Source organism: Aeromonas sobria (genome assembly GCF_050266975.1).
GTDB classification, from domain to species: Bacteria; Pseudomonadota; Gammaproteobacteria; order Enterobacterales; family Aeromonadaceae; genus Aeromonas; species Aeromonas sobria_B.
Genome location: NZ_JBKISU010000038.1, coordinates 1 through 43194, shown reverse-complemented (window position 1 = coordinate 43194; position 43194 = coordinate 1). Strand labels below are relative to the sequence as shown.

Annotated in this window: 41 protein-coding genes; 27 read left to right on the top strand and 14 right to left on the bottom strand. The window is 64.2% G+C overall.

Annotation, left to right across the window (positions count from 1 at the left end):
- Positions 1-238 precede the first annotated feature (238 nt).
- From ACLHZ1_RS18275 to ACLHZ1_RS18255, 5 genes are all read right to left on the bottom strand, one after another.
- Positions 239-1219: a helix-turn-helix transcriptional regulator gene (locus ACLHZ1_RS18275; RefSeq protein WP_408796352.1), complete on the bottom strand. Its 981-nt coding sequence runs from the start codon at positions 1217-1219 to the stop codon at positions 239-241.
- Between the two features lie 310 nt (positions 1220-1529).
- A complete protein-coding gene (locus ACLHZ1_RS18270) occupies positions 1530-1916 on the bottom strand; it encodes a SirB2 family protein (protein ID WP_427263219.1) in 387 nt (128 codons plus the stop codon).
- Positions 1913-3769 carry a monovalent cation:proton antiporter-2 (CPA2) family protein gene (locus ACLHZ1_RS18265; protein WP_427263218.1) on the bottom strand — a complete coding sequence of 619 codons (1857 nt, stop codon included), beginning with the start codon at positions 3767-3769 and terminating at the stop codon, positions 1913-1915. The genes ACLHZ1_RS18270 and ACLHZ1_RS18265 overlap by 4 nt, the downstream gene beginning before the upstream one ends.
- Positions 3769-4365, bottom strand: coding sequence for an NAD(P)H-dependent oxidoreductase (locus tag ACLHZ1_RS18260; protein WP_408796348.1), 597 nt, complete (start codon positions 4363-4365; stop codon positions 3769-3771). Before ACLHZ1_RS18260 ends, ACLHZ1_RS18265 begins: the two co-directional genes overlap by 1 nt.
- A gap of 39 nt (positions 4366-4404) precedes the next feature.
- Entirely contained in the window at positions 4405-5247 is an 843-nt protein-coding gene (locus ACLHZ1_RS18255; protein ID WP_427263217.1) for a LysR family transcriptional regulator, read from the bottom strand.
- A gap of 132 nt (positions 5248-5379) precedes the next feature.
- Between ACLHZ1_RS18255 and ACLHZ1_RS18250 the strand changes: the two genes are divergently transcribed.
- The 6 genes from ACLHZ1_RS18250 (at position 5380) to ACLHZ1_RS18225 (ending at position 13476) form a co-directional block, all read left to right on the top strand.
- Positions 5380-6102, top strand: a complete 723-nt coding sequence (locus ACLHZ1_RS18250) for an SDR family oxidoreductase (protein WP_408747811.1) — start codon at positions 5380-5382, stop codon at positions 6100-6102.
- A 133-nt stretch (positions 6103-6235) separates the two neighbouring features.
- Positions 6236-6556, top strand: a complete 321-nt coding sequence (locus ACLHZ1_RS18245; protein WP_427263216.1) for a hypothetical protein — start codon at positions 6236-6238, stop codon at positions 6554-6556.
- Between the two features lie 69 nt (positions 6557-6625).
- On the top strand, positions 6626-7069 hold the full coding sequence (locus tag ACLHZ1_RS18240; protein ID WP_427263215.1) for a DUF411 domain-containing protein: 444 nt from the start codon (positions 6626-6628) through the stop codon (positions 7067-7069).
- Between the two features lie 211 nt (positions 7070-7280).
- The gene (locus ACLHZ1_RS18235) at positions 7281-9431 is read left to right on the top strand and encodes a S9 family peptidase (protein ID WP_427263214.1); all 2151 of its coding nucleotides are present in this window, start codon (positions 7281-7283) and stop codon (positions 9429-9431) included.
- A 408-nt stretch (positions 9432-9839) separates the two neighbouring features.
- Positions 9840-10811 carry a TAXI family TRAP transporter solute-binding subunit gene (locus ACLHZ1_RS18230; RefSeq protein ID WP_408775398.1) on the top strand — a complete coding sequence of 324 codons (972 nt, stop codon included), beginning with the start codon at positions 9840-9842 and terminating at the stop codon, positions 10809-10811.
- 112 nt (positions 10812-10923) lie between these two features.
- Positions 10924-13476 (top strand): TRAP transporter permease, encoded by a 2553-nt coding sequence (locus tag ACLHZ1_RS18225; RefSeq protein ID WP_427263213.1) that lies wholly within the window; start codon positions 10924-10926, stop codon positions 13474-13476.
- 138 nt (positions 13477-13614) lie between these two features.
- Here the strand turns inward: ACLHZ1_RS18225 and ACLHZ1_RS18220 are convergent, their stop codons facing one another.
- The gene (locus tag ACLHZ1_RS18220) at positions 13615-13755 is read right to left on the bottom strand and encodes a hypothetical protein (protein ID WP_427263221.1); all 141 of its coding nucleotides are present in this window, start codon (positions 13753-13755) and stop codon (positions 13615-13617) included.
- A gap of 194 nt (positions 13756-13949) precedes the next feature.
- Here ACLHZ1_RS18220 and ACLHZ1_RS18215 point away from each other — a divergent pair, with 194 nt between their 5' ends.
- Positions 13950-14576: a lysoplasmalogenase gene (locus tag ACLHZ1_RS18215; protein ID WP_408796336.1), complete on the top strand. Its 627-nt coding sequence runs from the start codon at positions 13950-13952 to the stop codon at positions 14574-14576.
- 34 nt (positions 14577-14610) lie between these two features.
- Here the strand turns inward: ACLHZ1_RS18215 and ACLHZ1_RS18210 are convergent, their stop codons facing one another.
- Together ACLHZ1_RS18210 and ACLHZ1_RS18205 are read right to left on the bottom strand one after the other, a co-directional pair.
- On the bottom strand, positions 14611-16167 hold the full coding sequence (locus ACLHZ1_RS18210) for a DHA2 family efflux MFS transporter permease subunit (RefSeq protein ID WP_427263212.1): 1557 nt from the start codon (positions 16165-16167) through the stop codon (positions 14611-14613).
- Positions 16167-17231: an HlyD family secretion protein gene (locus ACLHZ1_RS18205; RefSeq protein ID WP_427263211.1), complete on the bottom strand. Its 1065-nt coding sequence runs from the start codon at positions 17229-17231 to the stop codon at positions 16167-16169. The genes ACLHZ1_RS18210 and ACLHZ1_RS18205 overlap by 1 nt, the downstream gene beginning before the upstream one ends.
- 96 nt (positions 17232-17327) lie before the next feature.
- On the opposite strand from ACLHZ1_RS18205, the gene ACLHZ1_RS18200 reads away from it, so the two are divergent.
- Both ACLHZ1_RS18200 and ACLHZ1_RS18195 read left to right on the top strand, forming a co-directional pair.
- Positions 17328-18230: a LysR substrate-binding domain-containing protein gene (locus ACLHZ1_RS18200; RefSeq protein WP_427263210.1), complete on the top strand. Its 903-nt coding sequence runs from the start codon at positions 17328-17330 to the stop codon at positions 18228-18230.
- Positions 18231-18239: 9 nt separating this feature from the next.
- Positions 18240-18554: a DUF2007 domain-containing protein gene (locus ACLHZ1_RS18195; RefSeq protein ID WP_427263209.1), complete on the top strand. Its 315-nt coding sequence runs from the start codon at positions 18240-18242 to the stop codon at positions 18552-18554.
- 64 nt (positions 18555-18618) lie between these two features.
- Here the strand turns inward: ACLHZ1_RS18195 and ACLHZ1_RS18190 are convergent, their stop codons facing one another.
- A complete protein-coding gene (locus ACLHZ1_RS18190) occupies positions 18619-19902 on the bottom strand; it encodes a dicarboxylate/amino acid:cation symporter (protein WP_427263208.1) in 1284 nt (427 codons plus the stop codon).
- A 205-nt stretch (positions 19903-20107) separates the two neighbouring features.
- Here ACLHZ1_RS18190 and ACLHZ1_RS18185 point away from each other — a divergent pair, with 205 nt between their 5' ends.
- Positions 20108-20353 (top strand): YecH family metal-binding protein, encoded by a 246-nt coding sequence (locus ACLHZ1_RS18185; protein ID WP_427263207.1) that lies wholly within the window; start codon positions 20108-20110, stop codon positions 20351-20353.
- A gap of 94 nt (positions 20354-20447) precedes the next feature.
- Complete coding sequence (locus ACLHZ1_RS18180) at positions 20448-21041, top strand: YhgN family NAAT transporter (protein WP_427263206.1); 594 nt, start codon at positions 20448-20450, stop codon at positions 21039-21041.
- 173 nt (positions 21042-21214) lie between these two features.
- Here ACLHZ1_RS18180 and ACLHZ1_RS18175 read toward each other — a convergent pair whose 3' ends face one another.
- Positions 21215-22177: a LysR family transcriptional regulator gene (locus ACLHZ1_RS18175; protein WP_427263205.1), complete on the bottom strand. Its 963-nt coding sequence runs from the start codon at positions 22175-22177 to the stop codon at positions 21215-21217.
- Positions 22178-22474: 297 nt separating this feature from the next.
- Between ACLHZ1_RS18175 and ACLHZ1_RS18170 the strand changes: the two genes are divergently transcribed.
- From ACLHZ1_RS18170 to ACLHZ1_RS18160, 3 genes are all read left to right on the top strand, one after another.
- Positions 22475-22771, top strand: a complete 297-nt coding sequence (locus ACLHZ1_RS18170; RefSeq protein WP_427263204.1) for a DUF406 family protein — start codon at positions 22475-22477, stop codon at positions 22769-22771.
- A gap of 114 nt (positions 22772-22885) precedes the next feature.
- Positions 22886-24310, top strand: a complete 1425-nt coding sequence (locus tag ACLHZ1_RS18165; protein WP_427263203.1) for a transglycosylase SLT domain-containing protein — start codon at positions 22886-22888, stop codon at positions 24308-24310.
- 259 nt (positions 24311-24569) lie between these two features.
- On the top strand, positions 24570-25820 hold the full coding sequence (locus ACLHZ1_RS18160; protein ID WP_427263202.1) for a phospholipase D-like domain-containing protein: 1251 nt from the start codon (positions 24570-24572) through the stop codon (positions 25818-25820).
- 470 nt (positions 25821-26290) lie between these two features.
- Here the strand turns inward: ACLHZ1_RS18160 and ACLHZ1_RS18155 are convergent, their stop codons facing one another.
- Complete coding sequence (locus tag ACLHZ1_RS18155; RefSeq protein ID WP_427263201.1) at positions 26291-27409, bottom strand: fatty acid desaturase; 1119 nt, start codon at positions 27407-27409, stop codon at positions 26291-26293.
- Positions 27410-27558: 149 nt separating this feature from the next.
- Between ACLHZ1_RS18155 and fabR the strand changes: the two genes are divergently transcribed.
- Both fabR and ACLHZ1_RS18145 read left to right on the top strand, forming a co-directional pair.
- The gene (fabR, locus tag ACLHZ1_RS18150; RefSeq protein WP_408791511.1) at positions 27559-28179 is read left to right on the top strand and encodes an HTH-type transcriptional repressor FabR; all 621 of its coding nucleotides are present in this window, start codon (positions 27559-27561) and stop codon (positions 28177-28179) included.
- A gap of 32 nt (positions 28180-28211) precedes the next feature.
- Entirely contained in the window at positions 28212-28577 is a 366-nt protein-coding gene (locus ACLHZ1_RS18145; protein ID WP_408796313.1) for a YijD family membrane protein, read from the top strand.
- Between the two features lie 38 nt (positions 28578-28615).
- On the opposite strand, the gene ACLHZ1_RS18140 is transcribed toward ACLHZ1_RS18145, so the two are convergent.
- Both ACLHZ1_RS18140 and rsmD read right to left on the bottom strand, forming a co-directional pair.
- Positions 28616-28915 (bottom strand): DUF1145 domain-containing protein, encoded by a 300-nt coding sequence (locus tag ACLHZ1_RS18140; protein ID WP_408796311.1) that lies wholly within the window; start codon positions 28913-28915, stop codon positions 28616-28618.
- The gene (rsmD, locus tag ACLHZ1_RS18135) at positions 28912-29520 is read right to left on the bottom strand and encodes a 16S rRNA (guanine(966)-N(2))-methyltransferase RsmD (RefSeq protein ID WP_427263200.1); all 609 of its coding nucleotides are present in this window, start codon (positions 29518-29520) and stop codon (positions 28912-28914) included. The genes ACLHZ1_RS18140 and rsmD overlap by 4 nt, the downstream gene beginning before the upstream one ends.
- Before the next feature lie 112 nt (positions 29521-29632).
- Here rsmD and ftsY point away from each other — a divergent pair, with 112 nt between their 5' ends.
- From ftsY to hutH, 11 genes are all read left to right on the top strand, one after another.
- Positions 29633-31339, top strand: coding sequence for a signal recognition particle-docking protein FtsY (ftsY, locus tag ACLHZ1_RS18130; RefSeq protein ID WP_427263199.1), 1707 nt, complete (start codon positions 29633-29635; stop codon positions 31337-31339).
- A gap of 80 nt (positions 31340-31419) precedes the next feature.
- Complete coding sequence (gene ftsE, locus ACLHZ1_RS18125; RefSeq protein WP_427263198.1) at positions 31420-32088, top strand: cell division ATP-binding protein FtsE; 669 nt, start codon at positions 31420-31422, stop codon at positions 32086-32088.
- Entirely contained in the window at positions 32088-33041 is a 954-nt protein-coding gene (gene ftsX, locus ACLHZ1_RS18120) for a permease-like cell division protein FtsX (RefSeq protein ID WP_042000579.1), read from the top strand. The genes ftsE and ftsX overlap by 1 nt, the downstream gene beginning before the upstream one ends.
- A 444-nt stretch (positions 33042-33485) precedes the next feature.
- Positions 33486-34340: an RNA polymerase sigma factor RpoH gene (gene rpoH / locus ACLHZ1_RS18115; RefSeq protein WP_408796302.1), complete on the top strand. Its 855-nt coding sequence runs from the start codon at positions 33486-33488 to the stop codon at positions 34338-34340.
- A gap of 198 nt (positions 34341-34538) precedes the next feature.
- Complete coding sequence (gene can, locus ACLHZ1_RS18110; protein WP_427263197.1) at positions 34539-35192, top strand: carbonate dehydratase; 654 nt, start codon at positions 34539-34541, stop codon at positions 35190-35192.
- A gap of 11 nt (positions 35193-35203) precedes the next feature.
- Complete coding sequence (gene hutC, locus ACLHZ1_RS18105; RefSeq protein WP_111874356.1) at positions 35204-35908, top strand: histidine utilization repressor; 705 nt, start codon at positions 35204-35206, stop codon at positions 35906-35908.
- A gap of 208 nt (positions 35909-36116) precedes the next feature.
- The gene (locus tag ACLHZ1_RS18100; protein ID WP_427263196.1) at positions 36117-37439 is read left to right on the top strand and encodes a YjiH family protein; all 1323 of its coding nucleotides are present in this window, start codon (positions 36117-36119) and stop codon (positions 37437-37439) included.
- Positions 37440-37603: 164 nt separating this feature from the next.
- Positions 37604-38839 carry an imidazolonepropionase gene (gene hutI, locus ACLHZ1_RS18095; RefSeq protein WP_427263195.1) on the top strand — a complete coding sequence of 412 codons (1236 nt, stop codon included), beginning with the start codon at positions 37604-37606 and terminating at the stop codon, positions 38837-38839.
- Position 38840: 1 nt separating this feature from the next.
- Positions 38841-39755 (top strand): formimidoylglutamase, encoded by a 915-nt coding sequence (hutG, locus tag ACLHZ1_RS18090; RefSeq protein WP_427263220.1) that lies wholly within the window; start codon positions 38841-38843, stop codon positions 39753-39755.
- Positions 39756-39791: 36 nt separating this feature from the next.
- The gene (gene hutU / locus ACLHZ1_RS18085; protein WP_427263194.1) at positions 39792-41501 is read left to right on the top strand and encodes a urocanate hydratase; all 1710 of its coding nucleotides are present in this window, start codon (positions 39792-39794) and stop codon (positions 41499-41501) included.
- Between the two features lies 1 nt (position 41502).
- The gene (hutH, locus tag ACLHZ1_RS18080; RefSeq protein ID WP_427263193.1) at positions 41503-43035 is read left to right on the top strand and encodes a histidine ammonia-lyase; all 1533 of its coding nucleotides are present in this window, start codon (positions 41503-41505) and stop codon (positions 43033-43035) included.
- A 60-nt stretch (positions 43036-43095) separates the two neighbouring features.
- Here hutH and ACLHZ1_RS18075 read toward each other — a convergent pair.
- The coding region (locus ACLHZ1_RS18075; protein ID WP_427262416.1) for an IS3 family transposase at positions 43096-43194 on the bottom strand (99 nt) is incomplete at its 5' end.

The window sequence follows — 43194 nt, the reverse complement described above, 5'->3', positions numbered from 1 at the left end:
ACCAAAGAGGGTTAATCGGGCATTTTTATGGTTGTTCACTCGGGCACCTCGGATGATTGGTTTGGTTGGCGCCTCCAATTCTGCGGGAATGCCCCGAGTGAACAACCTACAGAGAGATCACAGCTAGCGATGACGCACCCCGGCAAGCGTGCCTGCCGGGGTGAGATGATGGTCTGGCTGATTTGCCAGCAGGTAATGATGTGTCAGGGCAGGCATTGGAACATTCACTGCCCTACCCTCAGTTGGCTCGGGTGGTCGGATAGGCCTTGCGCAGAGACTCCGGCGCCAGCACTTCCAGGTTGCCTTCCATGTTATTGAGCCAGTTACGGAACTCCGGCGTGTCCTGCACTTCGGTTTCCACCACCACGCTGCGCTTGTCGTAGCGGGTCATGCGTGGGTTGTGCCCGGGGATCTGGCCATCGGCCAAGGTGGCGCTGTTGGCATCCATGCGTCCGACGAAGCGGATGGGACCGCTGACACCCTGGTAGGATTGCTCGCGGATCAGCCGCTGGATGTTGAAGTCCTTTGGCTGGGTGGCGCTGAAGTTGGTCAGCTCCACGTCCTTGATGTGGTCGAATGGTATGCCGTACACCTTGGGATCCAGCTCGGACAGGGTACAGAGCAGGGTCGGGCCATCGGCCTGGTTCAGGATGCCGAGGGGATTGATGCGGTCGTAGCAGAGCCACACGGTGCGCTCTTTGATGACACGCTGGATCTCTGCGCTGAACTTGCGGCCACGCCACAGGGCATCGCGGATCAGGGTGCTGCGGCGGATCTCCGGGTTGCCGGCGAAGGGGCGCGGGGATTGGTGCACGCTCTCGAGCCAGCGTTCGGCCAGTTCGCTCTGGCTGTCGCGGATCACCTGGCTGGCCTTGTCCACCAGGGGATTGAGTTCGGTCAGTACGCTCGCCGGCAGCAGCTGGCTGGCCTGATCGCTCCAGGTCTTGAGGGCGACCGCGAGGGAGAGCGGCATGATGTTGGCAAAGTCGTTGAGGCCATGGCGCTCAAAACACCAGCCGTGGGGCTTGCTGCGTTCGTCCGAGGTGAGATCGAACAGGCCCATGCCGGACATCTCTTCCAGGTCCCGTTGCACGGTCCGCAGACTGACATGTATGCCTTCTTCTTCCAACTTAACCTGCAGTTGGCTGGCGGTCAGTTTATAGGGGCGGTGCGGGATGCAACGCGCCAAGGTCAGTTGTCGTAACAGCTTCTTGCTCATGGTGCTTGCCTTCACTGGATGAGTGTTGAGTGTATCCTAGACACCAGTTGCGACAGTCTATGTCGCAAGTTTTGCTGCGACAAGTGTCGCCATTTTCATACAGCTCCAGTTAAGAGTCTGATTTATATTGATTTAATAGTGATTTACCGCGTGATAAGCCGTGAAAATTAATGCGCGTTCGCCTCTGATCCGGCGAAGGTCACGGCTGTTTTCGAAACAAGGAGGGCGGCAGGAGGCGCGATGTCGAGCGCTGGGAGGGGGGAAGACGGGCGTGCTGTCAGGATGAAGGGGGGCCAGGCCCCCCTTGTGGTCAGGCGAACCAGGCCCAGGGGGACTTGCTGATGGCGACGCCCATGATGTAGTTGAACACCAGCAGGGCGGCGATCCCGGCGATCACCTTCTGCTTGCGGTCGGGGCGTTTGAGGGCCATGGCTCCCAGGCCTATGTAGATCACCAGGGCGATGATCTTGGCCATCAGCCAGGGCTGGGCTCCCGGGCTCATCTGCAGGGTGACCGCCAGCAGGATCCCGGCCAGCAGCAGCAGGGTGTCGTTGACATGGGGCAGGATCTTGAGCCAGCGCCGCTGCAGCAGGGGATGCTCGTTGATGGCGAGGGCCCAGCGGTAGATGAACAGCAGTATGCTGATGATGGCTAGGGTCATGTGGAGATGTTTGAGCAGGGGGTAATAGGCAATCATCTTGCTTCCTTGTCTTGGTTGGGGAGGCCGCTATTCCAGTTGTGAGCATGGGCATGCTCCGGCCCGAGCTGATCGTCTCGCAGCAGGTCGGAGAGAATGTCCCGGTACTGCAGGCTCTTGTTGATATAAGTGTGTTCGTCATCCAGGTAATTAATCTGCTCGCGCAGCAACCGGTTGTCATGACGCTTGAACATCTGCCCGGCACGCCAGGCCTGATTGGCCCGAAAGCCCAGGTTGGTGAGGGCTTCCACCCCCAGATCCACCGCCGAGCCCAGGGTCTCGCGGAACACACTGTCGACCCCGGTGCGCAAGATATTGTGGGCATGGGGTCTGTCCTGGGCCCGTGCCAGTATCTTAAGGTGCGGGAAGTGTTTCTTCACCATCTCGATGACGGCGAGGGAGGTGACGGGATCATTGATGGAGAGTACCAGCAGCCTGGCCTTGTGGGCACCGGCGGCGTGCAGCAGGTCGAGCCGGCTCGCGTCCCCATAGAACACCTGATAACCGAACTTGCGCAGCGTCTCTATCTGGCTGGCATCCTGCTCCAGTATGGTGGTGCCTATGCCGTGGCCGTGCAGCAGGCGGCCCACTATCTGACCGAAGCGACCGAAACCGGCAATGATCACCGGATTGTCCAGGGCCTGGGGCTGCTCGTGATCTGGGGTATCCGGCTGGCTGCGATAGTCGAACCAGGGCTGGATCACCCTGTCGTTGAGGATCAGCAGCAGAGGCGTCAGCGCCATTGAGAGCGCCACCACCAGGGTCAGCAGGGCGATCATCTCCTGGGGGAGCACCCGGTTCTGGCTGGCGAAGGAGAAGAGCACGAAGGCAAACTCCCCTCCCTGGGCCAGGGCGAGGGAGAAGGTCCAGCGCTGGCTCGGCGAGACCCGCAGCAGCAGCCCTATCACCATCAACACCAGCCACTTGAGGGCCATCAATCCTATCACCAGGGTCGGGATCAGTATGGGGTGTTCGGCAAACAGACCGAAGTTGATGCCGGCACCGACCGACATGAAGAAGAGGCCCAGCAGCAGGCCCTTGAAGGGATCAATGTCCGCCTCCAGCTCGTGGCGATACTCGCTGTCGGCCAGCACCACCCCGGCCAGGAAGGAGCCGAGGGCGGGGGAGAGCCCCACCGACTCCATCAGGACGGCGATGCCGATCACCAGCAGCAGGGCGGCGGCCACGAAGATCTCCCGCATGTGGGACTGGGCGATGGCGCGAAACACGGGGCGCATCAGGTAGCGGCCGCCAAACACTATGCCGGCGATGGCGGCGGCCACCAGCAGGCCGTGCTGCCAGCCGGTCAGCCCGCTCTCATCGCTCTGGGTGATCGGTGCCATGGCGAGCAGGGGCAGCAGCGCCAGTATGGGGATGACGGCGATATCCTGGAACAGGAGCACGGCGAAGGCGGAGCGACCGCTTTCGCTCTGCATCTGCTTACGCTCCTGCAGGCTCTGCAGCACGATGGCGGTGGAGGAGAGCGCCAGGATGAGGCCGATGGCCACCCCCTGCTGCCAGGGCAGGCCGACGAGGACGGCGACCCCCGCCAGGGCGGCGGTCGACAGCATGACCTGCAGACCCCCGGTCCCCAGTATGGGGCCCTTGAGCTGCCAGAGCAGGGCGGGCTTGAGCTCCAGACCCACCAGGAACAGCATCAGCACCACACCGAATTCGGCGAAGTGCATCACGTCTTGCCGCTCCCCCACCAGGCCGAGCAGGAAGGGCCCTATCACTATGCCCGCCAGCAGATAGCCGAGCACGGATCCCAGCCCCCAGCGTTTGGCCAGGGGCACGGCGATGACGGCGGCGGAAAGGTAGATGAAGGCGTCAAACAGTATGCCGTGTCCCATCAGATGGCCTCCAGCAGATCGCGCAGGTAGTCGACTCCGGCCAGCTGGGCCGGGCTGAGGCGCTCGTCGCGCAGGGCCAGCAGCAGCTGGCGGTAGTCCTGACCGCAGCGGCGCAGCGCCTCGGGATCCTTGAGCTTGTGGAAGGAGTGGAGCACGAAGGGGGGCAGCCAGTGCATGCCGCACAACCGCGCCGTCTGGCTGAAGGGACGCAGGAAATCGAGCAGCGGGCTGCTGTTGTAACCCGCCTCGCAGTAGGATTCGGGGGCGCCTCCCGTGGTGATGGCGGAGAGCCACTGCTTGCCCGCCAGGCCATTGGCCTCTGGGCCATAGGCGTAACCGTACTCCAGCACCAGGTCCAGCCACTCCTTCATTATGGCGGGGCAGGAGTACCAGTAGAGGGGATGCTGGAAGACGATGATGTCATGCTCGGCGAGCAGGGCCTGTTCGCGCTTCACGTCGATCAACAGGTCGGGATAGTGCTGGTAGAGGTCGTGGACCCGGACCCCCTCCAGGTTCGAGATGGCCAGCAGCAGCTCGCGATTGGCCTTGGAGCGTTGCAGGGCGGGGTGAGAGAAGATCACCAGAATGCGTTTCATAGGGTCATGACCTGGGGCATGGAGTTGGGTGGAAACTTATCAAGAAGCCGGCATCCCGGCCAGTGCGGGGATCAGGGCGGCCAGGGCCGGGCTCAGGGTCTGGCGGGCCGGGTAGCAGAGTCCGATGCGGCGAAACATCCGTGGCCCGTGCAGGGGCACGCAGCGCAAGGCGGGTTCCTCTTCGATCAGGCCGTCTGGCAGAAAACTGATGCCGGTCCCCGCCAGCACCAGGGCCAGCACCAGCCCCTTGCTCTGGGCCCTGGCCACCAGATTGAGGGTGAGCCGATCGCAGGCGAGCAGGCCCAGGGTCTGCTGGTGTGCCTCACAGGGCGGGCACTCGATGAAATCCTGATCCTGCAGTTCCTGAAGCTCGACCCGATCGCGCCGGGCGAAGGGGTGATCGGCGGGCACGCACAGGACATAGTCCTCCTCCCACAGGGGCAGGAAGATCTCGTCTTCCCGCCGCAGTACGTCCAGGGTCAGCCGGGCGTCGGCCGGGGTCTCATGGTCGGACAGGGTGAGATCCAGGGAGGGGAGGTGGCCCTGGATGCGGCGCAGCAGGTCGGCGAGGCGCCGCTTGCTCAAGTCCGGCATCACGGCGAGGTTGAGCCGGGCCAGGCTTGCCTTCTGGCGAAACAGCTCCGGCAGGCGGCGCGCCTCCTCCACCAGCTTCACCGCATGGGGATAGAGGTAGTGGGCGGGGGGCAGGGCCTCCACCCCTCGCTTGCCGCGCAGGAACAGGCTGTCCCCCAGGCTCTCCTCCAGCTGGCGCAGGCCGGCGGAGAGAGAGGGTTGGCTGACGTGGCAGCACTGGGCGGCGGCCGTGATGTTCTTCTGTTCGTAGATGGCGATGAAAAAACGCAGCAGTCTCAGGTCGAGCATGGGGTTGCCATAGGTATTTCGGATGATGGTCAGCGGAAATCTATATTTTTCGCCGATGGATGGCGCGACTATAGTGAATGGACTCAGCGCTGACCAGCCCTTTCATCTCATCTGAAACATAAGGAAGAGTCCATGTCCAAGCCCCTCGTCGTCGTGACCGGCGCCTCCTCCGGCATCGGTGCCGCCATCGCCCGCGCCTTCTCGGCCGCCGGCCACCCCCTGCTGCTGCTGGCGCGCCGGGTCGCCCCCATGGAGGCCCTGGCCCTGCCAGAGAGCCTCTGCCTGTCACTCGATGTGACGGATACTGCCGCATTCAAGGCCGCCATCGAGCAGGCAGAGGCCAGGTTCGGCCCGGTCGGCTGCCTGGTGAACAATGCCGGTGTCATGCTGCTCGGTCAGGCCGACAGCCAGGATCCGGCCCAGTGGCAGCAGATGCTCAACATCAACGTGATGGGGGTGCTCAATGGCGTCCATGCCGTGCTGGCCGGGATGAAGGCACGGCGCAGCGGCACCATCATCAACATCAGCTCCATCGCCGGACGCAAGACCTTCCCCAATCACGCCGCCTACTGTGCCACCAAGTTCGCGGTCCATGCCCTGACCGAGAACATCCGGGAAGAGGTGGCCGATCTGGGGGTACGCATGGTGACCATAGCGCCGGGTGCGGTGGAGACGGAGCTGCTCAGCCACACCACGGACGAGGAGATCAAGGCCGGTTACCACGGCTGGAAGGAGAGCATGGGTGGCGTCATCGCTCCCGAGGTGATCGCCGAGGCCGCGCTCTACGCCTGGCGGCAGCCGGCCAGCGTCTGCGTGCGCGAGATAGTGCTGGCCGCCACTCGCCAGCAGCCCTGACACCCTGGCGGCAAGGGCCGCGGCGCCAACTTGCCTGCGGCCTGATCCCGATCAAGGGTTGCCCCGTCGGCGCCCTTGACCTGACCCCGGGGGGGCGGGTTAGCATGAACCATCTTCTGCCTCAGAGCCGCCCATGTTGCTGACCCCTCGCCAATTCGACCATGCCCGCCGCTGGCTGCCCCTCTGGGGTCTGCTGCTGGTGCTGATGTCGTTTGGCAGCCGGGCCGCCGCGGATCTCTGTACCCTGACCCCCCATTGCAGCGAGTCCGAGCGCAGCCTGGGAAAAGCCATGCCCTGCGGCAGCTTCACGACCGTGCTGGCCATGAGCCTGGTGAGCAGCGACAGCCTGATCCTGGCCGCGTTGGCCCCGGCCGTCCCCGACTTTCTCTCCCCCTCCCTCTATGTGCCCCAGCCGCCGCTGGAGCGACTCGAGCGACCGCCTCGCGCGCTCTGATGTGATCCTGACCCCTGCCGGGGTCCCGGGTTTCCAGTTCGAATCGACACAACATCAGACGAGGTCCCAATGTCCAGAGAGACGATCCCAGCCCTCTGGCTGGCGCTGATGGTGGCGGGCACCAGCCTGTCCGCCCTGGCCGCCGAGCCGATGACGGTTTACAAATCCCAGTATTGCGGCTGCTGCGAGCAGTGGGTCAAGCACATGCAGGACAATGGCTTCGAGCTCAAGGTGGTCAACACCGAGCGGCTCGACCCCATCAAGGTGCAGCATGGCGTGACAGCGCAACTGGCCTCCTGCCATACCGCCCTGGTGGAAGGGTATGTGGTGGAGGGCCACGTGCCCGCCGCCGACGTGCGGCGCATGCTGGAGCAGAAACCGGCCATCCGCGGGCTGACGGTCCCGGGCATGCCCCAGAGCGCCCCCGGCATGGATATCCCGGGTCAAGCCTACCAGGTACTGGCCATAGACGAGGCGGGTCAGACCGTGGTCTGGGCCAGCCACCCGGGCTGATCCCGGGGGAGACCGGGTGAGGATTTCCCCCATGTGAGGCACACCTGAGTGAATCTTGCCTCATCCGGGCTCCCGATCAGGGCCGTTCTCGTCAGAGAGCGGCCTTTTTCATGGCCGCCCCTTGCAACCTGGCGTGACAAGGGGCAGATTGTTGACCGATCAAGGGGGCGACAGTTCCCCGGATAACCCCTTAAATCGCCAAGGATGCGACATGTTCAGCTTTTCCCGCTGCCTCCTGCTGCTGGCTGCGCTCGGCGCAGGCGCGGCTTCCCACGCCAATGATGAGTCCCCCATGCCGATGACAGATAGCGCCCCCCAGCCGCCCAAGGCGGCCAAGCATCCCAAGAGCCTGAAGAAGCATGGGGATACCCGGGTCGACAACTATTACTGGCTGCGGGACGACGAACGCAAGAACCCCGAGGTGCTGGCCTATCTCGAGGCCGAGAATGCCTACACGGCGGCCCGGCTCGCCCCGAGCGCCCCGCTGCGGGCCCGACTCTACCAGGAGATGGTGGCGCGCATTCCCCAGCAGGATGCCTCCGTCCCCTACGTCAAGAACGGCTATCGCTACCAGACCCGCTTCGAGCCGGGCAAGGAGTACGGCATCCACACCCGCCAGGCGGTGGCGGGCGAGCAGGTGCAGACCCTGCTCGACGGCAACCAGCGCGCCGAGGGGCATGATTTCTACGAGCTGGGCGCCCTGGAGGTGAGCCGGGACAACCGCTGGCTGGCGGTGGCGGAGGATTACCTCTCCCGGCGCCAGTACCGGGTACAGTTCCTGGACTTGCAGAGCGGCCAGTGGGCCGCCGACACCCTGGAGAACACCTCGGGCAACATCGTCTGGGCCGCGGACAACAAGACCCTGTTCTACGTGCGCAAGCACCCGCAAACCCTGCTGCCCTACCAGGTCTACCGCCATGTGCTCGGCACGGATCCCGCCAAGGATCAGCTGGTCTATGAGGAGAAGGATGACACCTTCTACGTCGGCATCGGCGAGACCACCTCGGAAGATTTCATCGTCATCTCCCTCTCCAGCACCACCTCGGACGAGGCCTGGCTCATCGATGCCGCCAATCCCGGACAGGCGCCGCGGCTGTTCCTCAAGCGCCAGCCGGATCACGAATACAGCCTGGATCACTACCGGGGTCGCTTCTATGTGCGCTCCAACAAGGATGGCAAGAACTTCGGCCTCTACGAGACCAAGGAGAGCCCGGTCGATCGCTGGCAGCCGGTGGTGGCGCCCCAGGCCGACGTGCTGCTGGAAGGCTATGCCCTGTTCAAGCAGTGGCTGGTGGTGGAGGAGCGCAGCCAGGGGCTGACCCGGCTGCGGCAGATCAACTGGCAGAGCGGCGAGCAGAAAGAGATCGCCTTCGACGACCCCGCCTATGTCACCGGCCTGGCCTACAACCCGGAGCCGGATACCGAGCTGTTGCGCTACGGCTACAGCTCCATGACCACGCCCACCTCCACCTTCGAGCTGAACATGGCCAGCGGCAAGCGTACCCTGCTCAAGCAACAGGCGGTGGCGGGCTTCAAGGCGGAGCGCTACAAGAGCGAGCGGCTCTGGGTCGAGGCCAGGGACGGGGTCAAGGTGCCCGTCTCCCTGGTCTATCGCCAGGATCTGTTCAAGGCGGGCAAGGCGCCGCTGCTGGTCTACGGCTATGGCTCCTATGGTGCCAGCATGGATCCAGACTTCAGCTCGGCACGCCTCTCCCTGCTTGATCGCGGCTTCGTCTATGCCATCGCCCATGTGCGCGGCGGCGAGGAGCTGGGTCGCCAGTGGTACGAGGATGGCAAGCTGCTGCGCAAGCAGAACAGCTTCCATGACTTCATCGACGTGACCCAGGCCCTGGTGGCCCAAGGCTATGGCGCCCGGGATCAGGTCTATGCCATGGGTGGCAGCGCCGGCGGCCTGCTGATGGGGGCCGTCATCAATAAGGCCCCCGAGCTCTATCGCGGCGTGGTGGCCCAGGTGCCCTTCGTCGACGTGGTGACCACCATGCTGGACGAATCCATCCCTCTCACCACCGGGGAATATGACGAGTGGGGCAACCCGAACAAGAAGGTCTATTACGACTACATGCTCGGCTACAGCCCCTATGACCAGGTCAAGGCCCAGGCTTACCCCAACCTGCTGGTGACCACGGGTCTGCACGACTCCCAGGTGCAGTATTGGGAGCCGGCCAAGTGGGTCGCCAAGCTGCGGGAGCTGAAGACGGATGACAACGAGCTGCTGCTCCACACCGACATGGAGGCGGGCCATGGCGGAAAATCCGGTCGCTTCAAGGCCTATGAGGATATCGCCCTGGAGTTTGCCTTCGTGCTGCAACTGGCCCAACCGGAGACGGTCGGGCAGGGCTGAATGACAGTCAGTCGCGGCCCGATCGGATCGGGCCGCGCCATTTGTTAATGTTTATGACTCATGAGAATCCCGGTTTCCCCAGTGAGGGAGAGAATAGGATGACGCCTGTCATAAATTACGCTATTTCTATAGGCGTTTTTGCACTGCTGTTTGATTTATGTTGACGGTGTGTGGTTAAAATCAGAGTGCGTTATTTTTGATTTGCTTGATAAATCAGGTAAATCTTCTTCGGTCGGCAGGATGCTGGCGTCTGGTCGCAGGACGAGTGACAACCTTGGTGCCGCCACCTCTGGTGGGCACCATTTCCATATCGGGGTCGAGACGGACCAGCCTGGTGCTGAGGGCCGCTCCTTTGATTTCACCCGGGAGTCGGGTGATGTAAAAACCAATGAAAAAAGGATGGAAAACATGAAAGGATTATCCTTGGCGTGCGCCATGTCTGCCGTGCTGGCTGCTACCTCCTTCGGTGGGGCCGTGCAGGCGCAAGAGCGTTTCGTGACGATCGGTACCGGTGGTCAGACCGGCGTTTACTATGTCGCGGGTCAGTCAATCTGCCGCTTCCTCAACCGGGGTTCCGCCGATCACCAGATCAAGTGCAACGCGCCGGCCAGCGGTGGCGGCGTCGCCAACGTCAACGGTATCCGCAGCGGTGAGTTCAACTTCGGCATCATGCAGTCCGACCATCAGTTCAAGGCGATGAAAGGTCTGCCCCCCTTCCAGGCCGAGGGTGCCATGGAGGATATCCGTGCCGTCTTCTCCCTGCAGAGCGAGGTGTTCACCATACTGGCTCGCCGCGATGCCAAGATCGCCGGCTTCGACGATCTGAAAGGCAAGCGCGTCAACATCGGCAACCCGGGCTCGGGCCAGCGCGACACCATGGAAGAGATCATGGCGGTCAAGGGCTGGGACAAGTCGGCGTTCAGCCTGGTCTCCGAACTGAAACCGGCCGAGCAGGCGTCCGCCCTCGGTGACAACAACATCGACGCCATGAGCTACTTCGTCGGCCACCCGAACGGTGCCATCCAGGAAGCGACCACCACCACGGACGCCGTGCTGGTCCCCGTGACCGGCGCAGAGATCGACAAGCTGCTGGCCGAGAAGAGCTACTACACCAAGGCCGAGATCCCCGGTGGTCTCTACAAGGGCAACGACCAGCCGACCCCGTCCATCGGTGGCAAGGCCGTACTCTCCACCAGTGCCAAGGCCGATCCGGAAGTGGTCTACCAGCTGGTGAAGTCGGTGTTCGACAACCTGGATCGCTTCAAGCGTCTGCACCCGGCCTTCGCGGATCTGAAAGAAGCCGACATGATCAAGGTCGGTCTCTCCGCCCCGCTGCACGAAGGCGCGGCCCGCTACTATAAAGAGCGCGGCTGGCTGTAATCAGGGACCCTGCCGGGTCACGTTAGCGGTATCTCGACACTCGTCAGCGCCTGGTCTCCCAGCGGGCTGGCGAGTGTTGTTCTTGTTGTAACCCTTGGCAAAAGTTCACCCTATGCAAGACAAAGCACTCTCGACAGAAGAACTCATCGCACAGGACGTGGGGGCTCGCCTGCCCGTCGGCGCCATGGGCTGGATCATCACGGTACTGGCCCTCGGCTGGTCGCTGTTCCAGCTGTGGATTGCCTCCCCCCTGCCGTTTCTGGTCGGTTTTGGCGTCCTCAATGACACCGAGACCCGGGCCATTCACCTCACCTTCGCCCTGCTGCTGGCGTATCTGGTGTTTCCGGCCTTTCGCCGCTCTCCCAGGGACAGGGTGCCGGTCGCCGACATCGTCCTCGGCCTGATCGCCGCCTGCGCCGCCTCCTACCTGTTCGTCATGTATCAGGACCTGGCCCAGCGCCCCGGCAACCTCACCACCGCCGACCTGGTCACCGCCTGCATCGGCATTCCGCTGCTGCTGGAAGCCGCCCGCCGCGCCCTGGGCCCGGCCCTGGCCGTGATCGCCCTGGTCTTCCTGATATACAGCCTGGCCGGTCCCTGGATGCCGGGTCTGCTGGCCCATCGCGGGGTCAGCTTCACCGCCCTGGCCAACCATCAGTGGATCACCACCGAAGGGGTGTTTGGCATCGCCCTCGGGGTCTCCACCAGTTTCGTGTTCCTGTTCGTGCTGTTCGGCGCCCTGCTGGAGCGGGCCGGTGCCGGTCACTACTTCATCCAGCTCGCCTTCAGCATGCTGGGTCACCTGCGCGGCGGTCCCGCCAAGGCGGCCGTGGTGGCCTCCGGCCTGACCGGCCTCATCTCAGGATCCTCCATCGCCAACGTGGTCACCACGGGTACCTTCACCATCCCCATGATGAAGAAGGTCGGCTTCAGTTCGGAGAAGGCGGGGGCGGTCGAGGTGGCCTCCTCGGTCAACGGCCAGATCATGCCTCCCGTGATGGGGGCCGCGGCCTTCCTGATGGTGGAGTACGTGGGCATCCCCTATGTGGAGATCATCAAGCACGCCTTCCTGCCGGCGGCCATCTCCTACATAGCCCTGCTCTACATAGTCCACCTGGAGGCGCTGAAGCTCGGCATGCAGCCCATCGGTGGCCATGAGCCCAGGCCCTGGCTGCGTCGTCTGACCGGCTTTGCCTTCGGCGCCTTCCTCATCAGCGGCTTGTCGCTCGCGGTCTACTATGGCCTTGGCTGGCTCAAGCCCGCCCTGGGTGACTACGCCCTGGAGGGGATTGGCCTGCTGCTGGTACTGGTCTATGTGGGTCTGCTCAAGATCGCCGCCAGCAACGAGCCGCTGCCGGCGGAAGATCCGGACAAGCCGCTGACCGAGCTGCCCAAGACCCGCTCTGTGCTGCTCTCCGGTCTGCACTTCCTGCTGCCGGTGGTGGTGCTGGTGTGGTGCCTGATGATAGAGCGCCTCTCCCCCGGGCTGTCCGCCTTCTGGGGCACCGTCATGCTGGTGGTGATACTGCTCACCCAGCGGCCGCTGCTCAACTGGCTGCGCACCGATGGCAAGCATGACTACGGCGCCTTCAGCGACGGCGTGGTGGACCTGAGGGAGGGGCTGATCGCCGGTGCCCGCAACATGATCGGCATCGGCATCGCCACCGCCACCGCCGGCATCATAGTGGGCGCCGTCTCCCAGACCGGGGTGGGCCTGGTGCTGGCGGATCTGGTGGAGGTGCTCTCCATGGGCAACCTGCTGCTGATGCTGATGCTGACCGCCCTGCTGAGCCTGATCCTCGGCATGGGGCTGCCGACCACCGCCAACTACATAGTGGTCTCCAGCCTGCTGGCCCCCGTGGTGGTGACCCTGGGCCAGCAGAACGGCCTGATCGTGCCCCTCATCGCCGTCCACCTGTTCGTGTTCTACTTCGGCATCATGGCGGACGTGACCCCGCCGGTGGGGCTGGCGTCGTTCGCGGCGGCGGCCGTCTCCAAGGGCGATCCCATCAAGACCGGGATCACGGCGTTCTACTACAGCCTGCGTACCGCGGCACTGCCCTTCCTGTTCATCTTCAACACTGATCTGCTGCTGATCGATGTGGACTTCGCCCACGGGGTGCTGATCTTCGTGGTGGCGACCATCGCCATGCTGATCTTCGCGGCGGCGACCCAGGGCTTCTTCCTGGTGAAGAGCCGCTGGTACGAGAGCCTGGCCCTGCTGCTGGTGGCCTTCACCCTGTTCCGCCCCGGTTTCTGGATGGACATGGTGCACAACCCCTATCGCGATACGCCGCCGGCCCAGCTGGCCCAGACGCTGGGTGAGGTGGAAGCCGAAAGCACCCTGCGCCTGCGGGTGGCCGGGGAAGATGCGGTGGGCAAGCACAGGGAGTACAGCCTGCTGCTGGCGGTGCCTCAGGGTGCCACCGGCGAGGAGCGCCTGGAGGCCCTGGGGCTGACCCTGTACGAGCAGGATGGCAAGACGCTGATCGACAACGTGGCGTTCGGCAGCCCGGCGGCGGATGCCAACCTGCAGTTTGATCAGCAGATAGTCGCGGTGAGAGCCCCGACCGACGGCTGGCGCAAGGAGCTGATGTGGCTGCCTGGCTTCCTGCTGTTCGGCCTGATCGTGCTGCTGCAGCGCAGACGGCAACAGGCGCTCTGAGCAGGTTGCACAACGGTCATGACAACGGCGCTTCGGCGCCGTTTTTTGTTGCGCCGCCTTGGGGGGAGGCGGGCAAAGAGAAGGCGCCCGCAGGCGCCTCGTCGAATGCGTGTCCCGGCAGGACCCGGGCAGCAGGGCTCAGTCCTGCAACTCCTGGTGCTGTATCGCACTCAGGGTCTGTTGTTCGCTCAGGCTCAGGCCGAGCTGCTCACAGGCTTGCTCGAAGCTGATGCCGAGGTGGCACATCATGATGTCGATGGCGGGCAGGTAGTTTTTCATTGGCTCTTCCATGGGTGTTCCTCCAGAAGCCCCCTTATGCCCCATGGGGAGTGGGGATGACAATTAGACTTTAGGCTTATCCTGCTCATTCGCGTCTCGCCCTCTGCCCCTGAGGAGGGGAATTTGCTACCCTAGCGCGGCGCTGGGCCTGAGTATCGCCGGGCCATTGTCTTCACGGGGAAGGGGTATCCGGCATGTGGTTGAGTGTGATGATCATCGCGTCCGCCTGGTGGCATATCAAGGCCGCTTACGGCGCGGATCCCCGCCAGTTTTACCTGAGCAAGCCCCTGACCATGCTGCTGATCGTGGCCCTGGCGTTCGGCTATCACGGCGACGACCACAACGGATCCCATGCCTGGATCCTGCTCGGCCTCTGCCTCTCCCTGCTGGGGGACATCATGCTGATGCTGCCGGTCGACCGATTCCTGCAAGGGCTGGCGGCATTTCTTGTCGCGCACCTCTGCTACATCGTCGGCCTGGCCCAGGGGCCCCTGGTGCTCAATCTGGTGGATGGCCTGCTGCTGATCCTGGTGGCCGGTGTCTACTTCGGGGTGTTGCGCCCGCACCTGGGGTCGATGCGCTGGCCCCTGCTCTGTTACACCCTGATGATGATAGGTCTGGTCTGGGTCGCTGCGGCGGCCTGGCGCGCCTCCCTCACCGCCGGCAGCGCCGCCGCCCTGGTGGGGGCCCTCCTGTTTCTCTGCTCCGATGCCTTGCTGGCCATCAACCGCTTCCGTCGCCCCTTCCCCCATGCCACCGCCTGGGTGATGAGCAGCTACTTCGCGGCGCAGTTTCTGATCGCCGCCTCCCTGGCGAGCTAGATGCGCCTGAAGGGGCCCGCTGGCCCCTTCAGGGTCAATGGGCTTCCAGTGGTGCCGCGTCTGCCGCCTGGGGGGCGGGGGATCGGAGGAACAGCACCAGGGCGCTGGCGACCAGCAAGAAGATCCCCATCACGTAGAATACCTGGTTGTAGGCCATGATGGCGGCATCCCTCTGTATGGTGCCGCTCAGCACGGCGTTGGCCTGCTGTCTGGCGAGGGCGGGGTCACTGCCCCGGGCCAGCATGCTGTGGGTCAGGTTCAGCAGATAGGCCTGCCCCTCTATGCTGCTGGCCGCCAGGGTGCTGGCGATCTGGCTGGCATGGATGCGGGTATCGTTGTCGAGCAGGGTGGCGATGATGGCGATGCCGAAGGCGCCCCCCAGGTTGCGCAGCACGTTGAGCAGGGTGGAGGAGGAGGGGATCTCCTCCTGGGTCAGGCTGGCGGTGGCGATCAGGGAGAGGGGCACCATGACGAAGGGTTGCCCCAGTGCCCGCACTATCAGGGACTGGATCAGCTGGGGGCCGGCGTAGTCGGCGCTCATGTTGACGTTCATGAAGCAGCTCACCCCGAAGATGAGAAAGCCGAAGCTCACCAGGTAGCGGGGGTCTATCCTGGTGACCAGTCTGGGCACCAGGGGCAGCACCAGCAGCTGGGGCAGCCCCATCCACATCAGCACCTCCCCTATCTCGAGGGCGTTGTAGTTGTGGATCTGGGTCATGTAGAGGGGCAGCACATAGATGGAGCCCATCAAGGCCATGCCGAGCACCAGGTAGGCGAAGCAGGCCAGGGCGAAGCGCGGGTTGTGAAGCAGCCTCAGGTTGACCAGGGGGTGGCGCTTGAGCAGCTGGCTGATGACGAAGAACACCAGGGCCACCACAGAGATGAGGGTGAGCCGCACGATGAAGCTGGAGCCGAACCAGTCCTCCCTGTTGCCCTCTTCCAGCACCACCTCCAGCAGTCCCAGCCCTACCGCCATGGTGACTATGCCCACCAGATCCACCTGGCGCATGATGGCCCAGTCCACCGGCTTCCTGTCCAGACCATGGGCCAGCATGGCCATCACCAGTAAACCGGGCGGCACGTTCAGGTAGAAGATGTAGTGCCAGGAGAGCTGTTCGGTGAGCCAGCCGCCGAGCGTCGGTCCTATGGCGGGGGCGAAGGTGGCGCACAGACCGAACAGCGCCATGCCGGTGGCCCGCTTGTGCAGGGGCAGCAGGCTGATGATGAGGGAGAAGGCCATGGGGATGAGGGCGCCGCCGGTGAAGCCCTGCATGGCGCGAAACACTATCATGCTGGTCAGGTTCCAGCTGAACGAGCAGAGCACGGAGGAGACGATGAAGGCCCCCGTGGTCCACAGCAGGTAGCGGCGCACGCTCAGGCCCCGGCTGAGCCAGCCGCTCAGGGGGATGGCGATCATCTCCGCCACCAGGTAGGAGGTGGAGATCCAGGAGCTCTCGCTCAGGGTGGCCGACAGGGCCCCCTGAATGTCCTTCAGGGAGGCATTGGTGATCTGGATGTCGAGGATGGCCATGAAGGCGCCGATGAGCCCCCCCATGACGGCGATCCAGTTGCGACGCGGTATGACTTCCATCAGTTGGCCGCCAGTCTGGGCTCAGGGTCGCCCCCGCCGGTACGGGTGTCCACTATCACCTCGGTGGAGAGACCGGGTCTGAGCTTGCCCGCCAGGGCGCCCGGCGCCGGGATGCGGATCTTGACCGGCACCCGCTGCACTATCTTGGTGAAATTGCCGGTGGCGTTCTCCGGCGGCAACAGGGCGAACTTGGCGCCGGTGGCCGGGGCCAGGCTGTCGATCACCCCCTCGATCGGCTGGTCCGGGTAGGCATCGAGCACCAGCTCCACCCGCTGGCCCGGCATCATATGGGCCAGCTGGGTCTCCTTGAAGTTGGCCTCGACCCAGACCCCGTCCAGGGGCACCAGGCTGGCCACCTGCATGCCGGACTGGACATAGAGCCCTTCCCGCAGGCTGCGCCTGCCGATGACGCCGTCGGCCGGCGCCCGCAGCTCGGTGTACCCGAGATTGAGCCTGGCCTGGGCCAGCTGGGCCTGGCTCAGGTCGATCTGGGCCTGCTTCTGCTGACGCTCCGAGATGATCACGGCCAGGTGATCCCGGGCCGATTGCAGGCCGGCCTCGGCATCCTGCTGCTTGGCCTGGCTGACCTGCAGATTGGCCTTCACCTCGTCCAGGCTGTCCTGGGAGCTGTAGTGGGCGGTGTTGAGTCTGCCAATTCGGCTGACCTGCTGCCGGGCGCGCATCACGTCGGCGCTCGCCTCTTTCACCTTGGCTTCGGCCTGGCGGATCAGACTCAGCTGCTGGACCCGGGTCGCCTCCAGGTTGGTGGCCTCGGCCCGGCTCAGGGCCAGGTTGGCCTGGGCCTCGGCCAGCCGGGTGCGGTACTCCCGATCGTCGATGCGGGCGATCAGCTGGCCCGCCTTGACGGTCTGGTTGTCGGTCACCAGCACCTCGCCTATGTAGCCGGGCAGCTTGGTGGCGATGCCGGTCACTTCGCTCTGCAGGTAGGCGTTGTCGGTGCGCTCGAAGTGGCGGCCATAACCATACCAGTAGGCGGCGAACAGCAGGGCCAGCACCAGCAAGATCAGGGCGGCCAGCAGGGGGATCTTCTTTTGTTGACTCATGATGTGGATTCCTGAACTGAAGGTGAACAGGCTAACATCGGGTCACTGTTTCGATTAGTATCGTTTCATGAGAAATACAGTTTCACTGGTGCAACAATGGACTTGAACGCGGCACTCATCCTGGTGCGGATCGTCGACAAGGGATCCTTCACCGCAGCCGCCCGGGAGCTGGGCATGACCAAGGCGACCGTCAGTCGCCGCATCGCCGAGCTGGAGCAGCGGCTAGGGGTGCGGCTGCTCTATCGCTCCACCCGGCAGCTGACCCTGACCGAGGAGGGGGAGGCCTACTATCTGCGCTGCAGCAAGGCGGTCAATGAGCTGGCCGAGGCCGAGCTGATGCTCAGCGCCAGCCAGCAGGAGGTGACCGGCCTGCTCAAGCTGGCGGTGCCCATCGAGACGGGGCAGCTGGTGATCGCCCGCATGATAGCGCGCTTCCTGCAAGCCTATCCCGCCCTCAGGGTGGAGCTGGACTTGACCAACCGGGTGGTGGACCCCATCAGCGAGGGGCTGGATGCCGTGGTGCGGGTCGGCGACATGCTGGACTCCAACCTGGCGGCCCGCCGTCTGTGGAGCACGGAGCGGATCCTCTGCGCCAGCCCCGATTACCTGGCCGGCCAGGACCCCATCGAGGGGCCCATGGATCTGGCGAACCATGAGCGGATCCTGGTCAGCAGCGGCTTTCTCGCCCACCAATGGCGCTTCGAGCGCGGCGAGGAGGAGGTGCTGGTGGATCCGCCCTCGCGCTTTGTGGTCAACAATATCACCTGTGCCAGAGAGGCGGCCAAGGCGGGGCTGGGGCTGGCCTCCCTGCCCGCCATGCTCTGTCACGACGAGTTGGCGGCGGGAACCCTGGTCAGCCTGTTGCCCGAGTGGCGTCAGCCCAGGGTGTCTCTCTACCTGCTGTTTCCGGAGCGGCGACTGATGCCGCGCAAGCTGCGTGCCTTTATCGATTTCATGGTGCAGCATGGGGAAGAGTTCGGCATCGACACGTTGCTATGAAGGAGCAAGATGGATAACTGGTTCAATCTGTATCGCGCCTCCCACACCCTGGAGGCGCACGCTCTCAAGGGGGCGCTGGAGGTGGAAGGGATCCCGGTCCGGCTGAGCGGCGAGGGATTGGGGGGCGCCATCGGCGAGCTGCCGATCGACCTGTTGCAGGTGACCCTGATGGTGCGTGAGCAGGATCGCAACCGGGCCGGGCGGGTGATCGAGCGTTACCAGCAGCGTCAGGGCAACGGCTGGCTCTGCGGCCAGTGTGGCGAGGAGAACGAGGCCAACTTCGAGATCTGCTGGCGCTGCCACCATGACCCCCACGACGAGTGAGCGCCCTCGCCGGAGGCGTGGCCATCAGGCCTGGCTGCCGTGAGCACCGAGGGCGCGAGCGGGATCAGCGGGCGCTGAAGTCTATCTCCTCTCCCGCCCTGGGATCCTGATAGATGGCCAGATCCAGCTCGCCCTCGCGCCGGCCGATCAGCACCGAGACCAGCAGATCTCCGGAGACGTTGACCGTGGTGCGGGCCATGTCGAGGATGCGGTCTATGCCGGCGATGAGGGCCACCCCCTCCAGGGGCAGTCCCACCGCCGTCAGGGTCAGGGTCAGCAGCATCAGGCCTGTGCCCGGGGTGCCGGCGGTTCCTATGCTGGCCAGGGTGACGATGCTGATGATGGTCAGATAGTCGAACAGGTGCAGCTCCACCCCGAAGGCCTGGGCCACGAACAGGGCCGTGACCCCCTGATAGAGGGCGGTGCCGTCCATGTTGATGGTGGCACCGATGGGCAGCACCTTGGCGGCGATGGGGGGGGACACCCCCAGTCGGTGTTCGGCACAGCTCTGGCTGACGGGCAGGGTGACCTCGCTCGAGCTGCTGGTGAAGGCCACCGCCTGGGCATCCAGAATGCTCTTGAAGTAGTGCAGGGGGTTGAGGCGAGCCAGCAGCAGCAACAGGCCGCTGTAGACGCCGAGCAAATGCAGCAGGCAGCCGAGGTAGACGGCGCCGATCACCTTGAGCAGGGGCAGCATGATGGCGGCGCCATAGCGGCCCGTCATCCAGGCCATCAGGGCGCAGACCCCGTAAGGGGCGAGGGACATCACCATCTGGGTCAGGGTGAACATGCCGTCGGCCAGGGAGGTAAAGGCGCGGATGGCCGGCCGGCCACGGCGACCGCTGGCATTGAGTGCCAGGGCCAGGGCCACCGCGAACACGATCACCTGGAGTATCTTGCCATCGACGATGGCCTGAATGGGGTTGCGTGGCACCAGTTGGGCCAGCGCCGTGGCCAGGGTCAGCTCCTGGAGCGTCTCGGGTCTCTGGTAGGGGCCCATGTCGGCGCCGACCCCGGGCTCGAGCAGCCAGCCCATCATCAGGCCGATGCAGATGGCCAGGGCGGTGGAGCAGAGGTAGTAGCCGATGGCCCTGAGGCCGATCCGGTCCAGGACCCTGCCCCGCAGCAGGCCGGTCAGCCCGGCGATGATGGAGCAGAAGATGAGGGGCACCATCAGCATCTGTATGGTGTTGACGAACAGGGTGCCGACGGGTTTGATCAGCAGTGCCTGCTCACTCCACCCCATGCCGAGGCCGATGCCGAGCAGCATGCCGATCAGGGTCTTGAGCCAGAGGGGGCGACGGGTCCAGATCCGCCAGGGCTTGCAGGCCCGTCCATGGAGCAGCATGACGCCAATGTCCTTATCTTCAGTCGTGGTGGCGAAAAGGGCGCCAGTGTAGCGATCCCCTCGTCCGGTTGCCACATTATCGACAAAGTCGGCGGCGGGGCCAGCCTGGCGGATCATTAATTGGGCTTTTCTTGGCGTACATCAAGGAGTGGCAGCACGAGCCCGGCTGTAATGGGCATCCGATATATTCATTCAGAGGTGAGAGATGTCCGACTCGATTCATGGTCATGAGGTGATGGAGATGATGCTGGCCAAGGGAGGCCAGTTCAGCGAGGAGAGCCTCAAGTCGGCGATGGCGGCGCGTTTTGGCGCCCAGGCCCGCTACCACACCTGCAGTGCCAGCGGTCTGGATGCCGACGGGCTGATCGCCCTGCTGCGCGCCCGGGGCAAGTTCGTCGAGGATGAGCAGGGGTTCCAGACCCGGGCCGACAGGATCTGCCACCACGGCTGAGACGGCCCTCGTCGAGGGGAGAGGCCGCGGGCTCGCCGCGGCCTCTCCCCTTTGCTATATTCCCTCCTCTTTTTCCTCACGTCCCGGAAGTGCCATGGATACCTTCTCCGCTGCCGTCATGCTGTTTCTCATCATGGATCCCCTCGGCAATCTGCCGGTGTTTCTGTCGATCCTGCGCCACATAGACCCCAAGCGCCGGCGCAAGGTGATGATGCGCGAGCTCTTGTTCTCCCTGGCCATCATGATGGGCTTCCTGTTTGCCGGTCAGCAGATCCTGAGCTTCCTCAACCTGCGTCAGGAGGCGGTGAGCATCGCCGGCGGCATCATCCTCTTCCTCATCGCCATCAAGATGATCTTCCCCGGGCCCGGCGGCGTGACCGGCCTGGCCGCGGGGGAGGAGCCCTTCCTGGTGCCCATGGCCATCCCCATGATCGCGGGTCCCTCCATCCTGGCCTCCCTGCTGCTGCTGGCCAACCAGGCGCCGGCACGCATGACGGACTGGTCGCTGGCGCTCTTGATGGCCTGGGGGGCGAGCGCCGTCATCCTGATGTTCTACGAGGTGTTCAACAAGCTGCTGGGTGAGCGAGGACTCACGGCGGTGGAGCGGCTGATGGGGATGCTGCTGGTGATGATCTCGGTGCAGATGCTGCTCGATGGGGTGCATCACTACCTGCAGGTGACGGGCTGAGTCCCATGCCGACCAGAGATGACGACAAGGAGCCCGGCCCAGTGCCGGGCTCCTGCTTGTCGGGCCTGTCCCGATTCAGGCGGCCGCTTCCGGTTTGTCGAGCTTGTCGAGGGTCATGAGGATGAGCGGCGTCTCCCGCTATCCAGCGACGGTCAGGCTGCCGTGTTCGATCTTTATGCCGCTTCCGGCTTGTCGAGCTTGTCGAGGATCAGGGTGAGCAGGGTCTCCCGCAGCCAGCGATGGCCGGGGTCGGCCTCGTGACTCTGATGCCAGATCAGGAGGTGGGAGATGCTGTCCAGGGCGATGGGCAGCGCCAGCTGCACCAGGGGGTAGACCTGGGTGGCATGGCGGGCATAGAGCCGTGACAGGGTCACTATCATGTCCGAGTGCATGCTCATGCGCAGGGCCGCCTCGAACGAGGGCACGGTCGCCTCGATGCGCCGTTGCAGATCCTGCTCCGCCAGCTTGTGATCCAGCATCCAGCGATCCCGCCCCTCGCAATAGGTCTGCACGTGGGGATAGGCGAGGTAGCGGGCCAGATCCCAGCTGGGCTCGGTCAGGGCGCTGTGGCCCTGGCGCACCAGGCAGGTGAGGTTGTCGATGGCGAGCAGCCGCTGGCAGATGGTGCCCGGCAGCGTGTCCTGGCGAAAGTCCGAGGTGAGGCAGTTCTCCCGCACCGTGATGGCGATATCCACCTGGCCCTGACCCATCTCGGCCAGGCTGTGCTCGGTCCACTCCTCGTAGCGCAGCCGTATCCTGGGGGCGCGGCGCTTGAGCTCATTGAGGTAGAGGGGGGCGAACAGGGTGAAGGCGCTGTCCATGCTGGCGATGACGAACTCCCGCTCCGAACTCTCCGGGTTGAAGGCCGGGGGCTGCAGCAGGGTGTCGAGGCTGAGCAGGACGGGCTGCAGCTGCTGCTGCAGTGCCAGGGCGCGGGGAGTGGGGTCCAGGCCATAGGCGGAGCGGATGAAGAGGGGATCGTCGAAGGTCTCCCGCAGCCGACCCAGGGCCTTGCTGACCGCGGACTGGCTCAGGTGCAGGCGACGGGCGGCCCGGCTGCCGTTGCGCTCCTCCAGCAGCACTTGCAATATGATGAGCAGGTTGAGATCGGTGCGGGCCAGCTGTTCCAGAAACATGGGTTATGAATCTCCTTCAATTCTAAGATGAATTTATACCATTTGTTTTCATATCTCCAGGCTCCTATCCTGACTGCCGTCTCTGGCCTTGTGCCGGCTGTCACAGGAGGTGACGGTCGAGGGACGAGTAGCACCAACTTGCAACGGCGACCCTGGGTCGCCGTATTTTTTGATGGTACCCATGCCCTAATTGCGCCACTCTTGATTTCGCCCAAGTCGAGGCATCGTCTCCTTTGTTACAACTGTCATCCGCTGGCCTTGGGCCATGAATCATCCATGTGAAGTAGGAGTGTCATCATGTCGGTAGAAGATAAAGTGCAAGAGACCTGCGACAGCTGCGGCTGTTTCGCCGAGATAGGCACCATCATTGGCGAAGGCGATGATGTGCTGGATCTGGTGATAGCGGCGCCGACCGAGGCGGCGGCCCTCGCCAAGCTGGCCGGCTACGAGACCCTCGCCCGCCAGGTGTGCGCCGAGGTCGAGCTGAGTCACAGCCTGGCTCAGGGGGCGGACGGGGTCGAGCTCAAGGCGAGGCTGCAGTTCACCTGCACCGCCGAGAAGCTGATCTTCGAGATGCGCTCCCGCTCGCTCTGAGACGCCCTGACCCAGGCCCTCCCGGGGGCCGAGTCGACCAGCCTGCCGTCGGTCACGTTCTATAGTTAGTCATCACGGACGGCCGGTGCGAGCCGGTGACAAGAAGGCGGATCGATGCGGTTATGGTATTGGGCCCTGCTGGCCCTGTGGGTATCTCCTCTCCTGGGTGCGGATCTCAAGCCGCACCTGCTTCCCCAACCCGGCGATCTCGACAGCATATTGCAGCGCAAGGAGCTGAGGGCCCTGGTGGTCTATGAGCGCGGCTTCTTCTTCTTCGACAAGGGGTCGGAGCGCGGCGTGCTGGTCAATCAGCTGCGGGGGTTCGAGGGTTGGCTCAATCAGACCTATCTGGCCAAGGATCCCATCAAGCTCAAGGTGGTCTATGTGCCGGTGCGCCAGGACAAGCTGCTCGACTATCTGGCCGAGGGGCGCGGCGATCTGGTGGCGGCCAACCTGACCGTGACCCAGGCCAGGGGCGAGCAGGTGAGCTTCACCCAGCCGGTGATCACCCCCATCGAGGAGTGGGTGGTGAGTCAGAGCAGCCTGCCAGGCTTCAATCGCATCACGCAACTCTCCGGCCGCCGCATCTGGGTGCGGGAGAGCTCCAGCTACCGCGAGAGTCTGGGCCAGCTCAACCGCCTGCTGCGGGAGCTCGGCCTGCCCCCCGTCTACATCGAAACCGTGCCCGAATACCTGCAGGATGGCGATCTGCTGGAGATGGTGTCCGCCGGCCTGATCCCGCTGACGGTGACCGACAGCTTCAAGGGACGGATCTGGCTCGATCTGCTGCCCGGCCTCAAGGCGCACAAGCTGGTGCCCCTGCGGGACAACGGCAAGAGTGCCTGGGCCCTGCCCAAATACAGCACAGGCTTGCTCGACGCGGCCAACCGCTACCTGGCCCAGACAGACAGCCGCCGCCTCTACAGCGACCTCATGCTGCGCCGCCTGCTGAGCCAGGTCGATCCCATGAGCAACCTGCTCGCCACCGAGCGGCTGGCCCGCCTGACCCGGATCCGCACCGTGCTGGAGCAGTATGCCCGCCAGTATCAGCTGGACTGGCTGATGCTGGCGGCCCTGGCCTACAAGGAGTCCGGGCTGGATCCGGCGGCCCGCTCCCCGGGCGGGGCGATTGGCCTGATGCAGCTCAGGCCGGTGGCCGGTGCCGAGGTGGGGATACGGGGCACCAGGCTGGCGTCCCTTGAGGGCAATGTGGAGGCGGCCTGCCGCTATCTGCGCTTCCTGCTCGACACCTACTTCCAGGATCCGAAGATCGACGTGCTCAACCGTCACCTGCTGGCGCTGGCGGCCTACAACGCCGGGCCCAACCGGTTGCAGAGCCTGAGGGAGAAGGCCGCAGGTCAGGGGCTGGATCCCGACATCTGGTTCGGCAACGTGGAGCAGCTGGTGGCCAAGGAGGTGGGCCAGGGGCCGATCAACTATGTGGGTACCATCTACAAGTACTATGTGGCCTACCGCTTCAGCCTGCCCCAGATAGAGGGCAAGGCCGCCGCCATCGAGGCCACCACGGCCAGGCGTTGAGCCGCCGCTGGCGTCACTGCGCCCCGGGTTGATCCCGATGCAGCAGGAACCAGGGGGGCAGCGACCACTGCGGCTGATGGCGGGGCGGGCAGTATGGGGGGTGTGACGTCCGCTGACTGAGGTCCATAAGAAGCTCCTTGTTGCAGGTCGTGCTGCCACTATATGGACGAGCCCTGTGACATGGCGATGACGGTGGGGGAGAGACAGGCAGGCAGGGGCGCTTTATGCTCTGCCTGACCAAGCAGGAAGAGGAGGCGCGGTGAAGGAGGGGGAGTTTGCATTGATCGCCGATCCGGCTCAGGCCCTGATGCAGCGGCTCGCCCTGATCCGCGGCGCGCGCAGCCGGATCCAGGCCCAGTATTACAGCTGGGCCGAGGATGGCAGCGGCAAGCTGCTGCTGGCCGAGCTGCTGAGGGCCGCCCGCCGAGGCGTGCGCGTGCAGCTGCTCATCGATGATCTCTATGCCGGCGACAACCGCTTCCTGGAGATGCTGGCATTCGAACCCGGGATCGAGGTGCGGCTGTTCAATCCCTTCTGGCTGCGGGGCTGGCGCCCCTTGGCGCTGGTGCTGGAGGCCTGCCTCAGTTTTCGGCGCCTCAACCACAGGATGCACAACAAGCTGCTGCTGGTCGATGGCAGCCGGGGGATCCTGGGGGGGCGCAACATAGGGGATGCCTACTTCGGCCTGGGGGGCGGATCCCAGTTTCTCGATCTGGATCTGGGCTGTCGCGGCCCCCTCTGCCTGCAGCTGGAGCAGGGATTCGTCCAGTTCTGGGGCAGCCGCTGGAGCCAGCCCATCCGCCATCTGCTGCGCCGCCGCATCGGGACCACGGAGGCGACCGTGGTCAACGAGTTCCTGCTCACCCTCTGCGATCCCGCAACGGCCGCCATCTATGACCTGCCCGCCTCGCTGTTTGAGCCCGCCCCTGAACCTGTGTGGCACCCTGGGCGCGCCGAGGTGCTGTTCGACCGGCCTGGCAAGGGACTGGTCTCCCGGCCGGGCACCGCCCGCTATCTGTGGCGCCGACTCGCCGAATCCCGGGGCGGATTGCAGCTGGTGAGCCCCTACCTGATCCTGACCCGGGGCCTGCGCCGTGAGCTGCAGCGACTGCGGGCCCAGGGGATCGCCATCGGCCTGCTCACCAACTCCCTGGCCAGCACGGACGTGCCCCTGGTTCACGGCGCCTATTACCGCTTCAAGCCCTGGTTGCTGCGCCAGGGGATCGCCCTGGCCGAGCTGCCCGCCAGCAGCGGGTTCAGCCTGCACGCCAAGCTGATCCTGCTGGGGGAGCGGGAGGCCCTGCTCGGCAGTTTCAACCTGGATCCGCGCTCCCTGCACCTCAATACCGAGCTGATGCTGCGCCTGCACTGTCCGCCCCTCTGCGCCGAGTTGCGCGATTGGCTGGCGCACTGGCGGCGTGCGGCCAGCCAGCCGGATCCCGTCTCCTCCTGGTGGCGGCGTCTGGTTGCCCGTCTGAGCCACTGGCTGCCGCTGCGCCCCTGGCTGTAGCGCTTTCACCCCACCCTTGTGCGAGATCTCGCAAAACCTTGTAAGCCATTGGGGGTGCGCGGCGGCAAAACTGCCATTGAGTAAAAACCAACCATATGTTTTTAAAAAGAAAATTGAGATGTGACACCAGGATTTCAGGCGCGTTGCATGATTATGGCCCAGGTTAAACGTTTTTCTCGCGATGAACTGGGTAAGATTTCAGTTGCAAGGACAACCAATCCGGCTTGCCGGGTTGGGGAAGAGGAAGCGTCGGCCCACCCAGTGCGAACGCATGGCGGCTCGTCTCTTTGGGAGCGGAAACCCGGAGAGGGGAGGCAGGTCGATGAGTCTGATTCCAAATGGAACATGCTATTTGCGAGGGGGTGACATCCAGATGTCACCCCATTTTTTTATGTCCGCCGCCGGACCTGCCCTGGCGGCTCAAAGAGAGAAGGCCTCGCGATGAGGCCTTCTGGTGTTGGGGTCATGGGTCAGCTCAGGTTGGCCAGCAGGCGATGCCAGTTGCGGCGACTGACCCGAAAACCGCCCTTGAGGCTGCGGTACTCGAGCTGCAACTTGAGGGCGTCGTAGCGGGCCAGCGCCTTGCGCTTGCGCTGCTCCAGCAGGAGCTTGCGGCTGGCGTAGTAGTGCTGCAACTGCTGGCTCAGCTTGTCGTACTCTTCCTGCAGCAGCGCCTGCCACATCTCCATATCTTCGCGTTTTTGCAGCTTGGCATGGGCCCGCTTGAGCTGCATCTGCAGCCGCGCCTGCTCGATGCGCTCCTCGGGGCAGGTGCGCAGATCCTTGGTCAATCCCAGCCAAGCGGCGCTGCGGATCAGCCACTTGGTCGGATCGAACTGCCACCAGTGAATGCCGTTGCGATAGTCGTTCTCGAACAGATGGTGGTAGTTGTGATAGCCCTCGCCGAAGGTGAAGAAGGCCAGGATGCCGTTGTCCCGGGCGCTGTTGCGGTCCGTGAACGGCTGGCTGCCCCAGATATGGGCCAGGGAGTTGATGAAGAAGGTGGTATGGTGGGTCATCACCATGCGCAGCACCCCCGCCAGCAGCAGCATGCCGAGCAGATCGCCGTGCACCAGCCCCAGCAGCAGCGGGATGCCGATGTTGGTGGCCAGGGTCAGCGCCAGGTAGTGCCTGTGCTGGAAGGCGACGATGGGATTGTTCTGCAGATCCCGCACGTTGCTGTAGTCGTGGTAGGTGTCGCGCTGGTATTCCCGCAGCATCCAACCGATGTGGGAGTACCAGAAACCGCGGCTGGCGGAGTAGGGATCCTGCTGATCGTGGTCCACATTGCGGTGATGGCGGCGATGATCCGAGGACCAGTGCAGCGCCGAGTTCTGCAGGGCGAGGGCGCCGCCGATGGCGAACAGCCACTGCAGCGCCGGATGCGCCTTGTAAGCCTTGTGGGACCAGAGCCTGTGGTAGCCGGCGGTGATGGAGATGCCGCAATAGCAGAACAGCAGGAGGAAGCTGGCCCATTGCCAGGCATCGAAGCCGTGGGTCAGACCGTACCAGGGCACGGCGATCAGTGCCGTCAGCCCGGAGAGGGCAAACAGCAGGGTGTTGGTGATGATGATAGGTGGGCGTTCCATCCTGAAGGTGTCCTTTTCAGCTAACAGCTGTTAGCTATTCTCCCCGGAGCCCGGCGGCGGGTCAATGGTAAAAAAGTCGCAGACAAACCTGATCCGCGCCCGCCTTCGGGTTATCATCTGGCCTCGTCAAGTGGAAGGTGATTGTTTTCGTGGGTATTCGCGCACAACAGAAAGAAAAGACCCGGCGCACTCTGATCGAGGCGGCATTTAGCCAACTGTGCGCCAATCGCAGCTTTTCCAACCTGAGCCTGCGGGAAGTGGCGCGGGAGGCCGGCATCGCGCCCACCTCCTTCTATCGCCACTTTCGCGACATGGAAGAGCTGGGGTTGACCCTGGTGGATGAGGGGGGTCTGACCCTGCGCCAGTTGATGCGTCAGGCGCGCCAGCGCATCGCCGGCGGCGGCGGCGTCATCAGCACCTCCGTCATGACCTTCATGGAGTTCGTCGAGAACAATCCCAATATCTTTCGGCTGCTGCTGCGGGAGCGCTCCGGCACCTCGGCCGCCTTTCGTCAGGCGGTGGCCCGGGAGATCCAGCACTTCATCGCCGAGCTGACCGACTATCTGGAGGCCACCTCGGGGGCGCCGAGGGAGGAAGCCTATATCCAGGCCGAGGCCATGGTGACCATCGTCTTCAGCGCCGGTGCCGATGCCCTCGACCTGAGCCGCGAGGAGTGCAAGGCCCTGGCCGAGCGTACCGTGCGCCAGTTGCGGATGATTGCCATCGGAGCCGAGGTCCAGAACCAGCGCCGTCGCGATGGCCTGATCTGAGTCATATTCCCGGAATCAACAGGAGTTTCCCCATGCATGACGTCAACACCATCCCCAAGCAGCCGCTCTTGCTGGCCCTGCTGGTGGGCATCTGTGGCGATGCCAGCCTCTCCGTGCTGTTCGCCGACCCCGTCCCCTTCTCCTTCTTTCCCATCATCGCCTTCCTGCTGGCGGCCCATCAGCTCTATCGCTGCTATCTGAACGAACCCATGGAGGACAACACCCCGGTCTGCGTCCTGCTCTGCTTCCTGATCGGGGTGTTCGGTCACTCGGCGCTGGAAAAGGTGCAGCATCCGGAACTGGGCAGCAACTTCTTCTCGCTGATCATGATGTTGCTGCTGCTGGCCGCGCTCTCCATCAAGCTGGGCATCAGCGTCGGCAAAAAAGAGAAGGCCTGACGAGCAGGCCTGGCAGACAGAAGGGGGCAAGCCTGCGCTTATGAGTGCGGCTTGCCCCCCGCCGCTATGATGGCCTTGAGGCGGGCGCGGATCTCTCCCATGGCAAAGACCCCGAACACCAGCACCAGTACCAGCTCGGTCCGGGTCACGGCGAAGTAGGGCTTGCACGCGGAGCGGATCATCCCGGCCTGGAGCCAGTGCATCAGGGCGACGACGCCGCCGCAGATGGGCAGGATCTGGTTGAGCTGGCCGGGCAGGGGGGCCAGCAGGCTGATGACGACCCCGCACCAGAAGCTGAGGGTGAGTCCCATGGCCAATAGCGTCAGCAGGCGTTTCATGCTTGGTTCTCCTCTCGCAGATAGAGTTGATAACAGACCTGGCCGGCCTGTTTGTCCTTGAGGCACTGCCAGTTGCCGGGCAGTGGCAGATCCTGCATCTCCTTCTCCCGCTCCAGATAGATGAGGGCGTCCGGCGCCAGCCAGCCGCGCTGTTCCAGCAGATCGCACACCTGGGGCAGCAGCTCGCGGCGAAACGGCGGATCGAGAAACACCAGGTCGAACGGGGTGGCCGGCCCCTGCAGCCAGTTGATGGCGTCGGACTGGATCACAGCACCCTGGCCGCTGCCCAGCGCCGCCAGATTCTTCTTGAGCTGCTCGGCGGCGCCCCTGTCCATCTCCACCAGGGTCACCTGCTCGGCATAGCGGGACAGCGCCTCCAGCCCCAGACCGCCGCTGCCGGCGAACAGGTCGAGGCAGCGGCTGCCGCGCACATGGGGGGCCAGCCAGTTGAAGATGGTCTCCTTGACTCGGTCCGTGGTGGGCCTGAGTCCTTCCACATCCTGCACCGGCAGTTTGCGACCGCGCCATTGGCCGCTGATGATGCGGACAAAGCCGGATTTACCCTGGGTTCCCGGGCGTTTGCTGCTGGATTTCACTCTGGGCATCGCGTTTCGTCGTCAGAAAATAAAGTGATAGTATAAGGCGGTTCATTTTTATGCCGACCCGCCGAGGGACGGCTATCTTAGCAGTCAGCCAACGAAGTGAGTATTTTTTAAAATGGCAAAAGGTTTGTTTTCCTGGCTGGGGTTCGGCCGCAAGAAAGAAGAGGCCGAGGTTGTCCAACCGGAGACACCCCAATCCGAGACTGTCAGCGACGGCGCCAGTGGCGTCCCCTCCCAATCGAGTGACACCCCCGTCTCCCCGGCGCCGGATGCGACGCCCGTTGGCGAGGAGGAGAGCGCCGGCCCCCTGGTGATCGAGGAGTGTGCCAGCGATCTGGAGCCCGTCATCGTCAATCCCGACCTGCTGGCCCGTGACGAGGCGGCCGAGGCCGCCCACCTTGCCGCCGAGCAGGAGGCTGCTCGCCTTGCCGCCGAGCAGGAGGCTGCCCGCGTTGCCGCCGAGCAGGAGGCTGCCCGCGTCGCCGCCGAGCAGGAGGCCGCCCGTGTCGCCGCCGAGCAGGAGGCCGCTCGCGCTGCCGCCGAGCAGGAGGCCGCTCGCATTGCCGCCGAGCAGGAGGCCGCTCGCCTTGCCGCAGAACAAGAGGCTGCTCGCCTTGCTGCCGAGCAGGAGGCCGCCCGCGTTGCCGCCGAGCAGGAGGCCGCTCGCGTTGCCGCCGAGCAGGAGGCCGCCCGCGTTGCCGCCGAGCAGGAGGCTGCCCGCGTTGCCGCCGAGCAGGAGGCCGCCCGCGTTGCCGCCGAGCAGGAGGCCGCCCGCGCTGCCGCCGAGCAGGAGGCAGCTCGCGTTGCCGCCGAGCAGGAGGCTGCCCGCGCTGCCGCCGAACTGGCTGCGCTGCCCCTGGCCGCGGAAGTGGACGATGACACCCAGGCCAAGCCGCAGCGGGAGGGCTTCTTCGCCCGCCTCAAACGCAGCCTGGTGCGCACCAAGGAGAATATCGGCTCAGGCTTCTTCGGCCTGTTCAGCGGCAAGCAGATCGATGACGAGCTGTTCGAGGAGCTGGAGACCCAGCTGCTGACGGCGGATCTCGGCGTGGACACCACCACCCGCATCATCGACAACCTGACCCAGCACGCCAGTCGCAAGCAACTCAAGGATGGCGAAGCCCTCTACGGCCTGCTCAAGCAGGACATGGGCGAGATGCTGGCCAGGGTCGAACAGCCCCTGGTCATCGACACCGGCAAGAAGCCCTATGTGATCCTCATGGTCGGCGTGAACGGGGTGGGCAAGACCACCACCATCGGCAAGATGGCCAAGCAGCTGCAAGCCGAGGGCAAGAGCGTGATGCTGGCCGCCGGTGACACCTTCCGCGCCGCCGCCGTCGAGCAGTTGCAGGTGTGGGGTCAGCGCAACAATATCCCGGTGATCGCCCAGCACACGGGGGCCGACTCCGCCTCCGTCATCTATGATGCCATCGAGGCCGCCCGCTCCCGCGGGGCTGACGTGCTGATCGCCGACACCGCCGGCCGCCTGCAGAACAAGAGCAACCTGATGGAAGAGCTCAAGAAGGTGGTGCGGGTGATGAAGAAGCTCGACCAGGAGACGCCCCACGAGATCATGCTGACCCTGGATGCGGGCACAGGCCAGAATGCCCTGAGCCAGGCCAAGCTGTTCAGCGAGGCGGTGGGCCTGACCGGCATCACCCTCACCAAGCTGGACGGCACCGCCAAGGGCGGGGTCATCTTCGCGGTGGCAGACAAGTTCCAGATCCCGATCCGCTTCATCGGGGTGGGCGAGGGGATCGACGATCTGCGCCCCTTCGTCGCCAATGACTTTATCGAGGCGTTGTTTAGCCGCGACGAATAAGCCTAAGGGCCGTCCACGGGCGGCCCTTGCTCTCTCCAGCGCCCCCTAGCCGGGGCCAGCTCAAGCTTCAGGGACCAGAGATGATTCGTTTTGATCAGGTCAGCAAGGTATACAGCGGCGGCCATCAGGCGCTGCAGAAGGTGAGTTTTCACCTGCGCAAGGGGGAGATGGGCTTCCTGACCGGTCACTCCGGGGCGGGCAAGAGCACCCTTCTCAAGCTGATCAGCGTGATGGAGCGGCCCACCGATGGTCGCGTCTTCTTTCATGGGGAGGATGTGAGTCGGATCCAGCGGCGCCAGATCCCCTATGTGCGCCGTCAGATCGGCATGATCTTTCAGGATCACCGCCTGCTGATGGACAGAACCGTGTTCGACAACGTGGCCCTGCCCCTGGTGATCGACGGTTACAGCCACGGCGACATCAACAAGCGGGTCGCCGCGGCCCTGGACAAGGTGGGCTTGCTCGGCAAGGAGCGCTACCAGCCGCGCATGCTCTCCGGCGGCGAGCAGCAGCGGGTCGGCATCGCCCGCGCCATCGTCAACAAGCCGCCCCTGCTGCTGGCGGATGAGCCGACCGGCAACCTGGATCCCCAGCTCTCCATGGACATCATGCGACTGTTCGAGGAGTTCAACCGCTTCGGCGTCTCCGTGCTGATCGCCACCCATGACCTTGGCCTCATCGCCCGCATGCGCTATCGCACTTTCACCCTCAAGGCGGGACGTATGCACTCTCCGCAGGAGGAAAACTGATGGCTATCGTGCGCCACAAGCAGCCCCTGCTGCGCCGCTTCGTCATGTATTGGGTCGATCATCTGCGTCAGGCCTTCGCCAGCCTGGGGGAGCTGTGGCGCAATCCGCTCGCCTCCCTGATGACCCTGGCCGTGCTCGGGGTCAGCCTGGCGCTGCCCTCCTGTTTCCATGTGCTGCTCAAGAACGCCGAACTGGTGGAGGGCAACTGGCAGAACAGTTCCCAGATCTCCCTCTATCTGCGCAAGGATCTGCCGGAGCAGAACATCCAGGAGCTCAGGCAGCGGATCCAGCTCTACCCCGAGGTGGCCTCGGTGACCTACATGAGCCGGGATCAGGCCCTCAAGGAGTTTCGCGAGATCTCGGGCTTTGGCGATGCCCTCGACTACCTGGACAGCAACCCGCTGCCCCCCGTGCTGAGCGTGATCCCGGATCCCCGCTGGCAGAACCCGGAAGGGGCTGCCGAGCTGCTGGCCAAGCTGGAGAACGAGCCCGGCATAGAGCAGGGCAAGCTGGACCTGCAATGGCTGACCCGGTTGCAGGGCATCATGAACCTGCTGCGCCACACCATCACGGGGATCGCCGCCCTGCTGCTGTGCGCCGTGCTGCTCATCGTCGGCAATACCCTCAGGCTCAATATCCTGAACCAGCGCTCCGAGATTGAGGTGCTCAAGCTGGTGGGGGCGACCGATGCCTTCATCCACAGGCCCTTCCTCTATACCGGCATCTGGTACGGGGTGATCGGCGGCATGCTGGCATGGTGGTTGACCGAGGTGATGGTGATCTGGAGCGAGGGGGTGGTCAAGGAGCTGGCCGGCCTCTACAACAGCCATTTCCGGCTGGTGGGCATGGGGGCGGTGGACGGGATCAACCTGATCCTGCTGGGGGCCCTGCTGGGGCTAATCGCCTCCTGGTTCTCCGTGCATCGCCATATCCGCGACATAGAGCCTTCCTGAGCAAGGAATCGACAAACATTCACTGGATTTTGCGAGCTGGATCAAGTAAAAAAGTGGCCCTTTCTGGCACAGCTCGCGTTCAGGGAGTAATCTGGACGTCAATGATCGCCAGGATCTTCCCGAGATCCATGGAACCTTATCGAAATAACACAGTCTTAAAATCGAACTTATACGGGTGTGGCGTAAGACCCCCGCTCGTCAGACTTGGCAAGCATGTGAAGGTTGCGAGCTCCGCAACAATGGACTTAGCATGCTACTTTTCGGGGGTCCTTCACTGTGACCCCCTTTTTTTGACTGTTCATTGATGATTCATCCCGCGACCCTAAGATGAGCCGGGTTCTGACCTGGTTCAGTTGTTGACTCAGGCCGCAGAATGGTCGCCCCCGCCTGGACAGCCCGACTGAGGCTGCTAGACTGGCGCGACGCAAGAGTAAGAGGTAAAAGATGGGAACTTCATTGCAACGCACTATGGCCCTTATCCCCCAAGGCAGTCTGGAAGGTTATGTCCAGGCCGTTAACGCGATTCCCGTGCTCAGCGCGGAAGAGGAGCGTGAGCTGGCGATGCGGTTGCAGCAGGATGGCGATCTCGAGGCTGCCCGTCAGCTGGTCATGTCGCACCTGCGCTTTGTCGTTCACGTTGCCAAGAGTTATGCCGGCTACGGCCTGCCCCAGGCCGACCTGGTGCAGGAGGGCAATATCGGCCTGATGAAGGCGGTCAAGCGCTTCGACCCCAGTGTGGGGGTGCGTCTGGTCTCCTTCGCCGTGCACTGGATCAAGGCCGAAATTCACGAATACGTGCTGCGTAACTGGCGCATGGTCAAGGTGGCGACCACCAAGGCCCAGCGCAAGCTCTTCTTCAACCTGCGCAAATCCAAGAAGCGTCTAGGCTGGTTCAGCCACGACGAGGCCCGTGCCGTGGCCGACGAGCTCGGCGTCTCGGTCAGCGATGTGACCGAGATGGAGGCGCGCATGAGCAATTACGATCAGGCGTTCGATCTGGTGGGTGACGAGGATGACGAAGCCGGCTTCGCCCCCGTCCACTACCTGGAAGACAAGTCGTCCGATCTCGCCGCCACCATAGAGAACGACAACTGGGATAGCCATGCGACCCGCCGTCTGGGCTCGGCCCTGGCGACCCTGGATGAGCGCAGCCAGCACATCATCCGTGCCCGCTGGCTGGATGATGACAACAAGACCACCTTGCAGGAGCTGGCCGACAGCTACGGCGTCTCGGCAGAGCGAATTCGCCAGCTCGAGAAAAATGCCCTCAAGAAGCTGAAAGACGCCATGGGTGCCTGATGGCATTCGCCGAACGCATTGGTCAGCTCGAGAAAAATCCATTCAAGAAGCTGAAAGATGCCATGGTGGTGTGATGCATCATCGACGAAACAGGGCCTGATGGCCCTGTTTTTGTTTCGAGAGCATCTGGTCGGCCTTGCCTTGGTTACCCTTGTGTATGTTATGTTGCCGCCACTGCCACAGTAGGGAGAGCAGATAGTGAAACTGTTGAACGACCTGTTTACCAACAACCGCGAGTGGGCGGAGCGGATCAAGGCCGAGGACCCGAATTTCTTCGCTACCCTCTCCGCCCAGCAGGCCCCCGAATACCTCTGGATCGGTTGCTCCGACAGCCGGGTACCCGCCAACCAGCTGATGGGACTGCTGCCCGGAGACGTCTTCGTCCACCGCAACGTCGCCAACCTGGTGGTGCACACCGACTTCAACTGCCTCTCTGTGCTGCAATACGCGGTCGAGGTGCTCAAGGTGAAGCACATCATCATCTGTGGCCACTACGGCTGTGGTGGCGTCAAGGCGGCGATGCAGAACCAGGAGCTGGGGCTCATCGACAACTGGCTGCGCAACATCAAGGACGTCTACTTCAAGTACGGCGAAGAGCTCGAGGCCATCGAGGATGAGCACGAGCGGTTCGACTACCTGTGCGAGCTGAACGTGGCCGAGCAGGTCGCCAACGTCTGCTACACCACCATCATCCAGAACGCCTGGCGCAAGGGTCAGGAGCTGGCGGTGCACGGCTGGATCTACGGCATCAAGGATGGTCTGCTGCACGATCTCGATCTCTGCATCAGCGGGCCGGATCAGATCCCAGATGTCTATCGCGCCTGGCCGGACAAGCGTCCGCGCCGTCGCTGAGGACGCTGCCGTTGGCCCCCGCGCTCTATTTGCAGATCAAGCAACACGTGCTCGACGGCATCCGCTCCCGCCACTATGAGGCGGGAGACAGGATCCCGACCGAGGCCGCCCTGTGCGAGCAATTTGCCGTGAGCCGGATGACGGTCAACAAGGCCCTGCGCGAACTGGTGGCCGAAGGCTGGCTCAACCGCACCGCAGGCTCCGGCAGCTTCGTGGCGGACAGGCGCACCGAGTCGACCCTGCTCGCCATTCGCAACATAGCGGACGAGATAGCGGAGCAGGGGGCCGAGTACAGCGCCCGGGTGATCCGGCTCGAGCGTCAGGCCGCCGACGAGAAGGTGGCGGTGCAGCTTGGCCTGCGGGTCGGTGCCCCCATCTTCCACAGCCTGATCGTCCATCAGGCCGATGGGGAGCCGCTGCAGCTGGAGGAGCGCTTCGTCGATGCCAGGCAGCTGCCCGGCTATGGCGAGCAGGACTTCACCCGCCAGACCCCGAACCGCTATCTGATGGAGGTGTGTCCCCTCTCCGAGATGGAGCACGTGGTCGAGGCCGTGTTGCCGAGCGCCGGTGAGGCGGGGCTGCTGCAGGTGCGGGTCGATACCCCCTGCCTGCTGCTCCATCGCCGCACCTGGTCCGACGGAGCTCTGGTCTCCTATGCCAGGCTGCTGTCGCCGGGATCCCGCTACAAGCTGAGATCCCAGACCCGGATGTCCTGATCTCAAGACGACTGACCAAGGCCCCTCGCGGGCCTTTTTCGTTTCCCGATCTCGGGATCCTGCCGGGATCCGACATGGCTCCCCATGTTTCACTCTTGTTAATTTTTTGTTTTGTCCTCCCCGGTGTTCTGGTGTAAATATGTATATACATTTGTGGCAGCCATCCCGGCTGACCGCACGGGTGAGTCAAGCAACAGGGAGAGACAAGATGGAAAGGGAACAGGTCATGGCACCGAGCACGGGGGCCGGTGCGGCCTTCAAGCTGATCCTTACCGCGATCCTGGGGATCGGCAGCTTCTTCGTGCCCTTCGAATGGGGGGGCAAGAGCACCATACTGGTGGATCACCTGGCGAGTCAGCTGGTGGCCCAGCGCACCCTGGCGGTGAGCCTGGTGATGGCGCTCATCGTTTATGGTGCCTGTGCGCCCCTGTGGAGCGGCCGCTGGCGAGCCCGCCCCATCGACAGGGTGCTGACCCTGTTCAAGTTGCTCGGCCTGGGGCTGGCCCTGGTCTATCTGAGCGGCGTCGGGCCTGCCTGGCTGATGGCGCCGGGCAGTCTCCCCTTCCTGTTCGACAAGCTGGCCATGACGGTGGGGCTGATCGTCCCCATCGGGGCCCTGGCACTCACCTTCCTGCTGGGCTTCGGCCTGCTGGAGCTGATCGGCGTCCTGATGCAGCCCATCATGCGGCCGCTCTGGCGCACCCCGGGCCACTCGGCCATCGATGCGGTGGCCTCCTTCGTCGGCAGCTACTCGGTCGGTCTGCTCATCACCAACCGGGTCTATCTGGCGGGCAAGTACAGCCTGCGCGAAGCCGCCATCATAGCGACCGGTTTCTCCACCGTGTCGGCGGCCTTCATGATTATCGTCGCCAAGACCCTCAACCTGATGCCTCACTGGAACTTCTACTTCTGGTCGACCCTGGTCATCACCTTCCTGATCACCGCCATCACGGCCCGGATCCCGCCCATCTCCCGCCTCGATGATGAGGGAGGGGAGGACGAGCCCCTGCCCGCCGGCATGAATCGCTGGCAGGCGGCCATGGCGGCCGGCCTGAGCCAGTCCCGTCAGGCACCGGCCATCTGGCGCCAACTGCTGGACAACCTGCGTGACGGGGTGCAGATGGCGGCGGCCGTGGTGCCCTCCATCCTTTCGGTGGGCCTGATGGGGCTGCTGCTGGCCAACCATACGCCGCTGTTTGACGTCATCGGCTGGATCTTCCTGCCCTTCACCTGGCTGCTGGACATGAATGAGCCCATGGTGGCGGCCCGCTCCCTGGCGGCCGGTCTGGCGGAGATGTTCCTGCCCGCCATTCTGCTCAAGGATGCGGGTCTGCTGGTGCGCTTCGTCGCGGCCGTGGTGTCGGTCAGCTCAGTGCTCTTCCTGTCCGCCTCCATCCCCTGCATCCTGGCGACCCGGATCCCCCTCGGGGTGGGCCAGTTGCTGGTGATCTGGCTGATCCGCACCCTGCTTGGCCTGCTGCTGGCCGGGGGGCTGGGCAAGGTCGCCATCGCCCTGGGCTGGCTCGCCTGAATCATATTGTATATACATATACCCTTGGGTCTCTGCCCACCGCCAGGTGGGCTTTTTCATGGCTATACTCAAGTAAATCCAGTGTTGCCAAGATGTGATCTCGCTACTGTATTTTTGGTTCGAGATAGGTTATAACGTATTGTATATACATTTGTGGGGGCGATATGAACAAGGAACTGTTGAACTGCGAGCGGGTCTGGCTCAATGTGCTGCCGGCGACCATGAGGCCGGATCTGGCCGATTATGGCCTGCTGGAGCCCCATGCCATCGGCGTGCGCGACGGCCTGATCCATGGGTTGGTCCCCATGCATGAGCTCAAGGGCAGCTTCCCCGCCCACTGGCAGGACATGAAGGGCAAGCTGGTGACCCCGGGTCTCATCGACTGTCACACCCACCTCATCTTCGCCGGCAGTCGGGCCGAGGAGTTCGAACTGCGTCAGAAAGGGGTGCCCTACGCCGAGATCGCCAGGCGTGGCGGCGGCATCCTCTCCACCGTCAAGGCGACCCGGGCCGCGAGCGAGGATCAACTCTACGATCTCGCCCTGCCACGGGTGAAGGCGCTGATGCGCGAGGGGGTCACCACCCTGGAGATCAAGTCCGGTTATGGCCTGACCCTGACGGACGAGCTCAAGATGCTGCGGGTCGCCCGCCGCCTCGGCCAGTCCCTGCCCATCCGGATCAAGACCACCCTGCTGGCCGCCCACGCCGTGCCGCCGGAATACAAGGACGATCCCGACTCCTGGGTCGAGACCATCTGCCAGGAGATCATCCCGGCGGCCGCCGAGGCGGGGCTGGCGGATGCGGTGGACGTGTTCTGCGAGCACATCGGCTTCTCCCTGGCCCAGACCGAGCAGGTCTACCTCGCCGCAGCCCAGTACGGCCTGCCGGTGAAGGGCCACATGGACCAGCTATCCAACCTGGGGGGCAGCACCCTGGCCGCCCACTTCGGCGCCCTCTCTGTGGATCACCTGGAGTACCTGGATGGAGACGGCATCCATGCCCTGGCCCATCGCGGCGTGGTCGCCACCCTGCTGCCCACCGCTTTTTACTTCCTCAAGGAGACCAGGCTGCCGCCGGTCGAGGCTCTGCGCCGCGCCCATGTGCCCATGGCGGTCTCCTCCGACATCAACCCGGGTACGGCCCCGATCGTTTCCCTGCGCATGGCCATGAACATGGCTTGCACCCTGTTTGGCCTGACCCCGCCCGAGGCCCTGGCCGGGGTGACCCGTCACGCCGCCCGCGCCCTGGGGGAGCAGGAGCGGCTGGGGCAGCTGCGGGTCGGCATGGCGGCGGATTTCGTGGTGTGGAGCTGCGGCCATCCCGCCGAGCTCAGCTATCTGGTCGGCGTCGAGCAGCCGGTCTGCCGTGTGGTCAATGGCGAGGAGACGATCCGTGGTTGATATGAGCGTTTGGCAGGGTCGCTGCGACCCGGAAGATGGCGAACTCGCCCTGCGCTGGCACAACAGGGTGCAACCCTGGCAGCCGGGCTCGGCCAGGGGCATTGCCCTGCTGGGCTTTGCCTGTGATGAAGGGGTGCGTCGCAACAAGGGGCGCGTCGGCGCCGTCGAGGGGCCCCTGCATATCCGCAAGGCCCTGGCCAACACCGCCTGGCATGGCCGCCTCCCGGCCTGGGATGCCGGCGATGTCCGCTGCCAGGAGGGGGATCTGGAATCCGCCCATGAGCGGCTGGCCGACGGGGTCGCCGCCCTCCTGGCCGATGGTCAGTTCCCCCTGGTGCTGGGGGGAGGCCATGAGGTGGCCTTCGGCAGCTGGAGCGGCCTCAATCGTCATCTGGCTGGCCGTGGTCGCATCGGCATCATCAACTTCGATGCGCACCTGGACCTGCGTCGCAAGGCGCCCCAGGCGAGCTCCGGCACCCCCTTCTTCCAGATTGCCGAGCAGTGCCAGTTGCAGGGCACGGCGTTTCGCTACGCCTGCCTCGGGGTGGCCGAGACCGCCAACACCCAGGCGCTGTTCGCCCGTGCCGAAGATCTGAATGTGTGGGTCGTCAAGGATGAGGAGATGACGGCCCATGCGCTGCCGAGCCTGATCCTGGGCCTGGACGCCTTCATGGCGGAGGTGGATCACCTCTACCTCACCATCGATCTCGACGTGCTGCCCGCGGGCCAGATGCCCGGGGTGAGTGCCCCGGCCGCCCATGGGGTGGCCCTGAGTCTGATAGAACCCCTGATCGCCGAGATCCGTGCCAGCGGCAAGCTGCGCCTCGCCGATCTGGCTGAATTGAATCCGAGTCTGGATCGAGACGGCATCAGCGCCCGCGTGGCCGCCCGCCTGATCCACCAATTGACCAAGTAAGCGGGCGAGAGCCCCAGAGCGCACAAGGAGCGTCACATGTCCGAGCACCATCAGAAACAGGATCCCCGCCATGACCCGAGCCGGGTCATCCGCGCCCCCCACGGCACCCAGCTGACCGCCAAGAGCTGGCTGACCGAGGCGCCCCTGCGGATGCTGATGAACAACCTGGATCCGGAAGTAGCCGAGCATCCACAATCCCTGGTGGTCTATGGCGGTATCGGCCGCGCCGCCCGCAACTGGGCCTGCTACGACAAGATCGTCGAGGTGCTGACCCGGCTCGAGGACGATCAGACCCTGCTGGTGCAATCCGGCAAGCCGGTCGGGGTGTTCCAGACCCACAAGGATGCGCCGCGGGTGCTCATCGCCAACTCCAACCTGGTGCCCCACTGGGCCAACTGGGAGCACTTCAACGAGCTCGACAAGAAGGGCCTGATGATGTACGGCCAGATGACCGCCGGCTCCTGGATCTACATCGGCACCCAGGGAATCGTGCAGGGCACCTACGAGACCTTCTTCGCGGTGGCCAACCAGCACTTCAACGGTGAGCCCAAAGGGCGCTGGATCCTGACCGGGGGCCTGGGTGGCATGGGCGGTGCCCAGCCCCTGGCCGCCACCATGGCCGGTTTCTCCATGATCGCCGTGGAGTGCGACGAGACCCGTATCGATTTCCGCTTGAAGACCCGTTATGTGGACAAGAAGGCATACAGCCTGGATGAGGCGCTGGCCATGGTCGAGGAAGCCAAACGCAGCGGCAGCGCCGTCTCCGTCGGCCTGCTCGGCAACGCCGCCGACGTCTTCGCAGAATTGGTGGCCCGTGGCATCACCCCGGACGTGGTGACCGACCAGACCTCGGCCCATGACCCCATCCACGGCTACCTGCCCCAGGGCTGGAGCGTGGTCCAGTGGCGTGAGCTGCAAAAGAGCGCCCCGGACGAGGTCAATGTGGCGGCTCGCCGCTCCATGGCCCGTCAGGTGGAAGCCATGCTGACCCTGCAATCCCGCGGCGCGGCGACCCTGGACTACGGCAACAACATCCGCCAGATGGCGCTGGAAGAGGGGGTGAAAAACGCCTTCGACTTCCCCGGCTTCGTGCCGGCCTACATACGCCCGCTGTTCTGCGAGGGGATTGGCCCGTTCCGCTGGGTGGCCCTCTCCGGCGATCCGGAAGATATCTACAAGACCGATCAGAAGGTGAAGGAGCTGATCCCGGACGATCCCCACCTGCACAACTGGCTCGACATGGCCCGCGAGCGCATCGCCTTCCAGGGCCTGCCTGCGCGGATCTGCTGGGTCGGCGTCAAGGATCGGGTGCGCCTGGGCCTGGCTTTCAACGAGATGGTGAAGAACGGCGAGCTGAAAGCCCCGGTCGTCATCGGCCGTGACCACCTGGACTCCGGTTCGGTGGCGAGCCCGAACCGGGAGACCGAATCCATGATGGATGGCTCGGATGCCGTCTCCGACTGGCCGCTGCTCAACGCCCTGCTCAACACAGCCGGCGGCGCGACCTGGGTCTCCCTGCACCACGGTGGCGGTGTGGGCATGGGCTTCTCCCAGCACTCCGGGGTGGTGATCGTCTGTGACGGCAGCGACGACGCCGCCAGGCGGGTCGGTCGCGTGCTGCGCAACGACCCGGCCACCGGCGTGATGCGTCACGCGGACGCCGGCTACGAGATTGCCATCAACTGTGCCCATGAGGCGAAACTGGATCTGCCGATGCTGAACACAGCTGGCAAAGGGGTGAAATAAGATGTTTGAACTCAATCTGCAACCGGGCAAGCTCTGCCTCGCCACCCTGCGCCGCGTCAGCCGCGAGCCTGTCCATGTCAGCCTGGACTCGTCCGCCCTGCCGGGGATCCACGCCTCCGCAGCCGTGGTCACCAAGGTAATCGAGCAAAACCGCGTGGTCTACGGCATCAACACCGGCTTTGGCCTGCTGGCCAACACCCGCATCCCGGTGGAGCAGCTGGACGAGCTGCAGCGCTCCATAGTGCTCTCCCATGCCGCCGGGATTGGCGAGTACATGGATGACGCCACAGTGCGGCTGATGATGGTGCTCAAGGTCAACTCCCTGGCGCGGGGCTTCTCCGGCATCCGTTTGACTGTGCTTGAGGCGCTGATGACCCTCATCAACGCCGAGGTCTATCCTGTGGTGCCGAAGAAGGGCTCCGTCGGCGCCTCTGGCGATCTGGCCCCCCTGGCCCACATGAGCTGCTTGTTGATCGGGGAGGGCAAGGCCCGCCACAAAGGGGAGCTTATCGACGCCGCCACTGCGCTCAAGATTGCGGGCTTGGAACCCATCGCCCTGGCACCCAAGGAGGGGTTGGCGCTGCTCAACGGCACCCAGGCCAGCACGGCGTTCGCGCTGGAGGGGCTGTTCCACGCCGAGGATCTCTACGCCGGCGCCATCACCATAGGTGCCATGAGCGTGGAGGCGGCGCTGGGCAGTCGCCGTCCGTTCGATGCCCGCATCCATGAGGTGCGCGGTCAGCGCGGCCAGATCGATGCCGCCGCCTGCTATCGCCACCTGCTGGTGGATGGCAGCGAGATCGGCATGTCCCACCACAACTGCGAGAAGGTGCAGGATCCCTACTCACTGCGCTGCCAGCCCCAGGTGATGGGGGCCTGTCTGGCCCAGATCCGCCACGCCGCCGAGGTGCTGGTGTGCGAGGCCAATGCGGTCTCCGACAACCCCCTGGTGTTTGCCGAGGATGAGGAGATCCTCTCCGGTGGTAACTTCCACGCAGAGCCGGTGGCCTTTGCCGCTGACAACCTGGCCCTGGCCATCGCGGAAATCGGCTCGCTGTCCGAGCGACGCATGGCGCTGCTGATCGACTCGCGCATGTCCGGCCTGCCCGCCTTCCTGGTCAACAACGGCGGTGTGAATTCCGGCTTCATGATTGCCCAAGTCACCTCGGCGGCGCTCGCCTCCGAGAACAAGACGCTAGCCCACCCGGCCTCGGTGGACAGCCTGCCCACCTCTGCCAACCAGGAGGATCACGTCTCCATGGCCACCTTCGCCGGTCGCCGGCTGGCGGACATGGCGGAGAACACCCGCGGCATACTGGCGGTGGAGCTGCTCGCCGCCGCCCAGGGGCTGGACTTCCGTGCCCCCCTGCGCAGCACAGAGCTCATCGAGCTGGCCAAGGGACGACTGCGTGAAGAGGTCAGCTTCTATGACAAGGACAGGTACTTCTCGCCGGACATCGAGGCCGCCGCCGCCCTGCTGGGCCGTGCCAGCTACAACGATCTGATCCCGGCCGGGGTGCTGCCCAGCCTCTAAGCGGTTATCCGCCCATAACAAAAGACCGCCCGATGAAGTGAACCCCATTTATTGGACACATTAGTTGGCGGATGACATGGCCTGAGTTCGGTACTGTACCGGGCTCAGGCCGTTTAGTTTTGCTTTGATCCGCTCGTGGTTGTAGTAGTGGATGTATTC

Coding starts and splice junctions, on each gene's coding strand:
- ACLHZ1_RS18275 (WP_408796352.1), bottom strand. CDS start 1,219: ATGAGCAAGAAGCTGTTACGACAACTGACCTTGGCGCGTTGCATCCCG.
- ACLHZ1_RS18270 (WP_427263219.1), bottom strand. CDS start 1,916: ATGATTGCCTATTACCCCCTGCTCAAACATCTCCACATGACCCTAGCC.
- ACLHZ1_RS18265 (WP_427263218.1), bottom strand. CDS start 3,769: ATGGGACACGGCATACTGTTTGACGCCTTCATCTACCTTTCCGCCGCC.
- ACLHZ1_RS18260 (WP_408796348.1), bottom strand. CDS start 4,365: ATGAAACGCATTCTGGTGATCTTCTCTCACCCCGCCCTGCAACGCTCC.
- ACLHZ1_RS18255 (WP_427263217.1), bottom strand. CDS start 5,247: ATGCTCGACCTGAGACTGCTGCGTTTTTTCATCGCCATCTACGAACAG.
- ACLHZ1_RS18250 (WP_408747811.1), top strand. CDS start 5,380: ATGTCCAAGCCCCTCGTCGTCGTGACCGGCGCCTCCTCCGGCATCGGT.
- ACLHZ1_RS18245 (WP_427263216.1), top strand. CDS start 6,236: ATGTTGCTGACCCCTCGCCAATTCGACCATGCCCGCCGCTGGCTGCCC.
- ACLHZ1_RS18240 (WP_427263215.1), top strand. CDS start 6,626: ATGTCCAGAGAGACGATCCCAGCCCTCTGGCTGGCGCTGATGGTGGCG.
- ACLHZ1_RS18235 (WP_427263214.1), top strand. CDS start 7,281: ATGTTCAGCTTTTCCCGCTGCCTCCTGCTGCTGGCTGCGCTCGGCGCA.
- ACLHZ1_RS18230 (WP_408775398.1), top strand. CDS start 9,840: ATGAAAGGATTATCCTTGGCGTGCGCCATGTCTGCCGTGCTGGCTGCT.
- ACLHZ1_RS18225 (WP_427263213.1), top strand. CDS start 10,924: ATGCAAGACAAAGCACTCTCGACAGAAGAACTCATCGCACAGGACGTG.
- ACLHZ1_RS18220 (WP_427263221.1), bottom strand. CDS start 13,755: ATGAAAAACTACCTGCCCGCCATCGACATCATGATGTGCCACCTCGGC.
- ACLHZ1_RS18215 (WP_408796336.1), top strand. CDS start 13,950: ATGTGGTTGAGTGTGATGATCATCGCGTCCGCCTGGTGGCATATCAAG.
- ACLHZ1_RS18210 (WP_427263212.1), bottom strand. CDS start 16,167: ATGGAAGTCATACCGCGTCGCAACTGGATCGCCGTCATGGGGGGGCTC.
- ACLHZ1_RS18205 (WP_427263211.1), bottom strand. CDS start 17,231: ATGAGTCAACAAAAGAAGATCCCCCTGCTGGCCGCCCTGATCTTGCTG.
- ACLHZ1_RS18200 (WP_427263210.1), top strand. CDS start 17,328: ATGGACTTGAACGCGGCACTCATCCTGGTGCGGATCGTCGACAAGGGA.
- ACLHZ1_RS18195 (WP_427263209.1), top strand. CDS start 18,240: ATGGATAACTGGTTCAATCTGTATCGCGCCTCCCACACCCTGGAGGCG.
- ACLHZ1_RS18190 (WP_427263208.1), bottom strand. CDS start 19,902: ATGCTGCTCCATGGACGGGCCTGCAAGCCCTGGCGGATCTGGACCCGT.
- ACLHZ1_RS18185 (WP_427263207.1), top strand. CDS start 20,108: ATGTCCGACTCGATTCATGGTCATGAGGTGATGGAGATGATGCTGGCC.
- ACLHZ1_RS18180 (WP_427263206.1), top strand. CDS start 20,448: ATGGATACCTTCTCCGCTGCCGTCATGCTGTTTCTCATCATGGATCCC.
- ACLHZ1_RS18175 (WP_427263205.1), bottom strand. CDS start 22,177: ATGTTTCTGGAACAGCTGGCCCGCACCGATCTCAACCTGCTCATCATA.
- ACLHZ1_RS18170 (WP_427263204.1), top strand. CDS start 22,475: ATGTCGGTAGAAGATAAAGTGCAAGAGACCTGCGACAGCTGCGGCTGT.
- ACLHZ1_RS18165 (WP_427263203.1), top strand. CDS start 22,886: ATGCGGTTATGGTATTGGGCCCTGCTGGCCCTGTGGGTATCTCCTCTC.
- ACLHZ1_RS18155 (WP_427263201.1), bottom strand. CDS start 27,409: ATGGAACGCCCACCTATCATCATCACCAACACCCTGCTGTTTGCCCTC.
- ACLHZ1_RS18145 (WP_408796313.1), top strand. CDS start 28,212: ATGCATGACGTCAACACCATCCCCAAGCAGCCGCTCTTGCTGGCCCTG.
- ACLHZ1_RS18140 (WP_408796311.1), bottom strand. CDS start 28,915: ATGAAACGCCTGCTGACGCTATTGGCCATGGGACTCACCCTCAGCTTC.
- rsmD (WP_427263200.1), bottom strand. CDS start 29,520: ATGCCCAGAGTGAAATCCAGCAGCAAACGCCCGGGAACCCAGGGTAAA.
- ftsY (WP_427263199.1), top strand. CDS start 29,633: ATGGCAAAAGGTTTGTTTTCCTGGCTGGGGTTCGGCCGCAAGAAAGAA.
- ftsE (WP_427263198.1), top strand. CDS start 31,420: ATGATTCGTTTTGATCAGGTCAGCAAGGTATACAGCGGCGGCCATCAG.
- ftsX (WP_042000579.1), top strand. CDS start 32,088: ATGGCTATCGTGCGCCACAAGCAGCCCCTGCTGCGCCGCTTCGTCATG.
- rpoH (WP_408796302.1), top strand. CDS start 33,486: ATGGGAACTTCATTGCAACGCACTATGGCCCTTATCCCCCAAGGCAGT.
- ACLHZ1_RS18100 (WP_427263196.1), top strand. CDS start 36,117: ATGGAAAGGGAACAGGTCATGGCACCGAGCACGGGGGCCGGTGCGGCC.
- hutI (WP_427263195.1), top strand. CDS start 37,604: ATGAACAAGGAACTGTTGAACTGCGAGCGGGTCTGGCTCAATGTGCTG.
- hutG (WP_427263220.1), top strand. CDS start 38,841: ATGAGCGTTTGGCAGGGTCGCTGCGACCCGGAAGATGGCGAACTCGCC.
- hutU (WP_427263194.1), top strand. CDS start 39,792: ATGTCCGAGCACCATCAGAAACAGGATCCCCGCCATGACCCGAGCCGG.
- hutH (WP_427263193.1), top strand. CDS start 41,503: ATGTTTGAACTCAATCTGCAACCGGGCAAGCTCTGCCTCGCCACCCTG.